Raw genomic sequence first — 57,671 nt, 5'->3', positions numbered from 1 at the left:
TCTTCTTTTTGAACATGACAAACATCTCCTTTTAAGTAAATGACTTTCATTTATAATATCGGTAAATAAACGTAATTTTTCATATTTATTCCATTTTTATTTATAAAAAGAACCTCCAATTCAGGAGGTTTTTTTAGTGAACGTTAAAATATCGAGCTTCAGGATGAGAAACGACAATGGCTGAAACGGATGCTTCGGGCTCCATCATAAACCCTTCTGTGAGATGAATCCCGATTTTTTCTGGCTGCAGCAGGTGGAATAGTTTTTCTTGGTCTTCTAGATTAGGGCACGCTGGATAGCCAAAGGAATAGCGCTGACCTTGATATTTGGCTTGGAACCGTTTCTCCATCGTGAAATCGACTGGGTCTGGGAATCCCCATTTATCACGAATTACTTGGTGCGTTCGTTCAGCCAATCCTTCTGCAAGCTCAAGTGCTAAAGCTTGGACCGCATGCATTTTTAAATAGTCACCCTCTTGTTTAAATTGCTGCGCAACCTCTCGTATGCGGGCACCAGCCGTCACTGCAAATAAGGCGATATAATCTTTCTCGTTCTCTCCGCTTTTCCGCACATAATCAGAAATAGACCGGTACGGAAGTTTTTCCTGTCTTGGAAATTGGAATGTCTCAATGACGCGGTCAGGCGCTTCTGGATCATAGATATGCAGATCATTCCCATTTGAACTGGCAGGGAAGAATTGATAGACAAATGCAGGTGCAAACCAGTTTTTCTCTCTGCCTTCTTGAAGAAGATCTGTGATCAGCTGTTTTAATTCCAATGCTTTTGGATGCTGTTCAGCCAAGAGCTTTTTGACCTTTCCTTTTAAACCGAGATGATGGCCAATCAGCATTTGCTCATTGACATAGGGCATAATGTGGTGCAAATCAATATCCCGTACATAATGGCGTTTCGTATTTTCTGGCGTGAAAATCGATGCCTCCGGAAGTGTCGCGCGTTTTTCTAGTAATTCAATCACAGCTTTTGGCTGCGTTGTTTCTTTTTCCTTATGGAGTGTTTCTTGATCCTCTAAGGGTTTTGTTTGAAATTGAAGAGGGTTCGCTCTTAATTCATTCGCTAAAGACAGGCCGTCCATTGCATCTTTTGCGTAAAGGACGGGACCATCATATTGAGGCGAAATTTTCATCTTCGTAAACTTCCGTGAAAGCGCTGCGCCGCCCACCAAAATGGGAACAGAAATGTTTGCTTTTTGTAAATCTTGAGCGGTCAAGACCATTTGCTGTGCTGATTTGACAAGTAAACCTGATAGTCCAATCATATCTGGCTTTTCTTTTTGCACCGCTTCAATCAATGTTTGTGGGGTTACTTTGATTCCGAGATCGACGACGTGAAAGCCATTATTGCTCAAAATGATGTCGACCAGGTTTTTCCCTATATCATGGACATCTCCTTTGACGGTGGCGAGGAGAATCTTCCCTTTGCCGCTTGCGTCCTTTTTCTCCATAAATTGCTCAAGGTATGAAACAGATGCTTTCATGACCTCAGCGGATTGGAGGACTTCAGCTACAATCAATTCGTTTTGATTAAAAAGGCGCCCAACCTCTGACATTCCCTGCATTAATGGTCCATTGATGACATGAAGAGGTGATTCAAATTTCTCCAAAGCAAGGGCCAAATCATCAATCAGGCCTTCTTTCGTCCCTTCGACGACATAGAGTGCTAGCCTTTCATCAAGTGATAAGGAGATCTTTGGTTTTTTCTCTGTTTTCTTTTTCCCGCGATAAAATTGGGTGAACTCAGCAAGGGTTTGATCATTTGTTTCATAAAGTAAAGTTTCAGCCAGCTTGATTTCTTCCTTTGGAATTGAAGCGAAGCGTTCAAGCTTTTCAGTATTCACGATCGCATAATCAAGCCCTGCTTTTACGCAGTGATACAAATAAACGGCATTCAATATTTCTCTGCCAACTGGCGGGAGTCCGAAAGACACGTTACTAATGCCTAAAATGGTGAGACATTCAGGCAGTGCTGCTTTGATTCGCTCAATGCCTTTAATCGTCTCTTCAGCAGCCCCAATATACTGTTCGTCTCCAGTACCTACTGGAAAGACAAGCGGGTCAAAAATGATATCACGCGCAGGGATTCCATATTTTTTCGTGAGCAGGTCATGGGATCTTACGGCAATCTCAAGTTTTCGATCTGCTGTGACGGCCATCCCTTTTTCATCGATTGTTCCAACAACAAGTGCGCCGCCATATAGCTTGACAAGCGGAAGAATCTCTTCAAAGCGCTCTTTTCCATCCTCTAAATTAATAGAATTAATAATGGCTTTTCCTTGAGAATACATGAGTGCTTTTTCGATGACATGTTTATCGGTTGAATCAATGACAAAAGGAGCTTTCACTTTTTTCATGGCTTCTTTTAAAAAGCCTTCCATGTCTGCTATCTCATCACGATCAGGGTCTGCTAGACACACATCAATGACGTGAGCGCCATTTTTCACTTGAGCACGGGCAATTTCTGCGGCCTCTTCAAACCTTTGTTCTGCGATGAGCCGTTTGAATTTGCGTGAACCAATGACATTTGTGCGCTCACCAACAAAGAGGGGGCGCATTGCTTCTTCATAAATGAGGGGCTCGATTCCTGATACGGTATGCGGTGATGACTCATGCGACATGCTGCGGGGCTGAAGCGAACGTACTTCATCTGACAATGCCTGAATATGTGCAGGCGTTGTACCGCAGCAGCCGCCGACGATATTTAACCAGCCTTCTTTTGCAAAAGCGGCAATTTTTTTAGCAAGCGAAGCAGGGGATTCGTGATATTGCCCTTCTTCATCAGGGAGACCAGCGTTTGGATAGCAGCTGACAGCCGACTTTGAGATGGAGGAGAGTGTACGGATATGGTCTGTCATAAATTCTGGACCAGTTGCACAGTTTAGTCCGACGCTGATTGGTTTCATATGCTCAAGTGAGATATAAAAGGCTTCAATATCTTGACCGGCAAGGGTGGTGCCCATTGGTTCAATCGTCCCTGACACCATCAGTGGCAGCTCAATACCGGTCGCGTGAAAGGCTTCTTGAATACCTTTAAATCCAGCTTTGACATTCAGCATGTCTTGACTTGTTTCTAAAAGAAGAGCATCACATTTCCCATCAATCAGGGCGCGGGCTTGTTCTTCATAATTTGCAACGAGCTCTTCAAACGTTGTGCCGCCTGTTACGGATAATGTTTTTGTAGTGGGCCCCATTGCGCCTACAACAAAGCGGGGCCAGTCTGGTGTCGACAAACGGTCTGCTTCACGCTTTGCCAGCTGAGCTGCTTTTACGTTCAATTCATAGGCGAGATGGCCAAGTCCATATTCATCGAGAACGAGCTTCGTTGCGCCGAATGTATTTGTTTCGATTAAATCTGCACTTGCTTCAAGATATTGCCGGTGAATCGTGGAGATAATATGAGAGGCTGTGACGTTCAAATATTCGTTACAGCCCTCATACTCTTCTCCGCCGAAATCCTCTGCTGTGAGATCGGCGTTTTGAATCATTGTGCCCATTGCACCGTCAAGGACGAGGATGCGTTTTTTGAGCTGTTCAGTGATAGTTGGCATGGATGTTTGGCTCCTTTTCTTTCTGATGGATGTAAGTTGTCAGTTCTGCTGTTAAATCTGATCGAAGGAAAGGGGTAATTAAATAGATACCATTAAACAATTCGCAGGCTGTATCTAATAAAGAGCGGGCAATCGCTAACCCTTCTGTCCGCTGCTTTTCTTTATCTTCGCCTGCCTTGGCCATAATCTCACGAATCGAGTCAGACAATTTAATGCCGGGAATTTCATGATGAATAAACTCAGCATTTCGGCTGCTTGTTAGCGGCATAATACCGATGTAAATCGGTTTATCCAAATGTCGGCTTTCTTCATGAATCTTCACAAGCTGTTCCTCAGAGTAAACAGGTTGTGAAATAAAATAATCGGCACCGTATTCGATTTTCTTCTCGAGGCGTTTGACCGCTTTATCAATATGACGGACATTGGGATTAAACGCGCCAGCCACTGAAAAATTAGTCTTTTTCCCGAGCGGTTTCCCAGAGAAAGATAGCCCCTCGTTAAATTGTTTGATCAGACGGATCAAATCAAAGGAGGTTAAATCATACACAGATGTCGCACCTGGGAAGTCTCCAATTTTAGACGGATCGCCTGTGATGGCTAAAATATCGGTTAGTCCAAGCGTGTCCAGCCCCATTAAGTGGGATTGGAGTCCAATCAAATTGCGATCACGACATGTGATATGGACAAGTGAACGCATATCAAGCTGCTGTTTTAATAAAGCGCCGCATGCCACATTGCTAATACGCGGGGTAGCTAGAGAGTTATCGGCCAGCGTGAGGGCATCAATGCCTGCACTTTTTAATTCGTTCGCTGCGATAAGGAATTTTTCAAAGTTCAGCTTCTTCGGCGGGTCCAGCTCGACGATAATCGAACGTTTTTTCACAGCCAGCTCGTCAAGACCTGGTTCTGTCCGTTGATCTTGGATGGAAATGATTTCTTCTTTTAATACTTTCACTTCTTTTTCGGTGATAGGTGCTAAATCTTTGACCGCCTCAGCCATGGCGCTAATATGCTGAGGGGTTGTTCCGCAGCAGCCTCCAATGATTCGTGCGCCTTGATTTCTAAACTCAAGTGCACTTTTTCGGAAATAATCATTATCTGTATCATAGACGAGTCTGCCTTCTTCAAGGGAGGGAAGACTGCTGTTTGGATAGACAGATAAATGAGAATTTTCCAAAAGTGGAACGCCTTCAAGTGCCTGAATCATATGATAAGGGCCTAATCGGCAGTTAATGCCGACGACATCAGCGCCAAGTGAGGATAATTCAGATAAACCGTCTTTTAGCGGTGTACCGTCCTGCAATACACCTTGCTCATGCATGGAGACGTTCATGACAATCGGAAGCGCTGTTTCTTTGCGAGCAATCTCAAGAACGGCTTTTGCTTCTTCAATATCGTAATATGTTTCAAGCAGTAACCCATCAGGCTCTTCATTTAAAAGGATATAGAGCTGTTCTCTAAAGCTCCGTTTAATCTCGTCTAAAGAGTAGGCATTTTTGTTAAATGTTCGAATGCCGCCGATCGTTCCGAGGACATAAGCTGAGCCAGCGGCTGCTTTAGCAATTTGTACAGCTTTTGTGTTAATGCGTTTTGTTTCTTCCTCTAAGCCATAGCGGGATAGTTTAATATAATTCGCGCCGTATGTGTTCGTTTGAATAATGTCCGCTCCAGCTTGCACATAAGCTTCGTGCACTCTTTTGACTTCATCTTCTTTCGATAAATTTAATTCTTCAAAGCAGCGGTCAATGCCATAAGAGTATAAAAGTGTTCCCATTGCTCCATCAGCAATCAGTACGCGATTTTGTAAGTCTTGTAATAGGCCCATTGGTTTCCTCCTTATTTCTATGTAACAAAAAAAGCCTTCTGATAAGAAGAAGACTTTTTGGCTGTATTGAAATTCTTCTCCTTATCTTCCAAGCAGTTGCTTGCTGGATTTAGCACCTTGGTCATAGAAAATAGATTTCTACTACACCGGTTGCTGAGGCTTCACAGGGCCAGTCCCTCTGCCTCTCTTGATAAGAAAGCGATATGAACATGTCAATGAATTGAACTTCCATCAACTGTATCGAAAAAATCGGAAATAATCAATGGAAAATTTGAAATTTATCGAAAATTTATAAATTGGACGTCAATCGGTAAATCTGCCTTGCGCATGAGCGCCATCACTTCTTGTAAATCATCTTTATTTTTTCCTGTCACACGCACTTGGTCATCCTGAAATTGCGACTTTACTTTTAAACCAGATTGTTTGATCAAGGCATTGATCTTTTTGGCATTGTCCTTATCAATCCCGCTAATCAGCTTTGCACGCTGGCGAACGGTTCCACCTAGGGCATGTTCTGTTTTTCCATAGTCAATGTTTTTAGTCGGTACGTTTCGTTTAATCAGTTTTGTCACAAGGACATCCTTTAGCTGCTCCAGCTTGAAGTCATCATCAGAAATGAGAACGAGTTCTTCTTTTTCTAGTGAAATATCACTTTTACTTCCTTTAAAATCATAACGGTTTTTAATTTCTTTCAGTGCTGCTTGAATGGCGTTTTGCACCTCTGGCAGCTCCACCTTCGATACAATATCAAATGAACTTTCTTTTGCCATCACATATGACCTCCAACTATAGATATTGCGTCTATTTTATCATGCCCATAGGGGAAGAAGAAACTTTATCGAAGAGAGTTCAGATGTATGCGGTATAATTCAAGTGCAGTTTGTCCACTTTAGCTAACAGAACTAGAGATGTTCATGATGACAGAAGTATAGTAGAATAAAGTGAATCAAAAGATGAACGAACGCTCTTTTAAGGGCAGATAGGAAGGAAGAGAACATGAGACCAGGTGAGCAACTGACCTTGCAAATAGATAACGAGATGGAATACGGCTACTTTTTAACAGATGGCGAAGATTCTGTTCTCCTACATCGCAGTGAGATGACAGAGGATATTGGAGATCGTGATGAAGTAGAGGTCTACTTATATGTAGATCATGAAGAAAGACTGGCAGCGACGATGAAAATTCCTAAAATCAATGCACATACATACGACTGGGTAGAAGTCGTAGACGTTGTAGAAGATATGGGTGCTTTTGTCGATATAGGTTTGTCAAAGGATGCACTTGTTGCAACTGAACACCTCCCGCCTTTTGAGGAAGCGTGGCCGAAAAAAGGCGACAAACTATACTGTATGCTCAAAGTGACAAGTTACGGGAGAATGTTCGCAAAACCAGCCACTGAAGATGTGATCAGTGAATTATTTACTGAGGCGCCAGAAACGTTAATGAACAAAGAAATTACGGGAACGATTTATCGCTTAATTGCGACAGGTTCTTTTATGCTGACAGATACAGGCGTGCGTGGGTTTATCCACCGCACGGAACGAAAGGAAGAGCCTAGATTAGGATCGACCGTGACAGGACGCGTCATTGCAGTGAAAGAGGACGGAACCGTGAACGTTTCTCTGCTGCCTAGAAAACAGGATGCATTATCTGTCGATGCAGAAGAAATTTTAACTTACATGAGAACGAGAAACGGTGCAATGCCTTACGGGGATAAAAGTGATCCAGAAGATATCCGGGAAAGATTTCAAATGAGCAAAGCAGCCTTCAAACGAGCATTAGGTCATCTGATGAAAAATGATCTTGTTTACCAAAAAGAAGGATGGACATACGAGAAAAAGTGAGCATTTGCTCGCTTTTTTTATTTTTGTCATAAATAATGGTTTTTTTCAGTGAAAAAAGTCATGAAAAAAGCTGAAAATCCTTCATTTTATCATTGAAACAATGACTCTCAAATCCGATAAATAAGAGGTAAGGATGATAAAAGGAGTGTGTTTTTGGATGAAAGTGAAGATTTCATTACTTCTGATGGCAGCTATGATCATGGTACTCGCCTCATGCAGCAATCAGCAGGGAGGACCCCCGGTATCAAATGCGAAGCATATTGGTGTCATGCTGACGGATGATGGTCTTGGTGATCAATCATTTAACGATTCATCATTTAAAGGATTAGAAAAAGCACGTGATGAGCTTGGCATTGAATTCGATTATAGAGAAATTGCAGAAACCGATACATATGAAAAAGGGCTGACCGAGCTTGTGAAAGATGGAAATGACCTGATCATCGGTGTAGGTTTCAGTATGCAAGAAGACTTAGAAAAGGTAGCGAAAAAATATCCGAAAAAGCAATTTTTACTCATTGATGCTGTGTCTGAACTGAAAAATGTCACATCAGTGACTTTTAAAGAAGAGCAGGGCAGCTATTTAGCGGGAGCTCTTGCTGCCATGACAACAAAAAGTGATGTCATTGGTTTTGTGGGCGGAGTCGATGCAGAGGTGATCCACCGATTTGAACAAGGCTATCAAAAAGGCGCAAAATCTGTGAATCCGAAAATCAAGGTCGTATCCACGTATGCTGGCACATTTAGTGATGCAGGCAAAGGCAGTAAAATAGCGAAAGACATGATCAAAAAGAAAGCAGATGTTTTATATGCCGCAGCCGGTTATACGGGTGTTGGTGTATTAAAAGAAGCGCAAACGCAAGGCAAATATGCAATCGGCGTGGACAGCGATCAGTATTATACAGCTGAAAAAGCCGTTATTTCGTCTATGGTCAAAAAAGTAGATGAAGTCGTTTATCAATTCAGCGAACAGCTCGTCAAAAGCAGCAAAATCAAAAGCGGGCATATCGTCTATGACTTAAGTAATGACGGAATCGATATGGCAAGAATCCGGGTGCTCAAAGATGCTGAGAAATTGACCAAAAAATTAAATGGACTGAAGCAGACACTTCTGAAAGAAGAGGGGGCAGCATCATGAGCTTACGCATCAAAATTTTGCTCAACTCACTCATTTCACTTCTTTTAGCGGTTGGCGTAATTGCCTTTATTATTGTGAGCATGACAAAGATTCAGTCATCAAGCGAAACAGAAGTTCAAACCTTACTGAACGTACAAAAAACGAAGGCCAGCTTTGAAAGTGTCGAACAAGCCATGACCAATTATTCCATGACCCTTTCAGATGAACAGCTAGAGGTCGTTCAAAGCGATATATCGACAGCGAAAAAACAGCTGCAAACGTTAAACAAAAACGCAGGAAATATGAACAAAGAAGCCCTAACACGGTTAAATTCAAAGTTTGACACATGGACGCAAGAAGCAAACAATGCCATTGGTGAAAAAAATGCCTCTGATGCCAGACGAGTGGCTGCCAGAATTGACGGTGTTTTAAACGACGTGCATACGATGAATAAAAGAGCACAAGAAGCGTATGAATACCATTTAGAGGAGGCGGCAGACAATGTGCAAAGGATCATTACCAGCGCATCTGTCGCAGCCCTCACGCTGATTGTCATCGCCGTCTTTTTAAATATTGGGTTAACGAGATCCATTGTGACACCAATCAAATCCCTTTCTTACCGGGCAAAACAGATTGCCGAAGGAAACCTCGCTGTGGAGCGGATGGACATCAAGCGGAAAGATGAAATCGGTGGCTTAAATGAGTCGTTCAATCAAATGACGGATCAGCTGATTAGCTTGATTCAAGAAATCAGCCATGTCTCAAGCCAAGTAGAATCATTCTCGATTCAGCTAGATGATGAAAACAAAAAGCTTATGGAATCGGCCAATCAAGTGTCTGTATCGACAGACGAAATGGCGAATGGTTCACAAGCGATTTCAGAAGACCTTCAGCATGGCGTTAGTTTGATTGAGAAAATGGATTCACATGGCCGTAAGAATTCCGAAAGATCACATACAGTCATCCGTAGTACAGAGGATGCCATTGAAGCGGTGGAAAGCGGAAAGCACACGTTAACAGAAACAAAAGCAGCCATTGAAAAAAATACACGTGCGACGAGACAAATTGAAGAGTCTGCAGGAGAATTCACTCAGTACGCAAGCGGAATCTCCGCAATGGCCAAAACGGTTTCTGAAATTGCGGACCAGACAAACCTCCTCTCACTCAATGCGGCGATTGAAGCGGCAAGAGCAGGAGAAGCAGGCAAAGGGTTTGCCGTCGTAGCGGACGAAATCCGTAAGTTGGCAGATGAATCGTCTCGTGCAACAAGACAAATTTTTGACATGGTGAGTCATATTGAAAAAGGCATTCAATCCATTAGCCAAACTGTACAAGAAGGGGTCAAGCTATCACTTCAGCAGCAAGATGCAATGGACAAAACCTCACACTCCTTTGAAGATATAGAAACAAAAGCACAACATATTAAGCAAGAAATGGCGGTCTTAAATGACCAAATTATTCAATCAACAGAGCTTGGCGGACAAGTGCTGCACTCGATTGAAAATATTAGTGCCGTTGTAGAAGAAACGGCAGCGGGCAGCGAAGAAATTTCTGCCTCGGCAAACGAACAACTGCAATCTTTCCATCAAATGAACAAACAAGTAGAAGAACTGATGAGTATGACAGCAAGGTTAAACGAAACCGTTCACCGATTTAAGCTATCATAAGAAAAGCACCCTTCCCGTGATGTTTCAGGGAAGGGTGCTTTTTATGATGGGCTGCCTGTAAAGAAGATGGCAAGTGTGCTAGGGCCTGAGTGGGACCCAACAGCCGCGCCGATGACCTGGATGTCGATTTCTTTTGGATGAAATTCGGCTTCGATTAATTGTCTCATTTCTTCTGCAAGTGCAGGGTCATCTCCATGACTAATGCCAACAGTTTGACTAGACCAGTCAGATCCTCGTTCTTTCATCAGCTCGATAATGCGTTTCAATAATTTTTTACGGCCACGAATTTTTTCAAGGGGTATCAGTTTTCCATCCTCAACGTGTAAAATGGGTTTAATACTTAACAATCCGCCAACAAATGCGGACGCTTTACTAATTCTTCCGCCTCTTGCTAAATACGATAAATCGTCTACAGTAAAAATATGTTGTAAAGATTCACAAAAATGCTTTACAGACGTTTCAATTTCTTGTATTGTATTTCCGTCAATGGCAAGTGATTGAGCGTGTTTGACAGCTAGTCCATAACCAAGTGAAGCACATTTAGAATCAATGATTCGTAAATCGAAATCAGGGTATTCTTCCTTCACTTCGTTTGCCATCATCACAGCGGTTTGGTATGTACCTGAAAGCTCTGATGAAAAGGCAACATAGATAGCGGATGTATGGGTTTGTGCTGCAGAAACAAAGGCTTCTTTGATCCGGTTCGGTGAAGCTTGTGATGTTTTTGGACTTGCACCTTGTCTCATCGCATCAAATACTTGTTTTGGTTCAATGGTGATCAAATCCTCAAATTCCTGCTCGCCGAGTAATACACGCAGCGGAATGAGTGTCATGTTTTGTTCATCATAATAAGAAAGAGGCAGATCAGCAGCACTGTCTGCTATGATATGAACAGTCATCAAAATCCCTTCTTTCTAAAAAAATCAACCATATTTTACATCTTTTTAGCCTAACTATATCATAGAAAATCATTTTTTCGTGTTCAAATTCTAAATTTTAGGGAAAACCATAGAGAGAATGGTAAGTGGAGGAATGACAACATGTTCATTGGAGAAGCAAAAAAATTCATCGTCGTCGTCATTGGTGCCTTACTCAATGCGATTGGGCTGAATTTATTTTTAATCCCTGCTGACGTATATGCAAGTGGTTTTACAGGGGTTGCCCAGCTGTTATCTAGTTTAATCGATCAATATGCACCGTTTTATTTATCAACAGGGATCCTATTATTTATTTTAAACATTCCGGTCGGCATTTTAGGCTGGATGAAGGTTGGTCGTTCCTTTACTTTGTATAGCATTATTAGTGTGGCACTGACAACGATTTTCCTCGGCATTTTACCAGAGACAAGTGTTTCTGAAGATATTTTATTAAATGCTGTATTTGGCGGAGTCATTTCTGCACTTGGCATTGGGATTACACTGAAATATGGGGCATCTACAGGCGGCCTTGACATTATTGCGATGATTTTAGCGAAATGGAAAGACAAACCAGTGGGCACGTATTTCTTCATTTTAAACGGAATTATCATTTTTACAGCAGGATTGTTACAAGGTTGGGAGAAAGCTTTATATACCCTTGTCACATTATATGTGACGACTAGGGTAATTGATGCCATCCATACGAGACATGAAAAGCTGACCGCCATGATTGTGACAAAGAAAGCAGATGAAATCAAAGAAGCCATTTATGGAAAAATGGTCAGAGGGATTACGACTGTTCCGGCAAAAGGGGCATTTACCAATGAACAAAAAGAAATGATGGTCATTGTCATTACAAGGTATGAGCTGTATGAACTTGAACAAATTATAAAGGAAGTCGATCCAAAAGCCTTTACAAATATTGTTCAAACAACCAATATTCTTGGATTTTTCAGACGAGATTAAAAGGTGGGTAGAAGATGAAAAAAGGGTTAGTGCTTTTTCTCGTTCTATTGGTTTTAACAGCTTGTGGGCAACAAAAAAAGGATGAACCAGACAAGGAGGTATCCGGTCAAATGGGAGAAAAAACCGTTGTACTCACAGTAGACCCCGTCCAAAAAGGTTCTTCGGTTCAATTTCATATGTCACTAAAAAATGAATCAGATCGAGATATTGAATTCACATTCAACACAAGCCAAAAATTCGAATTGAGTGTGTACGATGAAGACGGAAATGAAAAATACCGTTACTCGAAAGACCGTATGTTCACACAAGCCATCCAATCCTTTGTGCTGAAAGCAGATGAAACATATGACTTCCAAGATACGTGGTCAAACGGTGTGGAGCCGGGAACGTATGAAGCGGTCGTCACATTTAAAGGAAAAGCAGAAGGGCTAAAGCAAATCACTGAGAAGAAAACGTTCCAAGTGAAATAAGCATAAGAAAAGCTGTCCACAAAGCGGACAGCTTTTTTCGTTAAAGATCATCAAGCAGGTCTTGGAACGTATGCAGCTGGTTTCTTTCTGCATCTGTCGAATTAGCAAATGCAGATGATACGGCGTTTTTAGCTCGCTGAACTGCTTGTTGACGCTCTAAACCAGATGGAAATGAAGAAGTAAGGGCTTCTTCAGTAAATGATTTGGCTTGATCAAAAAGTTCGTTTCTCACAATGAACCTCCAGAAGCATCAGTCTTCATATTTCCCCTGTCCTCCGCAGCTTCTTCAAGTGTGGAACGATACGGAAAACGTGCGTCATGTAGACTGACTGAATCTTTACCTTGTTGTATAAAGCGTTTCGATTTGCTTCTTTTACCCATTCGGAATCCGCCCCTTTACACAAGCTGACAGGACAACCTGTCTAACGGTAGTATGCCCGCTTCGACCTGCTATGTATGAATGGAAAAATTAAAGCGAGAAGTAATTCGTTAGGAATTTTGCAATCCCATCTTGTTCATTCGTATCTGTCACTTCATTAGAGACGCGTTTCACTGCATCAATCCCGTTGCCCATGGCAACCCCGCATCCAGCAAATTCAAGCATCTCTAAATCATTGTCTTCATCTCCGAATGCCACAATCCGCTCCTGAGGCACACCGTAATAATCACTGATCTTTTGCAGTCCAACGGCTTTGTTCATACCTGTTTTAATGATTTCAATGACATGCCACGGAGCAGCCCAGCGTCTGTGATCAATCACTTCTGCATGAACATCTGTCAAATAGCTCCGAATCGCTCCGACGTCTTCTTCTTTTGCGTGAATTAAGACGCTTGTGACATTCTCTCCAAGATTGTTCCGAAGGTCTCCAACGGTCACTTTGTTTGCATTCATATTAAATATATCAATGAGCTTTTCATCATGATAATGGAAATACAAATCGTCTAGCACTTCAGCTAACACATTGTGCACTTTATATTCCTCACTAATATCCACAAGCTGTTTCACGACTTGAAGATCAAGTGATGTGTGAAATCTGCCCCATTTTTCATCAAGAGGATGATGGACAAACGCTCCATTAAAGTTCACAATCGGTGAATCGAGCTGCAATTGCTGATAATAAGGAGAGCTGGAACGAAATGGCCGGCCAGTTGAAATACAGACATGATGCCCGCTGTCTTTCACTTTTTGAATGACATCAAGTGTGTGTGCAGAAATCGTTTTATCGTCTTTTAATAACGTGCCATCCAGGTCAAGTGCGATTAGATAAGGTTTAGTCTCCATAAAATCTCCTTTGATCTGTAAGTAATAGGAGGCATCTGGTGCGGGTGCCTCCACCTATAGTGTATCTTTATCACATCTTCGTTGTCTACATGTTAAAATAAACAAAGACGGGAATGATAAAGGAGGATTCATAGGCTGTGATCACCATTGATGAGCAAATGACGCACGATATTCCATTTTTACATATCGTAAAAGCTGAAAATAAAGATAAACCACTGCCACTTGTATTTTTTATACATGGATTTACAAGTGCACGCGAGCACAACTTACACTTCGCCTTTCATTTGGCGGAAAAAGGCATGAGAGTCATTTTGCCTGACTGTGCTTATCATGGTGTAAGATCAGAAAACCTCAGCTTAGAGGAACTGGCATCAAAGTTTTGGGAAATCGTCCTGAACGAAATCCGTGAAATCGATATACTTAAGACACATTTTCAAGAAAAACAATTGATTGAAGCCGACCTAATAGGTGTTGCAGGTACTTCCATGGGAGGCATCACGACCTTTGGTGCACTCGCAAAACATGATTGGATTAAAGCGGCAGTCAGCTTGATGGGCAGTCCGAAATATACGACATTCCTACAAGCACAAATTATGGACATGCGGCACAAAGGGTTGATGAAAGAGATTACAGATGAAGAGGTTCATCAGCAATTAGACGCGCTGCGCCCTTATGATTTAACGCTGCAAACAGATCGATTAAACAAAAGACCGCTGTTATTCTGGCATGCAGAAAACGATCCAGTTGTCCCTTACAGACATGCAAAAGCTCTTTATGACCAGTTAGCAGAAACCCAATATAAAGAAGATCCGCACCTGATTCGTTTTATCACAGATGGACAGGCTGGCCATAAGGTCTCAAGACAAGCAATGTTTGAAACCATTGACTGGTTTGTGACACACCTGAAAAGCACAAACGTTTAGCCAAAAGGAAAAGTACGTTATACTAGTTGAAAAAGGAGTGGATATCATGGATGAAGCATTGAAAGAAAATATTTTAGGCGCCCTAGAACAGGTGATTGACCCTGAGTTAAACGTAGACATCGTCAACCTTGGACTTGTCTATGATGTCGATCTTGATGAGAATGGAAAAGCGGATATCACGATGACTTTAACATCAATGGGGTGTCCCCTTGCACCAGTTATCGTCGATGAAGTCAAAAAAGCATTAAGTGACTTGCCTGAAGTGAAGGAAACTGAAGTTCACATCGTCTGGAATCCACCTTGGACACGTGACAAAATGTCAAGATACGCTAAAATTGCGCTTGGTATTCAATAAGTAAATACGAAAAATGCCTGGTATGAGTTGAACTCGTACCAGGTTTTTTTATGAAAAATTAATCTTTTGAGGATATGTGAACTGATGTAGGTTCTACTTTTGTACAAATTATTGAATTCTATTAGAAGTTTTCTTAATGTAGTATATGGTTTTATTTTGTCGATTGAATTATAATGAAATATATGGTAATTTAGGTTTTTTAAGTTAATAAGTGGGGTGATCATATGATTAGGCTAAAAAGTGGATATAGTGTATATAATCTAATTGTAATACTATTAACTATTATTGTTAGTATTGTTCTTTTTTTAATTTCGGAGTTATTGCCTTCACATATTATATGGAAAACTATATCAAGTAATGTGGGAGCTGCATTACTTATATCGGGTGTATTTACTGGATTTAATGAATACTTTATGAAGGACAAATTAGTAGAAATGATTTTTGATAAATTGAAATTAAAAGAAAACATTCAGAACACGGGAATCAATGAAACATTTCTAGATGTAACACAAATTGATTATGGCTATTACATAAATAATGCAAAAAATTCAATTGATATTTTTCATACTTATGGCGAAACATGGACAAAAACGAATTATGATCACTTTGTGAATAAGTTAATAAATTCTAATTGTAAAATTAGAGTTTTTTTGTTATCTCCAGAATCTAAATTTTTACCAGCTTTAGCCGCTCAATATGATATATCACCGGATGAATTAAAACAAACAATTCACAAGGTTACGGATTTATGGAAAGACATATATGGGGTAAAAAGTAAACAAAGAAAAAAAGTAACTCAAAGCGAGTTGCATTTATATTTTCATAATTTTTTTCCTTCAAGATCTATTTATCGAATGGATGACAAAGTAATTGTAGTGGATACGAGAATTTTAAAAGGGAGATCAAGTAAATTGCCAGTTTTAATTTGTTCTAATACAAAAAAAACAAATGATTTCTATAATTATTATGTCAGCGAAATAAATGAATTAGAATCGAGTGCAGAAAAACAATCTTTAAATAAAAATTCATAAGAACAATACAGCAATTATGGCACTTTTTGCTTGGCGGCCTGTTTGCTGATTTCTTCACCATTCATTTGATTTTTTATGCAAGTTCCCTATTATATTTATGCAGTGCGCTTCTGATCCTCAATATGAAGAACAATAGATAAAATCCGCATGTCTCACGAAGATATGTGGATTTTTTTATGAAAAAAAATGAAAACAAATATTAAATATACAATTGAATTAATTTTTATACATGTTATAATGTTAAATAATTTCACAAAGATCAAGAGGGTGTATTGACGTTGAAAATAGGTATTATAGGTGCTACAGGGTACGGCGGTGCGGAATTAGTTCGTATCTTTAAGCAGCATCCACATGTGGAGGAATGTATATTGTATTCATCAAGTGGTGATGGGCAATTATACAGTCAATCTTATCCGCATCTGACAACGATTACTGACCAAACATTAAAAGCCATTGATCCGGCGGCCATTGTGCAAGAAACAGATGCTGTGTTTTTAGCGACACCAGCAGGCGTTTCAAGTGAACTCACACCGAAGCTCATGAATCAAGGGGTGCCAATTATTGATTTATCAGGTGACTTGCGCATTCAAGATGGAACTGTTTATGAAGCGTGGTATAAACGAAGGGCAGCGGATGAAGCATCGGTTCAACAAGCTGTATACGGATTATCTGAATTGAATCGTGAAACCATTAAGCAAGCGGAAGTCATTGCAAACCCCGGCTGCTTTCCTACTGCAGTTCTTCTAGGTTTAGCACCGCTGATGAAACAGAATTTAATCGATGAATCTATGATCATAATAGATGCAAAAACCGGGGTGTCCGGTGCAGGACGATCAGCCTCACTTGGCACACATTTTTCAGAGCTGAACGATAACTTTAAAATTTATAAGGTGAATGAACATCAGCACACACCTGAAATAGAACAAGTACTTAGAGAATGGAACCCGCAAACGGCGAACATCACATTTTCAACACACCTTGTCCCGATGACAAGAGGGATTATGGCGACGATGTATACACAATTGAAATCAGATGTCACAAAAGAAGAGTTAATGAAAAGGATGAAGGACTTTTATGAAGATTCCTATTTTGTAAGAGTGAGAGATCATGGGATATATCCGCAAACAAAAGAAGTATACGGCAGTAACTTCTGTGACATTGGTTTTCATTTAGATGAGCGAACAGGGAGACTGACGATTGTATCTGTCATAGATAATCTCATGAAAGGTGCAGCCGGCCAAGCGGTTCAAAACTTCAACATCATCAAAGGCTTACATGAAGAGGCGGGCCTCACAATGACACCTCTCTATCCATAAGAACAGGGGAGATAACAAACATGATCGAATTGAATGAAAAAAGTATTGTCAAAATAGACGGGGACGTATCATCACCAAAAGGTTTTGAAGCAAAGGGGATTCATATAGGATTACGCTATTCAAAAAAAGACCTTGGCTTGATCATCAGTGAAGTACCAGCAGCGAGTGCAGCGGTATACACTCAAAGTCACTTTCAAGCTGCGCCTCTTCAAGTCACACAAAAAAGCTTAAAAAAGACGGGCAAACTAAAAGGTGTCATTGTCAATAGTGCGATCGCCAACGCATGTACAGGTGAGCAGGGATTAAAAGATGCATACGACATGCAGGCAGCCTGTGCAGACATGTTAGGCACAGAGCCTGATTACATTGCTGTTTCTTCTACTGGTGTCATTGGAGAGTGTCTGGATATGGATAAAATCAAAACAGGCATCGCTCAGCTAAAAGAAGCAAAAGCAGGAAATGGCCACTTTGAAGAAGCGATTTTAACAACAGATACAGTCATTAAAAATACGACATACTCCTTGACGATAGACGGGAAAGAGATTCTCATTTCTGGTGCAGCAAAAGGCTCTGGTATGATTCATCCGAACATGGCAACAATGCTCGGGTTTGTCACAACCGATGCAAATGTCGAACAAGAAGCTTTGCAAAATGCTCTTCGTGACATTACAGATGTGACGTTTAATCAAATTACCGTCGATGGAGAAACATCAACTAACGATATGGTGCTTGTGATGGCAAATGGAATGGCAGAAAACCAGGCACTGAATGAAGAACATCCAGAATGGCCATTGTTTAAAGAAGGATTAAAACTAGCCTGTGAAGATCTAGCAAAAGAGATTGCAAGAGACGGAGAAGGCGCAACCAAATTAATCGAAGCGAAAGTTGTTGGTGCTAAAAACAACTTAGAAGCGGGAATTATTGCAAAAAAAATCGTAGGTTCAAGTCTTGTGAAAACAGCCGTATACGGTACGGACGCCAACTGGGGACGGATTGTCGGAGCAATCGGTCATAGCGCAGCTTCTGTCACGCCAGAAGAGGTGGAAGTTTACTTAGGCGGGCAATGTCTGTTTAAACATAATGAACCTCAGTCTTTCTCAGAAGAGGAAGCAAAAGCGTATCTAGAGCAGGATGAGATTACGATTTTCATTCAAATGAATGAAGGAAATGGTGAAGCGGCAGCATGGGGCTGTGACCTTACCTATGATTATGTGAAAATTAACGCGAGCTATCGCACATAATGAAGGAGATAGACATGGATAAAACGATCGTGTTCAAGTGTGGAGGCAGTGTCATTCGAGAACTTTCCGATACCTTTTATGAAAATGTCCGCTCACTTCAAGCTGCTGGATTTAAACTGGCTATCGTACATGGCGGGGGTCCTGAAATCACGAGCATGCTGCAAAAATTAGAAGTGAAAACGGAATTTGTAGATGGACAGCGCAAAACAACAAAGCCGGTGTTAGAGGTAGCCGAAATGGTCCTTTCAGGAACGGTGAATAAATACTTTGTTTCAGAGTTGGCAAAGCATGATATATCATCTGTCGGTGTATCTGGTAAAGATGGACAGATGCTTGTCGCCGATTTTCTCGATCAAGATGTATATGGGTACGTTGGCGAAATCAAAGAAGTCAATCCAGAGATGGCAGAAGCACTAATGGAGAAACAATTCATTCCCGTCATTGCGCCGCTATCTATGACCGAAGAATGCCAAACGTTAAATGTAAATGCTGATCTTGCAGCATCAGCAGTCGCAGGAGCTATGAAAGCTGATAAGCTCATGTTTGTCACAGATGTGGAAGGAATTTTAAAAAATGGTGAGCTGTTAGACGTTGTCACCGAACAAGAAGCTCTCAAGCTCATCGATGAAGGTATTATTTCCGGGGGAATGATTCCAAAAGTGCAATCTGCGCTAAGTGCTTTAACAGGAGATGTGGATGAAGTCATGATTGTGAATGGAAAAGGTAGTATTTTTACAGGAGATACCTTTAAAGGAACTCGAATTGTAAAACAAAAGGAGGCGGTCCTGTGAGTCATCTCTTTCAAACGTACGGACGGTGGAATGTTGAAATTAAAGAGGCAGAAGGTTCTTGGGCAGTTGATACAACTGGGAAAAAATATTTAGACTTTATACAAGGCATTGCGGTCACGAATTTAGGTCACAATCATCCAAAGGTCAATCAAGCCATCAAGAAGCAGCTTGACGAGGTCTGGCATGTATCAAATCTATTTGAAAATGGACTGCAAGAAAAAGCAGCGGAAAAGCTGGCAGCCAACAGTTCAGGAGATCTCGTATTTTTCTGCAACAGCGGGGCTGAAGCGAATGAAGGGGCTATCAAATTGGCCCGAAAAGCAACAGGTAAAACAAATATTGTGACGTTTTTGCACTCTTTCCATGGGCGCACGTATGCTGGTATGGCTGCCACAGGTCAAGATAAAATCAAAACTGGTTTTGGACCGATGCTGGAAGGCTTTCATTATGTACCATTTAATGACCCTGAAGCGATCACAGCGTGTGAAATCGATGATGTCGCAGCGGTCATGCTGGAAGTGGTGCAAGGTGAAGGTGGAGTCAATCCAGCTACAGCTGAATTTCTAGAAGCCGTTCAAATGTTTTGCAAAAAACATCAAGCACTGCTGATTGTAGATGAAATCCAAACGGGTATTGGGCGAACAGGGACAGCATTTGCCTATGAGCAATCGGGACTTGATCCTGATATTATTTCAGCCGCAAAAGGTTTAGGAAATGGATTTCCAGTCGGTGCAGTGATAGGGAAAAAAGCTTTAGGGGATGCATTTTCTCCAGGCTCTCATGGCACAACATTTGGTGGCAATATGCTCGCTATGTCAGCTGTGAACGCAACCCTTGATGTAATATTCAAAGAAGACTTTCTTTCAGAAGTGAAAGAAAAGGGTGCGTACCTTTTAAAGAGACTGCAAGAAGTCAAACAGCTGAACATCGTGAAAGAAGTAAGGGGCAAAGGATTAATGGCAGGAATTGAGTGTCATCAGCCAGTAGGTGATTACATCACAGCCCTTCGAGAGCAAGGTTTGCTTGTGCTTCCAGCTGGTCCGAATGTCATTCGTTTATTACCTCCGCTGAATGTCAAAAAAGTTGAATTGGATCAAGCCATTGAAGCAATCATTCAAGTGTTAGCAAATGAAACAGTAATGGTCTAAATTTTTTTACACCAAAACGCATAAACATGCATTTATATTATTAATTATTCAATATGGGGTGACACAAGCATGAAAGGTTATTTAAATTTAGAAGATGGAGCCTCTTTTGAAGGAGATCTGACAGGAGAAGCTGGCATGACAGGTGAAGTGGTCTTTTTTACAGGGATGACAGGTTATCAAGAGGTGCTCACAGATCCTTCTTATAAAGGACAAATCATTGTCTTCACATATCCGCTCATCGGAAATTACGGCATCAATCATGAAGACTTTGAGAGCAAAAAACCACAAGTAAAAGCGGTCGTTGTCTATGAGGCAGCTGACCATTTTTCTCATCACCTTGCAGCCGTAAGCTTAAAAGATTATTTACAGAAGTGGAACATTCCGCTTCTTACACATACAGATACTCGCGCTGTCGTGCAGAACATTCGAGCAAATGGAACGATGAATGCAGTGCTTAGTTTAGACGAAAATGAAACGCCTCCTGCAATGAAGCAAGACAATGTGGTTGAGCAGGTCACAGAAGATGAAGTATACACACAAGGCAGCGGCGAGGAACATGTAGCGCTCATTGATTTTGGCTTTAAAAAATCAATTGCGGACTCACTCGAAGCGCGCGGCTGTAAAGTCACAGTGATTCCGTACAAACAAATGGAAAAGGTATTTGATATCAAGCCAGATGCGATCCTTTTGTCAAATGGACCTGGAGATCCAAAAACAATGAAGCCATATTTAAAAACCATTCATGACATCATAATGACCTTCCCGACACTAGGCATTTGCTTAGGTCATCAATTAATTGCTCTTGCGCTTGGCGGGGATACGTATAAGCTTCCTTTTGGCCACCGCGGGGCGAATCATCCTGTACAAGATACAGAATCAAAACGTGTCTTTATGACAAGCCAAAATCATAGCTATGTGGTCAATGAAAAAAGCATGAATGACAAAGAAGTGGACGTCAAATTCCTCCACGTGAATGACGGATCTGTTGAAGGATTCATTCATAAAGAGAAGCTGATTATGTCCGTTCAATTTCATCCAGAAGCACATCCAGGCCCTGCAGAAAGTGAATGGGTATTCGATGATTTTATTGAGAAAGTGAAACAAGCAAGGAGAGAAGTCGCACATGCCTAAAGATCAAAGCATACAAACCATTCTAGTCATCGGGTCTGGTCCAATCATCATTGGTCAGGCAGCAGAATTTGATTACTCAGGAACACAAGGTTGTATGGCCTTAAAAGAAGAAGGCTACAACGTCATCTTAGTGAATAACAACCCAGCAACCATTATGACAGACGAGTCATTTGCTGATGAAATTTATTTTGAACCGCTTTCAGTTGATTCAGTGACAAGAATCATTGAAAAAGAGAAACCAGATGGTCTTTTAGCCAATCTTGGCGGACAGACGGCTTTAAACCTTGCTGTCGAGCTGGAAAAAGCCGGTGTGCTGAAAAAGCATGGGGTAAAACTGCTCGGAACGTCAGTTGAAACAATTGAAAACGGTGAAGATCGTGAGAAATTCCGTGCTCTCATGAAGCATTTGAATGAACCTGTACCAGAAAGTGAAATTGTAGATAATGCGAAAGACGCCCTTCAATTTGCAAAAGAAGTGGGCTTTCCTGTCATTCTTCGACCAGCCTACACACTTGGTGGTAAAGGGGGAGGCATCGCTTTAACTGAAGAGGCTTTTAAACCGCTGATTGAAGGTGCTCTTCTAGCGAGTCCGATTCATCAGTGCTTAGTTGAAAAAAGCATTGCTGGCTTTAAAGAAGTCGAGTATGAGGTCATGAGAGATCGTCAAAATACGTGTATCACTGTATGTAACATGGAAAATATCGATCCAGTTGGTGTGCATACAGGCGACTCGATTGTCGTTGCACCGTCACAGACATTAACGGATCAGGATTATCAAATGCTCCGTTCAGCGAGCTTAAAAATCATTTCAGCGCTTGATGTCGTTGGCGGCTGTAATATCCAGTTCGCTCTTGATCCACTTAGCAAAGAATATTTTGTCATTGAGGTCAACCCTCGGGTCAGCCGGTCTTCTGCTCTTGCATCGAAAGCAACAGGCTATCCGATTGCCAAAATGGCGGCAAAACTTGCGGTCGGTTATACACTAGATGAATTGAAAAATCCGCTTACAGGAACAACGTATGCTAGCTTTGAGCCGGCACTCGATTATGTCGTGGTGAAATTCCCACGTTGGCCGTTTGATAAATTTAAACAGGCAGACCGGAAATTAGGCACAAAAATGAAGGCGACTGGTGAAGTCATGGCGATTGACCGTAATTTAGAATCTGCCATTCAAAAAGCCGTCGCATCACTTGAAATCAAAACAAAGGGCTTCCACTTGCCTGAACTGAAAGAACATTCGACTGAACAGTTATTTGAATTAATCAAAACACCGGACGATCGCCGTTTCTTCGCTGTCATGGAGCTGCTTTCCAGACAAGAAACCGTTGAAACGATTCATGAAACGACGAAGATTGATCTGTTTTTCTTACATGTCTTCAAGAATATGATCACACTCGAACAAGAATTGAAGAATCATCAGGGGACGCTATCCAAAGACACCTTAAGAAAGGTGAAGGAAAAAGGCTTCCTTGATGAAACAATCGCTTCTCTGACGGATCGCAGTGAACAAGATATCAGACAGCTTCGTCAAGAGTATGGCATTGCCGCTTCATTTAAAATTGTCGATACATGTGCGGCTGAATTCGATGCAAAAACGAATTACTTCTATTCTACGTACTTTGGCAAAAGTGATGGAGAGCATCAAGAGAAAACAAAGCAGCGTGCACTCATCATTGGCTCTGGTCCGATTCGAATTGGGCAAGGGGTCGAGTTTGATTATAGTGCCGTTCATGGCGTTCTTACTTTACAAAAGCTTGGATTTGAAACCATCATGATGAACAATAATCCAGAAACGGTTAGTACCGATTATGAGATTGCAGATCGTTTATACTTTGAGCCGATCACGTTAGAACATATTTTAAACGTAGTTGAAGCGGAGCAAATTGATTTTGTCATCGTTCAATTTGGCGGGCAGACAGCAATCAATGTGGCGGAAGGTTTAGAAAAAGCCGGCGTTACCTTGTTAGGCACGTCCTTTGACACACTAGATGCATTAGAAGATCGCGATTTATTCTATCAGCTTCTTGATGAACTGAATCTTCCTCATGCAAAAGGAGATACAGCACATTCAAAAGAAGAAGCACTGGAGCATGCTGCAAGCATCGGGTACCCTGTTCTTATTCGTCCATCATATGTCATTGGTGGAATGGGCATGATCGTTGTTCATACAGAAGCTCAATTGGCAGAACTACTTGATCAGCCAGATCATTTACCTTATCCGATCTTAATTGATGAGTATGTCACTGGAAAAGAAGTGGAAGTGGATCTCATTTCAGACGGACAAACGACATTCATTCCAACCATTGTTGAGCATATTGAAAAAGCGGGCGTACACTCAGGTGACAGCTTTGCCATCTTACCAAGTGTCTCTATTAGTGAAGACATCAAACAACAGGTGTATAACGCTTCTGAACAAATCGCAAAGAAATTAGCTTTTAAAGGCATTATGAATATTCAATTTGTGATAAAAGGGAACCAGGCGCTCGTACTAGAGGTGAATCCTCGGGCAAGCCGGACTGTTCCAGTTGTAAGTAAAGTCATGGGTGTTGACATGATCCCAATGGCGACTCAGCTGTTAGCTGGTGCAACGCTTGAAGAATTGAAACCGGCAACGAAGAATAAGGGGGGCACAGCTGTTAAATTCCCAGTCTTCTCCTCACATGCCATTCAAGATATCGATTTAAAGCTCACACCTGAAATGAAGGCGACGGGTGAAGGTATGTGTGTAGGAAAGAACGTCGAAAGCGCCTTGAAAAAAGTGTTTGCACCGATCTGGAAACAGAAAGGAAGCCTCTTTATACAAGGCAGTGAATTATTCGTAGATGAAGCAAAACGAGCAGGCTTTGACGTCTGGACTGGCAGCTTTGAATCGTGGCTGCAACAAGACGATAAATCGCTTCACATTCATTTAGGTGATGATGAAGAGGCAAAAGAACAGCGTGTAAAAGCACTCACACATGGTGTTCAAGTTCTAACCGAATATGAAACGGCGCAAGCGTTCCTGCAAGGAAAAGATGGAGATGTATCACCAGTATCTCTCCACGAATTATATAAAAAGGAAGTGACGGCATGAGCCAAGTCGACGTGCAACCGGCATTATACGGAAAAGACTTTTTATCGTTAAAAGACTTTTCGATCAATGACATTGCGTACTTAATTGAAAAAGCAGAAGAAATGAAACAACATCCATATCAAGATTTATTCAAAGGAAAAACATTAGCGATGATCTTTGAAAAATCTTCAACTAGAACCCGTGTCTCGTTTGAAGCGGGCATGACGCAGCTAGGCGGACATGCGCTCTTCCTCAGCTCAAATGATCTGCAAATTGGCAGAGGAGAAACGATTGGTGATACAGCGCAGGTGCTCTCTGGGTATGTAGATGGCATTATGATTCGAACCTTTGAACATGAGAAGGTAGAAGAACTTGCAAAATACGCCTCTATTCCAGTGATCAACGGACTAACGGACTACTCTCATCCATGTCAGGCACTGGCTGATTTACTGACGATTAAAGAAGCAAAAGGCACACTAAAAGGTGTGAAAGTGGCGTACATCGGTGATGGGAATAATGTGGCTCATTCCTTAATGGTCGGCTGCGCGCAGTTAGGCTGTGACATTGCCGTTGCATCACCAAAAGGCTATGAACCTCTTCAAGAGGTGACAGACACTGCTCGGGCGTTTGCAAAACAATCAGGCGCAGAAGTCATCGTCACAACAGATGCAGTAGCTGCTGTTCAGGATGCAGATGTCATTTATTCAGACGTATTTACAAGCATGGGACAGGAAGCTGAAACAGAGAAACGTCTAGCTGAATTTAAAGAATATCAAGTCAATGAGGAACTCATGCAACATGCAGCAGCAGATTATATCTTCCTTCATTGTCTGCCGGCACACCGCGGAGAAGAAGTGACGGCTGATATCATTGATGGACCACACTCTAAAGTATTCCAGCAAGCAGAAAATCGTCTGCATGTGCAAAAAGCGTTAATCAAAGAGCTCATGTATCAACAACCTAAATAAATCACAAGTGTCCCTGTCTCGACTGAGCAGGGACTTTTTACATATTGGATTGGAGAGGCAATGGACGGGACATAATAACATCAATCGAGAAAGGAGGATGGAAATGGGTCAACAGCATCAGTTTAAATCTGGTAATAAGGCACCTAATAATGGTGTTTATATCGAAATCGGTGAGACCGGTAGTATGGTGAAAGATCCTTTAAAGATAAAGCTTAAAGCAGGAGACGTCTTTCCGGATAACTCGAACCATAACCGTGTTTGGACGTACCAAAGAAAGCCGTAAGCAATTGACTAAGAGTCCATATGAATAAGTCTTTAGAGGCATGTGTCATGCCTCTTTTTTCTTTATAATAAAAAACAATTAAGTTCCAATTTTCAAATAAATAGTATGAAAAAAAGAAAGATTAAGGTAAAATATGTAAAAATAGTATAAGGTTGAAAGGATTTGTGTGATGGAAAAGATGAATCTCAGTGAAAGTGTTTGGAATAAACGCTTCACCTCATTGTTCATATCAAGACTCATAAAAAATACAGGAGAAAGTTTTGCTTTTACATCCGTTCTTTGGTTATTGATTTTAAGAGGGGATGGAGCGCTCGGTACCGGACTTCTTCTAGCAGTGACAGTTCTTCCTTCATCATTGTTGGCCCCAATACTAGGACCTCTTATGAAAAGACATCATTTATCTAAATGGATGTTTGCTTCAGATGTCATTCGAGCAACCATTGTACTCATTATTCCACTACTGCATTTTTCGCACATATTGCCTCTATGGTTATTGATCTCATTAATGGTTATTCAATCGGCAACAGGTGCAGCATATAACCCGGCTTCTGTGGCCATCCTGCCGCAGATTGTTCCAAAGCATCTCATTCAAAAAGCAAATGCGATCCTGCAATCATCTTTTGAAATTGTCGCACTTGCTGCGGTGATGGTCGCTGGTCTTTTGGTCAAATTAATTGGCCCTGCAGATACGCTCCTAATCACCACTGCTTTATTTATCATATCGGGCTTGTTCATTATTGGCGTTAAACTCCAAAAGTCAGATGCAGAAAAAGCAGCAGACATTAAACAAGCAAAGAATACATATCTGTATAACTTAAAAAGAGGCTTTCTAGTCGTTAAAAATCATCATATTTTATTTGCACTGACCCTTTATTGTATTTTAATGAATGTCGCCGCAGCTCCGTGGCAGGCATTATCCGCTGTATATGTAGCAGAAGCGCTGCAAAGTGATTCAATGGTGTATTCCATTTTAAGAGGTGTCGCTGCAGTCGGTGCGTTTATGATGGGCTTTGCACTGGCGAAGGTGAAAATCAAAAGATTCGGCTTGTTCTTTATTGTCGCAGGCATGATTGAAGGTGCTGCATTCTTTATCACTGGAATGAGTACATGGCTTCCAGTCGTTCTTCTAGCTTCCTTTATTTTTGGTGCAGCCGTCAGTGCAATCAATGTCCCAGAGATGGTCATTATTCAAACGTCTGTTGACCAAGAAGATCAGCCGCAAGTATATGCCGTGATCAATGCGTCATCAAATGTCTTTCTCCCGCTTGCAGCCGTCATATCGGGCGTCCTGGCAGAACGCTTTGGAGCAGGACCTGTCATTGCGGGGGGTGGTGTGCTTGAAATTTTATCGGGCATCGCGATCTTCCTGTTCACAGGGCTTGCGAAAAGCCATTTGTCAGCAGACAAACAGAAGTCCGAAACGGTTGAGGTGTAACTCAAAAACCCCCTGTAATTGACGGCAGGGGGTTTTAGCGTGCGCTCTCAACTTCTGGTCATCATTCTGAAAAAAAGAAAAAGAGCTAATCTCAAATCATTAGCTCTTTTCCAGGAATATTAAGAATGTTCTGTTGAACTTTCTGTTTCTTTCATTGGACTTACTTCAGCAAAGATGAATAAAATAACCGTAAACACTATGGCAAGAATGGAAGTTAACGTAAAATCATAAGCAGCTCCATTCATAGATGAAACGATGTAACCAGCCATATGTGTCAGCAGAAAAGTCCAAATGAGGGTGATAATGTAATGCATTATTCCACCGTCCTTTATGTAACAATCTATTGACTATCATACCATAGATACGAGTTCAGAGAAAAGACTGTTTTCCGCCTTTATGTGACCATTTTGAGACCTTCTACTATAAAAATAAAAAGAATTCTTCTGTCTTTAGGGGATTTCCTTATTCCTACAAGAGTTGTTGTTCATATCATAGAAAGCAGAATCACTGAAAGGAGGCTGGCCATATGGGTGTAAGCGAACGTTTTTTCCAGCTTGGTTCCCAGTGGAACGTCATTCACCTTCCTCAAAAACCAAATGGCTTTGGCATTCTAATCCTCGGTGACCGAAATCACTTTGTGCAGGAAAATACATCATTCTGGCTTCAGCATTACGGAAGAAACCAGCTATTAACTGCTTTAAAGGATGAAGGATATACATTGTTTAATAGTCATCTTCATGGGAATCACTGGGGATGTGAAGATGCTGTTTTTAGTGCGAAACAGCTTGTTCATCACACATTAAAACAAGAAATATTAAACCGGGAAATTCATGTGCTGGCAGAGGGAATGGGCGCACTTGTCGCCATGAGTCTTGCCGAAGAAATGCCAGAAGTGCTAAGGTCTATAGCCATGATGAATCCATGTTTACACCTGCAAGCACAAAGAGAAAGAGAAAAGGAACACAAATTCTTCTACAAACAGTTCATGAAAGAACTCGCACAGAGCTATGGGTGCTCTGCAAAGGAAGCAGAAACGTATCCACTTCCTTCTTGCCCCGTTCATTCAGCTCATGTACCGATTCATATATGGCAGAGACTAAACGGCGCACCGTATGCCTATGAACTACATGCAAAGCCTTTTATTGATCAACATATGATGAATCCAGACCATTGTCAGATGGACCTTACCTTGCATATGTTTGATCATCCAAGAAGAATCTTTCAGTCCATTCACAAGTTTTATAAATCGCATGAAAGAGAATTGTAATGAATAGGATGATAACAGCCCTTCATGGAAAGGGCTCTTCTTTTTATTCGATATGCTAAAAAAGGGGACATGAACATGGAAACAGGACTGATCATAGGTGCAGATGAATTTTTTGGACTGACACTTTGTGAATATATGATGAAAGAGGGCATACAAGTGGATATCACATATCCTAAGGAGCAGTCAGAGGAGCAAAAAATGTTATTAGAAGAGCGGATGATGTGGCTCGGCCGCAATGATCTTGTCCGCGTTATTGATGGTCAAGATAGGAAAGAGGCATATGACCTGATCTTTTTTCAATCAGATGATTCAATGAACAGAGAGACAGACCTCGAAGCGAAGCATGGCATATACCGCTTGTTTTACGAAGAACCCGAAAGCCATTCGCATGAACAAAGCGTTTCGGCTGTTATCCTTCCACGCATGTTTGGTCCGTGGACACTCCATGAAGAGAGACGAATAAAGGACGATCACGCATTTTTTGTAGAAGATGTCGCAAAGGAGCTTTTAAAGTGGGCACGCACTGATCAAAGGCAGGAAATGATCCATCAATTGAATGTAGAAAGACAAACAGGTGACAAACAAGCAGAAGAAATCATAGCAGAATGGAAAAGACAAAACTCAACATTTTTCGACAAAAAGCAAGAATGATCTTCCATCTTATCTTTTTTCAGTATAAAATAAACCTATATTTAACATACAGGTTCATGCCTGCGTGTTGCAAAGGGAGTTGAACATGGCATGAAGTACCAGCGGCTTGTCATGATCTTTTCGTTCCTTCTTCTTATGCTATCTGCCTGCTCACAGGCGCCGTTAAAAGGACATATTGAGAAGGTGGGTTTACTCGTCCCCGATACGATTAATGATCAAGTTTGGGGAACGAAAGGTTATAAAGGCTTATTAAATATCCAATCAACATTTGGTGTAGATGTTTATTATAAGGAAGGGATGGTCGACAAGGAGAAAATCGTTGATGCCATTGAAGAATTTCATAAAAAAGGGGTCAATTTGATTATTGGCCATGGCAATGAATACAGCGAAATTTTCAACTTGATCAGTGAAGATTATCCGAAAACACAATTTATCACGGTCAATGGAGGCAAGCCTCAAGCTGATAATGTCACAAACGTCACGTTTAAAGGAGAAGCAATGGGCTTTTTCGGAGGCATGACAGCAGCACATATGTCCAAAACAAAAAAGATTGGTATTCTGGCTACATATGATTGGCAAAGTGAAGTAGACGGTTTTATCAAAGGTGCAAAATATCAGGACGAACATGTGCAAGTCCTAGCGGAATTTGTCGAAAATTGGGATGATGCTGACAAAGCCGTGAACCTCTATCAAAAATTGAAAAAACAAGGTGTAGATGTTGTGTATCCAGCAGGTGATGGTTATAATATCCCTGTCATTGAACAAATCAAAACCGACAATTTATCTGCGATCGGATATGTCACTGATCAATCCAACCTTGGAAGCCATACGGTGTTAACTAGCACTGTACAGCATGTCGATAAAGCGTACAGTATCATTGCGAAGAAGTTTAATGAAGGCAAGCTAAACGAACAAGGTGAGTACTCCTTTGACTTTAAAGAAGGAGTGATCGAAATGGGGAAATTTAGCTCAACCATAGACCGCGCTTTTGTGAAAGACATTGAGAAGGATATTGCGAATTACAAAAAAACAGGCAAATTGCCAAATGAAAAGTGAGGACGTTGAACATGCAACACGAAAAATCGATGGAGTTTTTACAAATTGCGATGAAGTATTTTCCACAAGCAAAAGAAGAATTAGATAAAGCAGGGATTCAGCTTGATCCAGAAGCACTTCAGCCGCTTCTCTCTTTGTTTACATCTGTCATGCAAGAGGCATATGAGCTTGGAAAAGCAGATGCAGCATCAGAAAAAGCCACAGAATAGTGGCTTTTTTTTTTATGATAATTTTTTCTTGAAGGCACTAATCATAGGGCCGACATCTTTAAACACAGGCTTCAGCTCATCGATGGAGTTCATAATGTTTCCAATTTGATTCATGACATGCATGTAGTCAATGGAGTCATCACTTGAAGAAGTCTCTGCACGCTCTTCCTTTTTTTCTGTCTTGCTTTTCTCCTTTTCAAGCGGCTGACCAAACATCATTGCTGAGAAAATATCCTTTTGCGCCATATCACATGTTCCTTTCTACTATTGGTATATCATTAATCTATGAAAAAAGTGAGAGGAAAGGTTAGACGTTTGTATTGCCAAGGAGAAAAAAATAAGGTAAAATTAGTACCAGATACTAATATAAGATCACAATATCACATGCTCGTATGAGTAAAAGGAGTCTTATTCAATGAATGCTGGAATTATTGGCCTTGGCCGCTATATACCTGAAAAAGTATTAACAAATCGTGATTTAGAAAAAATGGTTGAAACTTCTGACGAGTGGATTCGTACTAGAACAGGTATAGAAGAAAGAAGAATTGCATCTGATGATGTCAATACATCTCATATGGCGCTTGCTGCTGCAAAAAAAGCATTAGCTGACGCAGATGTGGCTGCAGAAGATATTGATATGATTCTTGTAGCGACAGTTACGCCAGATCAAGCATTTCCGACAGTCGCTTGTATGATTCAAGAGCAGCTCGGTGCACATAAAGCATGTGCAATGGATATTAGCGCTGCCTGCGCTGGCTTTATGTATGGGCTTGTTACTGGAAAACAATTTATCGAATCTGGCACTTACAAACATGTGCTTGTCGTTGGTGTAGAAAAGCTTTCTCGCATTACCGACTGGGATGACCGCAACACAGCTGTTTTGTTTGGAGATGGAGCAGGTGCTGCTGTACTAGGAACAGTCAGCGAAGGCAAGGGAATTCTATCATTTGAGCTTGGAGCCGATGGAAGAGGCGGGAAGCACTTGTACTTAGATGAAAAAGATCATACAATCATGAATGGAAGAGAAGTATTTAAATTTGCTGTGAGACAAATGGGCGAGTCAAGTGTAAACGTGATTGAAAAAGCTGGACTATCAAAAGAAGACGTAGACTTCTTGATTCCGCATCAAGCAAACATTCGCATTATGGAAGCGGCACGCGAACGCTTAGAGCTGCCAGTTGAAAAAATGTCGAAAACAGTCCATAAATATGGAAACACATCAGCAGCATCCATTCCAATTTCACTATGTGAAGAAATCGAAGCCGGAAAAATTCATGACGGCGATGTGATTGTAATGGTTGGTTTTGGTGGAGGATTAACGTGGGGCGCAATCGCTATGCGATGGGGCCGATAAAAGAGTGGGGTGCACAAATTAATGGATAAGAAACGAGTAGTTGTTACAGGATTAGGTGCTTTGACACCTCTTGGCAACGATGTAAAGACAACATGGAAAAATGCTGTAGCAGGTGTATCAGGTGTTGGCCCGATCACACGTGTTGATTCAAGTGAATATACAGCAAAAGTAGCAGCAGAACTAAAAGATTTTAACATCGAAGATTACATGGAGAAAAAAGAAGCGAGAAAGATGGCACGCTTCACACAATATGCAGTCGTTGCTGCTCAAAAGGCTTTAGAAGATTCACGCCTCGAAATTACAGATGAAAACGCACCTCGTGTTGGGGTATGGGTTGGATCTGGTATTGGCGGACTTGAAACATTCGAAGAGCAATTCGAAGTGTATTCAAATAAAGGAGCAAGACGCGTAAGCCCGTTCTTCGTTCCAATGATGATTCCAGATATGGCGACAGGTCAAATTTCGATTGCACTTGGCGCAAAAGGGGTTAACTCTTGTACAGTGACAGCATGTGCGACAGGAACAAACTCCATTGGTGATGCCTTTAAAGTGATTCAGCGCGGAGATGCAGATGCGATGATTACAGGTGGAACAGAAGCACCATTAACGAAAATGTCGTTTGCTGGTTTCTGTGCAAACAAAGCCCTTTCGACAAATCCTGATCCAGATACAGCAAGTCGTCCATTTGATAAAAACCGTGACGGATTTGTTATGGGTGAGGGAGCGGGAATTGTTGTTCTTGAAGAATTAGAGCATGCGTTAAAACGTGGTGCGACCATTTATGCAGAAATCGTTGGCTACGGTTCAACTGGAGATGCATACCATATCACAGCACCTGCTCCAAACGGAGAAGGCGGCGTACGTGCAATGAAAGAAGCAATTCGTGATGCAGGTTTAACAGTGGAAGAAATTGATTATATCAATGCCCACGGAACAAGCACACCGTATAATGATAAGTTTGAAACAATGGCGATTAAAGAAGTGTTCGGAGAGCATGCGAATCAGCTTGCGATCAGTTCGACAAAATCAATGACAGGTCATTTACTTGGTGCAGCAGGCGGAGTAGAAGCGATTTTCTCTGTTCTGGCGATTAAAGACAGTGTCATTCCGCCAACGATTAACCTTGAAACACCAGATGAAGAATGTGATCTTGATTATGTAGCAAATGAAGCACGTTCAAAAGAAGTACAAGTTGCATTGAGCAACTCACTTGGTTTTGGCGGGCACAATGCGACAATTATCTTCAAAAAATACGAAGCGTAATATGTCTTAAGAAGGCGGCGATCTATAAACAGATCGCCGCCTTTTTGCATATGATGAAAATGGAGGTGTTCAGCGGTATGGGTCTGATCAATACACAATATCTCATCCAACAATCATCATCATTTCAGGAACTGGCGGCACGTTTTGTCCCTTATTTTAAAGGAGCGGAGAAAAAAGAAGGATCATCTATTCTCGCCCATTTACAACATCACGGAATGGTGCGATCATGGAACGCCTGCCAGGAAATGATCGACAAGCTCAAAGAAAAAGGGTATTTCAAGCTTGTGATGAAAGAATACAAAGCGCTGCAAAAAAAGTGGGGAGGTCCTGATGTCCCCGTCTTTATTTTGCCTGTTAATGAGAGCAGCAAAGAGATCAGAGAACAATTTTACTTTCAATCCGGCATGGCATTTGATGACAAAATCTTTCTTTTTTTATCCCCGCATACACCGAAGGATCGAATCGGTACGTTGCTGACGCATGAATATCATCATGTATGCAGGTTGCATTTTCTCACGAAAGAAGAAAAAGATTTTACATTCCTTGATACAATCATGATGGAGGGGCTCGCTGAATATGCTGTGTATCATAGATATGGAGAAAGCTATACAGCAAAGTGGACGACTTTATATGACGAATCGCAGCTGCAGCGCATGTACAAGAAATGGGTATCCAGTCACCTTTATCAGAAAGTGCAGGACGACGAAAGGCTGATACAGAATCTCCTTTATGGAAAAGGGAACTACCCCAAAATGCTTGGCTATGCCACTGGATTTTATATCGTGAAAAAGTATTTCGATGAGCACCGAATCAGCGAGGAGTCTATGATTGCGGAGCCAGCGGAAACGTTTTTAAAGGCGATAGAATCATAAAGACAATCATTCACAAAAAAAGTGACATATTACAATTTTACTAAATAATTCTTGATTTCGTCATGCTGATGTAATAATATACAAATATAAATTTTGATAATTCTTTTTATTCTAAAAAGACAGATTTTTTGGATCCGGTTCATTTAATCTATGGAGAAAGGGGCGAATGCATGAGCACACTGCTTGAAGTGCAAAACTTAAAAACCTATTTTTTTCGAAAAAAAGAACCAATACCTGCTGTTGATGGCGTTGATTTTAGTATCAAAAAAGGGGAAACAGTCGCATTAGTCGGTGAGTCTGGGTCTGGTAAAAGTATTACGTCTTTATCCATCATGGGTCTGATTAATGGGACTGGTGGGAAGATTATGGATGGTTCCATTAAGCTTGATGGAAAAGACCTTGTTACATATAGTGAAAAGGAATTGTGCAATATTCGCGGTAATGATGTATCCATGATCTTTCAGGAACCCATGACCTCACTTAATCCCGTCTTAACCATCGGGGAACAAATAACAGAAATCCTCATTTACCACAAAAAACTTTCAAAAAAAGAAGCGACCAAAAAAGCGATTGATTTGCTAAAGCTTGTAGGCTTTTCAAGGCCAGAACAAATCATCAAAGATTACCCGCACCGTTTATCCGGCGGTATGCGTCAACGAGTCATGATCGCCATTGCGCTAAGCTGTGATCCGAAGCTCCTCATTGCGGATGAGCCGACTACTGCTCTCGATGTGACCATACAAGCCCAGGTGCTGACCTTAATGAAAGATTTATGTTCGACCTTTGGTACATCTATACTTCTCATTACGCATGATTTAGGTGTTGTGTCGGAAGTAGCAGACCGCGTCATTGTCATGTACTGCGGACAGGTTGTTGAAAATGGAACCGTTGAAGAGTTGTTTGATGAGCCGCTTCACCCATACACAGAAGGACTGCTTGAATCCATTCCAGTCATTGACGGAGACATTCAGCCATTAACGGCGATAAAAGGAAATGTCCCTGCGCCAGATCAGCTTCCGACAGGATGCCGTTTTGCACCTAGATGCCCGAAAGTAATGGAACGCTGCATAGGTGAATTGCCCAAACTGACAACCTTTGAAAATGGTAGAAGCGTCAGGTGTTTCTTATATGAGGAGGCAAGCCAAACATGACACTTGCTGAAAATCAACCATACATGACAGATCGATCTGAGAAAGAAACCATCCTGGAATTAAAAAATATACGAAAACACTTTCCGATTAAAGCTGGGGTGCTGCAAAAGAAAGTAGGAGCAGTCAAAGCGGTTGACGGCATCGACTTAAACATTTATAAAGGCGAAACGTTAGGCATCGTTGGAGAGTCTGGATGCGGTAAATCCACATTAGGACGGACGATGATTCGTTTATATGAACCAACAGAAGGACAAATTCTATTTAAAGGGCAAGATATCTCTCATGTATCTGAATCAAAACTAAGACAATCAACAAGGAAAAACATCCAAATGGTTTTTCAAGATCCCTTTGCATCACTCAACCCTAGAAAAACACTTCGAAGTATCATCAAAGAACCCTACAAAACACATCACTTATATTCCTTAAAAGAAAGAAATGAAAAAGTAGAACAGCTTTTATCCAAAGTCGGCCTTCACCCAAGTTTTGCGAATCGATACCCGCACGAATTCTCCGGCGGACAAAGGCAGCGGATCGGTATCGCTCGTGCACTTGCCATGAATCCTGAAATGATCATAGCAGATGAGCCTGTTTCAGCGCTTGACGTCTCCATTCAGGCGCAGGTCATCAATTTGATGGAAGAGCTTCAAGAAGAGTTTGACCTCACCTATCTCTTTATCTCTCACGATCTCAGTGTGGTCCGCCACATTAGTGATCGAGTGGGCGTCATGTATCTTGGCAAAATGATGGAACTTGCAGATAAGCATAGCCTGTACGATGATCCGCTTCATCCGTATACACAGGCGCTTTTATCTTCCGTTCCAGTCACCCGTAAAAAAGGTCAGATGAAAAGGGAACGGATTATGCTGCAAGGGGATTTACCAAGCCCTGCAAATCCGCCAAAAGGCTGTGTGTTTCATACAAGATGCCCGCATGCGAAAGAAGTCTGTAAAGAAAAAGTACCACAATTTCAAGAATTAAAAACGAACCACTTTGTGGCCTGCCACCTCTACGACGCTTGATCACGCTTGTATGATCTCATCTTTGAGAGGGGGGATAAAACGGGCTTCTGTCATCATTTTTTAAAAAAGATAGGGGGAATTGTCTATGAAAGATAGAAAGAGAAAGTCCATTTTGGTCAGTTTGCTGCTGATCTTTACATTGATCCTTGCTGCTTGTTCTGGTGGAAATAAAACGTCTGGAGACAGTGAAAAGAAATCCACAGGTAAACCTGTACAAGGCGGCGATCTTGTCATTGGTTCGATTGCAGAGCCTACATTATTTAACTCACTTTACTCAACAGACGTGGCAAGTTCTGATATTGAAGAAAGAATCTATAGCTTTTTACTGCAAACAGATGGAAAGTTAAACCCACAGCTGGCGTTGGCAGAAGATATTAAAGAATCCGATGACGGCAAACAGTTTGATGTGACCATTAGAAAAGGCGTGAAGTTTCATGATGGAGAAGAACTGACTGCTGATGATGTTGTGTTTACATACAGCATTCCGATCAATAAGGATTACAATGGTGAGCGTGGATCAGGCTTTGAAGTATTAGAGTCTGTCAAAAAAACAGGGGACTATTCGGTCGAATTTAAGCTGAATAAAAAAGATCCATATTTTTATAATGTCACGCTAGGAAGCTATGGGATTTTACCAAAGCATATTTTAGGTGATGTCCCTATAAAGGATCTTGGCGAAAATGAATTTAACCGAAAAAATCCAATCGGCTCCGGTCCATTTAAATTTGCCGAGTGGAAAGAAGGAGACTATGTCAAACTCGAAGCATTTGATGACTATTGGGATGGACGGCCATACCTTGATACAGTCACCATTAAAACGATTCCTGATCAAAATGCAGCCATGGCTCAGCTATCCGCAGGTGATATTGATTTCTTTGCAGTGCCTGGAGCAGAACTGCAAACAGCTGAAAAAGTTAGTAACATCAAAATTGAATCTGATCTAGGGCTAAATTATTCATATATTGGCTGGAATCAGAAAAACGAACTGTTCAAAAGTAAAAAAGTCCGTCAAGCTCTTACCCATGCTATTGATCGTCAAACGATTGTCGATCAAGTGTTAAATGGAGACGGGAAAGTAGCCAACATCCCAGAAAGCCCGCTGTCATGGAACTACCCTAAAAATGAAAATGTCCCAGTATTTGAATTTGATCAAGAAAAAGCGAAAAAGATGCTGAAAGAAGAAGGCTGGGAGGATACAGATGGAGATGGTTATCTGGATAAGGACGGTAAGAAGTTCTCCTTCGTCTTGAAGACGAACCAAGGAAACAAAGTCCGTGAAGATATTGCTGTCGTTGTCCAGCAGCAGCTCAAAGAAATTGGCATTGAAGCAAAACCGCAAATTGTAGAATTTAGTGCATTAATCGAACAAACAACCCCGCCAAAATGGGATTATGATGCGTTATTACTCGGCTGGAGCTTAGCGACATTCCCTGACCAATACAGCATTTTCCATTCGAGTCAGTCTGAAAAAGGCTTAAATAACATTTGGTATAAAAATGAAGAAGTCGATAAACTGCTAGTTGATGCCAAAAACTTGAGTGATCGTAAAGAGTATTCAAAGGCGTATGAAAAAATTTATGAGCTGATTGCAGAAGACCAGCCGTATACGTTCCTTTATTATGCCAACTCACATCGCGCGATGCCATCTAATCTACAAGGCTACTCTTACCACCCGAAAGATGAATATTACAAAATCGAAAAATGGTGGATTGAACAGTAGTCTGCTAGTGAAGAAGGGGAGGGGTCTCCCCTTTTTTCATCATAGTATGGCCATCCGATGAAAAAGGAGTTGTGCATATGGTTACATATATCATTAGAAGGACACTTCTTTCCATCCCAATTTTGTTTGGTATTACGATTTTGTCCTTTGCGATTATGAAAGCAGCACCAGGCGATCCGATGTCACTCATGATGGACCCGACCATTAGTGCCGCAGACCGGGAAGCCTTTATTGATAAGTACGGCTTGAACGATCCTGAATATGTGCAATATATGAAATGGCTCGGCAATATGCTTCAAGGTGACTTTGGCACATCCATTGTAAAAAAAGGAACGCCCGTGTCGGATTTGATTTTTGCCCGGCTGCCAAATACCCTCATCCTCATGATCTTTTCTACATTAGTTGCCCTGATCATTGCCATCCCATTTGGTGTTCTTTCAGCAAAACGTCCGTATACAAAACTTGACTATGGTATTACGGTTACATCATTTATCGGACTGGCTATTCCGAATTTCTGGTTTGGTTTGATCCTGATTATGGTGTTATCAGTGAATTTAGGATGGTTTCCGACCGGGGGTGTCTCTACCTTAAATGCAGATTTTAATCTATTTGACCGGCTTCATCATATTATTTTACCGGCCTTTGTTTTAGCAACAGCTGATATGGCCGGCCTTACACGATATACAAGGTCAAGTATGCTCGATGTGATGCGGCAGGATTACATTCGCACGGCGCGAGCGAAAGGTTTTAGAGAGAACAAAGTCATCTTCAAACATGGATTGAGAAACGGTCTGATGCCTGTTATTACGATCTTTGGACTCATGATTCCATCCTTTATTGGCGGCGCAGTCGTGGTGGAACAAATCTTCACATGGCCAGGGCTTGGGAAACTGTTTATCGATTCTGCTTTTTCAAGAGATTATCCCGTCATTATGGCGATGACTGTTATCTCTGCTGTGCTCGTGGTCGTTGGAAACTTAATAGCGGATATTCTCTATGCGATCGTTGATCCGCGTATTGAATATTAGAAGGGAGCTGAAGCACAATTGGCACAACCTAATATGGGAACACCTCCAGTTGATCTCAAATTAAAAGAAGGCCTTCCGCCAAAACCAGAGACGATGCTTCGTTTATTTTGCGAGAAATTTTTCAAAAATAAATTGGCGGTTGCCGGCTCCGCTATTTTATTGGTCATTATCTTTTCCGCTATTTTCGCCCCGGTGATCGCACCTTACGCACCGGAACAGCAAGACTTGTTGAAACGGCTACAGCCTCCAAGTGCAGAGCATTTTATGGGAACTGACAAGTTTGGTCGAGATATTTTTTCAAGGGTGCTATACGGAGCGAGGGTGTCTCTATTAGTTGGCTTTGTCTCAGTAGTCGGAGCCATCACCATTGGTACCGTCATTGGGGCGGTAGCGGGATACTTTAAAGGCTTTGTTGATTCTGTGCTCATGAGAATGGTGGATGTCGTATTGTCTATTCCAGATATTTTTCTCTTGATCACGCTAGTGACAATTTTTAAACCGGGTATTGATAAATTGATTTTAATCTTTGCACTGACTGGCTGGACAACAACCGCCAGGCTGATCCGCAGTGAATTCTTGTCACTTCGCACAAGAGAATTCGTACTCGCAGCAAGAACGATCGGAACGAAAAACCATGTCATCATCTTTTCGCATATTTTACCGAACTGTATCGGCCCTATCATTGTGTCTGCTACATTGAAAGTCGGTTCTGTTATTCTAGCTGAGTCGACACTTAGCTATCTAGGGTTCGGCATCCAGCCTCCAACGGCGAGCTGGGGAAACATGCTTCAAGATGCACAAAATTTCTCCATAATGGTGCAAGCATGGTGGTATCCACTGTTCCCAGGTTTACTGATTCTACTTACCGTTTTATGCTTTAACTTCTTAGGTGATGGACTGAGAGATGCTCTTGATCCTAAAAAGCTAAAATAAGGTTCTGCTTATAGAAGATCGTGAAAGGACTCTGCGAGATGTTCTCCTTTTCCCAGGAAATAAAGCCGTCCTTCCGTCAGGGCGAAGTTTTAATAAAGTTGGAATAATTTCTCTATCCCTTGCCCATACTGTGGACAACAGTTTTTAAAAAGTGAGGGATTGGTTATGTTATTTCTTCATGACGTATGGGTGAATTGGTTTGAAGGGGAAGAGAATGGCTATAATGTGTGTCATTTTCATGAGTGGCGCAAGGAGGACAGCGTGGAGCTGTTAGATCAAGTACCTTTACTCAAGGTGCAGAGTCCTTTGTTTGATTACATAGAGAATGATCTATCAGAGCTGCCAAAGACGCTGCTAGAGACTGTATTTGAGAAATCATATATTCGAAAAAATCATGAACGCCGTAAATTAGAGTATTGCTTTGTGGTCACGGACGGGATAAGAATCATCGCTGTGGATACGATTGGTTATTCCATCCCTGTGAGAAAGAGCCGATTGATTCCAAGACAGGAGCAATTGGTCTATGAAATGGTGAAAGATGTGAAGGCAGAGGAGTATGAATTCACGACAGACAGCCTTGAATCGACGAAAGAATATCACATCCTATCATTACCACCGCAGCATATCAGCGGATTAACGAGAAAAGAAAGACAGCTGAAGCAGCTGATGTTTATGGCGCTAGATCAACTAAAGGGGCTTCAAAACCGAGCAGAAATTGCCTATTGGTATACAGAATGGAATCCGCGCATGTACAACCAGATCAAACGAATGTCTTTCGAGGAAATTTGGAACATGCTTTATAACGAAACCATTGATGGATGGTCAGAAAACCATTTAGCCTTTTGTGAAAAAATGATTAAAGGACAGCCATTTTTTGAAAAACTTTGGGAAATGGAAAACGAATCAAAAGTGAATTAGAAAAAGCTTGCAGCTGAATATGCTGCAAGCTTGTTTTATTTGCGTTTCCGGCCAAGACCCATTGCATTCTCCATTTTTTTCAGCATTTTGTTTGCCGCACGGTTTGCCTTTTCAGCACCCTCATCTAAAATGCGATCAAGCTCATCTGACTCAATGAGTTCATAATAGCGATCTTGAATTGGTTTTAACGCATCCACGACCACGTTCGCAAGATCTCCCTTGAATTCACCATAACCTTTGCCTTCGTATTTTTGTTCAAGCTCTGCAATCGATACGTTCCCTAATACAGAATAAATCGTCAGCAAGTTGGCTATTCCAGGTTTGTTTTCTTTGTCATATTTGACGATGCCTTCTGAATCAGTCACAGCACTTTTGATTTTCTTTTCAAGCTGTTTTGGCTCATCTAATAAGGTAATGAAAGATTTTTGGTTCGGATCAGATTTGCTCATCTTTTTCGTTGGGTCTGTTAAAGACATAATCCGAGCGCCTTCTTTTGGAATTTTGACTTCAGGTACAGTAAAGATGTCGTTATACTTTCGGTTAAAGCGTTCAGCAAGCGTTCTCGTTAATTCAAGATGCTGCTTTTGATCTTCTCCTACAGGAACCAAGTCCGTACCGTATAATAAAATATCGCCAGCCATTAATGGCGGATACGTTAATAGTCCTGAAACGACTGCTTCCTTACCAGCAGATTTGTCCTTAAATTGAGTCATTCTTTCTAATTCCCCAATATAAGCGACACATTGCAGCATCCATCCTGCCTGGGCGTGGGCAGGTACCTCTGATTGGATAAACAATGTTGCCTTCTCAGGATCAAGTCCCACTGCCAAATAAAGAGCGGCTAAGCTTCTAATATTTTGTCGAAGGGCTAAACGATCCTGACTCACCGTAATGGCATGCTGATCGACCACACAAAAGTAGCCGTTGTAATCATGCTGAAGATCGACAAATTGCTTCATCGCTCCAATGTAGTTCCCCAATGTCACAGAACCGCTAGGCTGAATGCCTGAGAAAATCGTCTTTTTTGTCATACTAAAACCTCTTTTCTTCAATATAAAAAGGCCCATCCATCACTTTTCAACAGAAAAGGGACGAATGAACCGTGGTACCACCCTTGTTATTTCAATACGAAATCACTCAAGACGTTGATATCGGAGACTGCTCCGTCTAAGCCTACTGACTCTGTCAAGTGTTCGGTTAGCTGCTCCAAAGCCCATTCCATACATGCCATTATCTGCTTGCACCGACCGCAGACTCTCTGTAAATGGTGAATATATGTACTCTTCTTTTTCATCGCAACAGTATGTCTTTCTATTATAAAGGATGACCATGAAAAAGTCACGAAGCCTATTTGTGACCTTCTCATCATGTCGTTTGACACTTAAAATTTTAGATAAAATAGTAACTATCTGTCAGAATTTTTTAAAAAAGGATGATTAATTATATGTATAAAACATTATTCCTGCTGAATTTGTTAAATTATTTTAATCAATTTACGCTTTAATTTGTTGAAGTGATTGAGACTTTAGTTTATAAAAATCAATCTTTATCCCCATTTACGTTTTTTAAAAATATGTGAAATTGATATTGCAATAAATTATTCTATTCATTATAATGAATTTGTTCACACGTTTGTGCTAGGCTCTTTACATAGTGAAAATTCAGAAAAAACAAAAGAAATAGAAAGTAAGCTATTCAGGGACTTTTTTACGCTATTTCTTAAATCTGAATCTCATCTTCTATCGAGACCTTTGAACTAAAAACATATTATAAGGGGGAATACAGTTGAAAAAGCGTTGGTCTGTTGTTACTTTAATGCTTATTTTCACACTTGTATTAAGCGCTTGTGGTTTCAGCGGAAACAAATCAGGCGACAGCACGAGCAGTTCTGGAGAGGCTAAAACAACATTAAATGTGAATATCTCCACTGAGCCTTTTTCTCTACATCCGGGATTGGCAAATGATTCAACTTCAGGAAGTGTCATCCGTCAGACTTTTGAGGGATTAACAAGAATTAACGCTGAAGGTAAGCCAGAAAACGCAATGGCTTCTGATATCAAAACAAGTGATGATGGTAAAACTTACACATTCACACTTCGTGATGCAAAATGGTCTAATGGTGACCCTGTCACAGCACAAGACTTCGAATATGCTTGGAAATGGGCATTAGATCCTAAAAATGAATCTCAATATGCTTACCAGCTTTATTATATTAAAGGTGCTGAAGCTGCTAACAAAGGGGAAGCAAAAGTTTCTGATGTTGGCATTAAAGCAAAAGACGACAAAACGCTTGTAGTTGAGCTAGAGAACCCAACACCGTTCTTTACTGAACTAACTGCATTCTATACGTATATGCCAGTCAACAAAAAAGTGGCTGAAAAGAATAAAAACTGGTACACAAATGCTGGTGAAAACTACGTATCTAATGGACCATTCGTTCTTTCTAAATGGAAACACGGCGGTTCTATCACACTTGAAAAGAACAATGAATACTGGGATAAAGACACTGTGAAATTGAAAAAGATTAACATGTCTATGATCAAAGATACAAACACTGAACTTAGCATGTTCAAAAAAGGCGAACTTGACTGGGCTGGTTCTCCAACTGGAAGCCTTCCAACTGAGTCTTTAAAAACGTTGAAAAAAGAAGGCGGTCTTGAAATTCAAACGATCGCTGGTATCTATAACTACAAATTCAATACAAAAGTAAAACCTTTAAACAATGCGAACATCCGTAAAGCCCTTGCTTACTCAATCAACCGTCAAGCAATCGTTGACAAAATTACGCAAGGTGAACAAGTTCCAGCGATGGCAATCGTTCCTCCAACAATGGAAGGATTCACGGATAACAAAACTGGTTACTTCAAAGATCATGATGTAGCGACTGCTAAAGAACTTCTTGAAAAAGGTGCGAAAGAATTAGGTTATAAGTCAGTTTCTGATCTTCCAACATTGAAATTGTCTTACAACACAGATGAAGGCCACCAAAAGATTGCACAAGCAATTCAAGAAATGTGGAAAAAAGATTTAGGTGTGAACGTTGAACTTGATAACTCTGAGTGGAACGTATACATCGATAAAATCCACAGTGGAGACTACCAAATCGGACGTATGGGCTGGTTAGGAGACTTCAACGATCCAGTGAACTTCCTTGAGCTTTACAAAGATAAAGACGGTGGAAACAATGACACTGGATGGGAAAGCAAAGAGTACAAACAATTATTGAATGATTCTGCAAAAGAAACAGACAAAACAAAGCGTGAAGAAATGCTGAAAAAAGCAGAAAAAATCATCATCGACGATATGCCTGTAGCGCCTATTTACTTCTACACTCAACTTTGGGTACAAGATCCAAAACTTAAAGGTGTGGTTGTATCTGGACTTGGTGATGTTCAATACAAATGGGCACATTTCGAAAAGTAAGAGTTATAGTGTAAGAGATCTACGGCAAGGATCTTAAGGTATATGGAGGATGTCTCTCCATATACCTTTCTTGCTGATTAGAGAAATTGTTGTAAAATCATGGAGGTGCAATTCCGTTGCTTAAATATATCGGTAAGCGATTAATATATATTTTAATCACACTGTTTGTTATTGTAACTGCAACTTTCTTTCTCATGCAGGCAGCACCTGGTGGTCCATTCTCTGGAGAGAAGAAACTTCCTGCTGAAATTGAAGCAAACCTAAACGAGCACTACGGGTTGGACAAACCCTTATTTGTTCAATACGTGAGCTACCTAGGTTCAGTTGCAAAATTAGATTTTGGTCCCTCATTTAAATATAAAGGACAAACTGTTAATGATTTAATCAGTTCTGGATTCCCCGTTTCCTTTACCCTCGGAATTGAGGCAATTCTCCTCGCATTAGCATTTGGTGTATTGTTTGGGGTCCTTGCAGCGCTCTATCATAACAAGTGGCAAGACTATACGATTGCCATTTTAACGATCTTTGGAATCTCAGTTCCAAGTTTCATCTTAGCGGCGCTATTACAATATGTATTTGCATCTGAGGCAAGCTTTTTAGCGATCTTCCCAGTTGCAGGATGGGAGTCTTGGGCAAGCACCGTACTACCTTCTATTGCACTTTCCTTCATGCCAATGGCATTTATCGCTAGACTTGCACGGTCAAGTATGCTTGAAGTATTAAATAGTGACTACATTAGAACGGCTAGAGCAAAAGGATTAACAAAATCAGCTGTGACGATCAAACACGCCATTCGAAACGCATTGTTACCTGTTATCACATACATGGGACCAATGGCTGCTTCAGTGTTAACAGGTAGTTTTGTCGTGGAGAAGATTTTTGGTATTCCTGGTCTTGGCTCTCACTTTGTTACAAGCATTACAAACCGTGATTACACCGTCATCATGGGTGTCACAGTCTTCTACAGTATTATTCTATTAGTCAGTATTCTAGTTGTTGACGTCCTCTACGGTATTATTGATCCTAGAATTAAACTGACGAAGGCGAAGAAAGGGGTCTAACACATGGAAGAGATGAGAAAAGATTTATTTGTGCCTGCGACAGCTGACGCAGCAGAATCTGAAAAAATTTCTAAACCTAGTCTATCTTTATGGAAGGATGCCATGCTTCGCTTCCGTGCAAATAAACTTGCAATGGTTGGACTTGCAATTATTTTCATTATTGTGATTCTGGCCATTTTCGTTCCAGTGTTCTCGAAATATGATTATTCAACGACAGATTTGCTTAATGCAGATCAGCCGCCATCAAAAGAGCATTGGTTTGGTACAGATGATCTAGGCCGAGACATGTTTGTTCGTACATGGGTAGGGGCAAGAATTTCGATCTTCATCGGTCTTGCTGCAGCAGTTCTTGACGTGATCATCGGGATCATCTGGGGAAGTATTGCTGCGTTCAAAGGCGGCCGTACAGATGAAGTCATGATGCGTATCGCAGACGTTTTATGGGCAATTCCAACACTATTAATGGTTATTTTAATGATGGTGGTTCTGCCAAAAGGATTATTAACGATTATCCTTGCTATGACAGTCGTAGGCTGGATTAACATGGCACGTATCGTTAGGGGACAAGTTTTACAATTAAAGAGCCAAGAATACGTTCTTGCAGCACAAACATTAGGTGCAAAAACATCTAGACTTTTATTTAAACACTTGATTCCAAACTCAATGGGACCCATTCTTGTCACAATGACATTAACGATTCCTTCTGCTATTTTCACAGAAGCATTCTTAAGCTATCTAGGGCTTGGTGTACCGGCTCCATTAGCTAGCTGGGGAACAATGGCTTCTGATGGAATTCCGGCCATGACGTATTATCCATGGAGATTATGGTTCCCAGCCGCATTTATCTGTATTACAATGTTTGGTTTTAACGTGGTTGGAGACGGACTAAGAGACGCTTTAGATCCGAAGTTGCGTAAATAAGGAGTGATTAGGATGGAACGTGAACGTATTCTAGAGGTGAAAGACCTTGCAATCTCATTTAAAACATATGGTGGAGAGGTTCAAGCCATTCGTGGTGTGAACTTCCACTTAAATAAAGGCGAGACACTTGCTATTGTAGGTGAATCTGGTTCTGGAAAAAGTGTAACATCACAGGCCATCATGAGATTAATCCCGATGCCGCCAGGTTATTTCAAGCGCGGAGAGATTTTATTTGATGGGCAGGATATTGTCAAGAAAACGGAAAAGCAAATGCAAACCATTCGAGGAAAAGACATTTCGATGATCTTCCAAGATCCGATGACTTCTTTGAACCCAACCATGAAGGTCGGGAAACAAATTACAGAAGTACTTTTCAAGCATGAACAAATCTCAAAAGAAGCGGCTGAAAAAAGAGCCATTGAACTTTTAGAGCTTGTTGGGATTCCAATGCCTGAAAAAAGAATCAAACAATATCCGCATGAATTTAGTGGCGGGATGAGACAAAGGGTTGTCATCGCGATGGCACTTGCAGCTGATCCAAAGCTATTGATTGCTGATGAGCCAACGACTGCACTTGATGTAACCATTCAGGCGCAAATCTTAGAATTAATGAAAGAAATTCAGCAAAAAGTCGAAACATCTATTATCTTTATTACCCATGATTTAGGTGTTGTGGCCAATGTTGCTGATCGTGTAGCCGTTATGTATGCTGGACAGATTGTGGAGACAGGGACTGTTGATGAAATTTTCTACAATCCGAAACATCCATATACATGGGGACTTTTAGCATCTATGCCAAGCCTAGACACTGATGGAGGAGCTGAAGGGAAACTAACGGCGATTCCAGGAACACCACCAGATTTAACAAACCCGCCGAAAGGAGATGCATTTGCACTCCGGAGCGATTATGCAATGAAAATTGACTTTGAACAAGAACCACCAATGTTCAAAGTATCAGATACGCATTATGTGAAATCATGGCTACTTCATCCGAATGCCCCTAAAGTTGAACCGCCTGCTTCCGTAAAGGCGAGAATGCGTGAACTAGAAGGTAGCTACGAAAAACCTGTATTAGTAAAAGAGGGTGAATAGCATGGCAGAAAAACTGTTAGAAATTAAAAATTTAAAGCAGCATTTCCATACAGCAAGAGGGACTGTAAAAGCAGTTGATGGTGTCTCATTTGATATTTATAAAGGTGAAACACTTGGACTTGTAGGTGAATCTGGATGTGGAAAGTCGACAACTGGCCGTTCAATCATAAGACTTTATGATGCGACAGATGGTGAAGTTCTCTATAAAGGAGAAAGCGTACACGGAAAGAAATCAAGACAAAAAATGCTTGAATTTAACCGTCAAATGCAGATGATTTTCCAAGACCCATATGCTTCACTTAACCCTAGAATGACAGTGCTTGATATCATTGCAGAAGGGATTGACATTCATGGTCTTGCGAAAACAAAGCAAGCACGTAAAGACCGTGTGTATCAATTGCTTGAAACGGTTGGCTTGAATAAAGAGCATGCGAATAGATACCCGCATGAATTCTCAGGCGGTCAAAGGCAGCGTATTGGGATTGCTCGTGCGTTAGCTGTTGAGCCGGATTTCATCATTGCCGATGAGCCAATCTCTGCACTAGATGTGTCGATCCAAGCGCAGGTCGTCAACTTAATGAAAGAATTGCAAGAAGAAAAGGGCTTAACGTATTTATTCATTGCCCATGACCTTTCCATGGTGAAATATATCAGCGATCGTATCGGTGTGATGTATTTTGGGAAATTGGTTGAGCTGGCACCAGCGAATGAATTATATGAAAACCCGCTTCATCCATATACAAAATCATTACTATCTGCGATTCCGCTTCCAGATCCTGATTATGAGCGTAACCGCAAACGGATTAAATACGATCCATCTGTTCATAAAGGAACAAATACGGAATTTCGTGAAGTGAAGCCAGGTCACTTTGTCAGCTGTACTGAGGAAGAATTCAAAGAGATCAAAGCAAAACAATAAGAACAGAGAAGAAGCACTGCTAGTCAGTGCTTCTTTTTATTTGGTTTCACATCTTAGAAAGTGCCACTCATCAACGAAATAAACTCACAATATTAGAAGCACTATTAATAAGGAGTTTAATTCAAAATAAGGGAAAATATGATACGCTTAAGTTATGGATTTTGAGTTGTATACTATTTCGTTGGGGGAAGAGAATTGAAAAAAATCACCTTATCAAATGGAGAAACAGTTGAAGTGGAGTGTCTTAGTTGTGCATTAACGAATGGATTAGTTAAACCAGAAGGTGGCGTGGTTGTTGAAACAGAGCACTTTCACGCCCATCAAGATGTTGCTTATCCAATTAGAGGATTAATTATTTTAGCTTCAAAAAGACACATCAAGTGTTTAGATGATTTAACCCAGTCCGAAAGACTAGATTACATAGACGTATTAGCAAGGATAAGAAAAGCACAAAGAACCGCTTTAGGGATTGAGCATGTGTACTATTTTTACAACGAAGATACAACCCATCATTTTCATACTTGGATGGTTCCGAGATATGAATGGATGTATAACTTCGGACGTTCAGTTGAATCAGTCCGACCAGTATTACTTCATGCTAGAAATGAAATGAATACCAAAGAAAATGTTGAAGAAGTTAAAGAAGCCATCGACATTCTGACCAAAGAATTAAATAAATAAGGCTTTTGTTGTTCTTAAATATCAACAATAAACTTTAACAAACCTCTATATTTAATGGAAATTATGGTGATTTTTAAAGAGAGAGCCTAGGAGGAAATAAGATGTCTAAATGGAAGGCTTTTCGCTATTCATGGTTTCATTTTATGATCGTATTCATGCTTTTTTCAACGTCTTTTTTGAAGAAACCAAACGGAGGACAATGGTTTCTTTCGTTTATGGTGCTCATTTGCATCATTTCGTTTTCGGTTGAATTTGCTGTGTATCGGCGCACGAATAAACAGAAGGAAGAAGTCCGGCGTATGAAGTACCTTTATTTCATCATGTTTCAGATCGCCATGACACTTCTTTTGTTTACTTGCTTTCAAATGCTCATGAATCGTTCGATATAAAACTTTTTTGCTTTCTCTTGAAAAAAAGTGAAACCACCAATGGCATTGCTGCGTCTTACTAGTACAGGCGTTTAAATAGCAGGAAATCGGGAATAGATAAGGAAGTGGTTCTTAACTACATCATAAGGAGCGGATCCATGAATTGGTATGAAAAGCTCAGTGAATACTTCCCGATAGAAGAAATGAAGTCAAAAGAGCATATGGAAGCTTTATTAAAGGAAAGAAGTGATATTTATCATAAAGAAGAAGGGCCTCATCATGTGATGATGTACGCTGAATTTGATTCTTTCATCTTTATTGATTATTTATTTGTTTCCAAGGATGCAAGAGGTGAAGGCCTCGGCTCAAAGCTCATTCATAAGCTGAAGGAAAAAAGAAAACCGATCTTGCTTGAGGTCGAGCCTGTAGATGAAGATGATGCAGATACTGCAAAACGCCTAAAGTTTTATCAGAGAGAGCACTTCAAGCATGCTGAATCAATTGGTTATAAACGCAGGTCACTTGCAACGAATGAAGTGAACCGCATGGAAATTCTTTATTGGTCGCCTCGTACAGATCATGAGGAAGAAATGATGGAGGCCATGAGAAAGACGTACGAAAGAATCCATACGTATAAAGACGAAGAATGGTATGGACAATCGTATGAGGATGTTGATGATGTGCTGAAGCTCGTTGAAAATAGAAAACAAAAAAATATTTTCGATCATCTCGACTAAATGAGAATGTTCAGACTTCAAACATCTGCACAAAAAGAATGAAATTGTCTAGTTTTTGTCACAAAAATTGCAAGAAAATCTGTTCACACTTACTTTTTTATAGTATAATCACTATAAAGATTACTTATTTAGAACAATTTTAATTTAAGAATACAGATCAATATTCATTCTACAAATTGAGGAGTGAAGATTTATGGTAACATTATACACATCACCAAGCTGTACATCATGTAGAAAAGCAAGAGCGTGGTTAGAAGAGCACAATATTCCATACCAAGAGAGAAATATCTTTTCTGAGCCTCTTTCAATCGATGAAATCAAAGAGATTCTTCGTATGACGGAAGATGGTACAGATGAAATTATCTCAACACGTTCTAAAGTATTCCAAAAACTAAATGTAAATGTTGAGACAATGCCGCTTCAACAATTGTATAAACTAATCAATGAGCACCCTGGTCTTCTAAGACGTCCAATTATTTTGGATGAAAAAAGACTGCAAGTTGGGTACAACGAAGATGAAATTAGACGTTTCCTTCCTAGAACGGTTCGTACATTCCAACTTCGAGAAGCTCAGCGACTTGCTAACTAATAGACAACACGAAAAGCTGCCGATCATTTGGCAGCTTTTTTTATTTATTTTCAGCCGTTTGTTCGTAAAAGAGACTGGCTAAAATAACGGTTGCGACGGTTAAAAAAGGAAGCAACAATTCAAGTGTTGTATGCTGCGCCATAAATTCATTTAGTTTTACATCACGGACAATCATTTCTCCGCCAGTAAAAGCTAAAAGGGCACTCCCTCCGTATAAAAGAATCGGAAACTTGGTTAGTGCTGCATGAATCAGCTTACTCCCCCAAATAATAATCGGAACTGAAATCATTAAGCCAAAGGCAGTGAGCACCATGTTCCCTTTAGCTGCCCCTGCAACAGCGATCACATTATCAAGTGACATAAAAAGATCTGCAATCACGATGGTCTGAACAGCACGCCAAAGGGAGCCGCTGCTTTTAATCCGAATGGATTCTTTCTTTTGTTCAATTAACAAATTGTATCCTATATAAAGGAGAAAGAGACCGCCGATAAATTGCAAATAGGGGATGGTCAATAAATAAACGGCAGCACCAGTCATGGTGATTCTCATCAGCACTGCCAAAAGTGTGCCGATCCATATGGCTTTGTTTCGTTTTTCATTTGATAAGCTTCGACTGGCCATCGCAATGATTAATGCATTATCTCCGCCTAATATGAGGTCTATGCCAATAATCATCAGTAAGGATACGATCCACTCTGTTTCCATCCAGTTCACCTCATTTCACTAAAATAGCTCGTACAACCAATATATGAGGACAATTCAAATATATGTTTCTGCAAGTTTTCTCTGCAAAAAATGCGTTTTTATTTCTTTTATTCATGTTTTATCATAAAATAGACAGTACACAGCAATACCTCATTTCTTTAAATGGTTAACATGTAGACGGAACGGGTAAAGTGTAGTAAAGTACTATTAATTGGGAGCTTGTATGTCCCTTCAACATCTTATATAGAAGGGAAGGTTGGCAAAATGGAAATCGAAAGAATAAATGAACATACAGTCAAATTTTATATTTCCTACGGTGATATTGAAGATCGCGGTTTTGACCGTGAAGAGATTTGGTATAATCGTGAGCGCAGTGAAGAGCTGTTCTGGGAAGTGATGGACGAAGTGCACGAAGAAGAAGAATTTGCAGTAGAGGGACCACTTTGGATTCAAGTACAGGCACTTGATAAAGGTCTTGAAATTGTCGTGACAAAAGCCCAACTTTCTAAAGATGGACAAAAGCTCGAATTGCCGATTCCAGAAGATAAAAAAGATCAAACAGATGAAGAAAGTTTAGATGCTCTGCTTGATGATTTTCATAAAGAAGAGCAAGATCAAGAAGATCATAATGAGAAGGACAAAAAACTTCAACTTCAGTTCGTATTGAAAATGGATGACTTTGAAGATTTGATTGCACTTTCTCAATTAAATATGCAGGATTTTACGACAAGTTTATATTCGTTTGAAAACCGTTATTATCTATATGTTGACTTCCACGAGGATTTGTCAGATGAGCAGGTGGAGAATAAGCTTAGTATTCTGCTTGAATATGCTCATGAATCAGTGGTCAGCATCTACAGACTGCAAGAATACGGTCAGCTGATTGTCAAAGAGAATGCGCTTGAAACGATTCAACAGCACTTCTCGTAACAACCAAAAGTCGATTTCTATAGAGGAATCGACTTTTTTATCTGAATGAAAAAGTAAATAAAGTGATCGGCAAGGAGAAAATGAAATGAGAAATGTAGTCAAAGTTCTATTTTTTCTTATCATTACGATAGGTGCTTATTTGATTATCCAAATTTTTGCCGGTGATCTAGCGGTAAGTGTATTAAGTTCCGTCAGTGTTCTATTCACTTTATCGATTATCTTCATCGGGTTTGTCATTTTCTTAGAAAACAGAAATCCCTCTCAAACGATTACGTGGCTTGTGCTGCTTGGGAGCTTTCCGCTTTTCGGGTTTTTGTTTTATATTTTCTTTGGACGCAATATTAAAAAGCGCAGACTTTTTGAAAAGAAAGCGGTACTGGATGAACAGCTTGTCCAGGAAGATGAACGTATCCACAGAGAAGCAATTGAAAAAATGACTCATATGGGTGACCATCAGCAGCTCTTATTTAAGCTGGCCCACAGACTTGGACATACCCCTATTACGTATCGCACATCCTCTAAAGTTCTGACCAATGGAGAAGAAACGTTCTCTCATATTTTTGAAGAGATCAAAAAAGCAACACATCACATTCATCTAGAATATTATATTCTCCGTCATGATGATCTGGGACAAGAATTAAAGGACATTTTAATCGAGAAAGCAAAAAGTGGTGTGATTGTCCGCTTTTTATATGATGATGTAGGCAGCCTAAAACTCTCCCGTCAATATATTGCTGACTTAGAAAAGGCTGGCGTGCAGATCGTTCCGTTTTTACCAGTGAGACTGCCCTTATTAAATAATAAAATCAATTTCCGAAATCACCGGAAAATCGTGGTGATTGATGGAGAAGTAGGATTTGTCGGCGGACTTAACATTGGGGACGAATATATGGGTAGAAGCAGACAATATGGATTTTGGCGTGATACACACCTGATGATTAAAGGTGAGGCCGTTCGTGATTTGCAGCAGATTTTTATGCAGGATTGGTATTACATGACCAACGAAAGGTGCTCGGGTGTGGATTATTTTAAAGATTTCAGCCATATGGAGAGTCGAGCAGAAGGCGTACAAATGATTGCGGGTGGTCCTGATAAACAGTGGGAAGTCATTAAAAATCTTTTTTTCTCCATGATTATCTCCGCCAAAAAATCAATTTGGATTGCTTCACCTTATTTTGTACCTGATGATGATATTTTGTCCGCACTGAAAATTGCTGCGTTGAGCGGAGTCGATGTACGAATCATTGCGCCGAAAAATCCAGATAAACGCATCGTATTTCATGCGTCCCGTTCATACTTCCCCGAACTTTTAGAAGCAGGTGCGAAGGTATACGAATATGATCAAGGCTTTATGCATAGCAAGTTTATCATTGTGGATAGTGAGCTAGCATCAATTGGTACAGCAAATATGGATATGAGAAGTTTTCATCTGAACTTTGAAGTGAATGCTTTCCTTTATAAAACAAAAAGCACAGAGAAGCTGGTCAACGATTTCTTAGGTGATTTAGAGCAGTCGCATGAAATTGTTCCAGAAGAATTTGCGAAGAGACCTTTGAGGGTGAGGCTGTTTGAATCAACGGCAAGATTATTATCACCACTTTTATAAAAATTGTATTTTCCCCCTTTTCTAAAAGGGGGATTTTTGATTTTACTAAGGGAAAGTAGGTTGAAATCGTGTTTTGACACGGTAAAAGTTCATTTTCCATATTCGCTTTCTTGTGAGAGAAAAAGCTATAATACGGTCATCAAAGAGCAAGGGGCGAAATATATGAATGCAGCGATCATGGAGAATGGCAAGCTGGTTCGCATCACACAACATCTGACTAAAAGGCGGCTAGAGCATGTAAGAGCTACGTGCAAATTTTACTGTCCTGAATGTAGGCAGGAGGTTCTATTAAAGCTAGGTGAGCATCGTGTCCATCATTTTGCACATAAACAGCTCTCGGCATGTCCATTAGCGTCCACCGGTGAAACAGCTTATCATCAGGCAGGGAAAATGGCTCTTAAGGATTGGCTCACGCAGCTTGGATATGATCCGTTACTAGAGAAATATGTTTCAAACATTCAGCAGCGCCCTGATGTGACCGTTGCTATAGAAAATAAAAGCTATGCCATCGAATTTCAATGTGCAAATATTTCGTGGAAAGAGCTACATAAACGAACGGAAGGTCTCCATGCTGCGGGGCTCTATCCTATATGGATCATAGGGGCGAATCGTTTAAAACGAATGGCTGGCCAGCTCTTTTCATTCTCCTCCATTCATTGGGGAATTTTAAGGCAGTCAAAGAATAGGAGACTCATTTTTTATTGTCCGATCCAAAATAGATTCATCCACCTGGATCAACCTCTCGTGTTTCAGCCAACGAAAATATGTGCCTCAATGACCGTTAGACCGCCTTCAGCTTATCGCCAACTACCAGCACTCTTATCTGTTTCCTCGAGCAATCATCAATTGTATAAAGAGTGGCTCAAGTGTATTCGGCAATTTAGGGAGCGGCCACCCCGCATTTTAGCAAATGAAAGCAAGCGTTTAAGAACCATTTTTTATGAGCATCATCAAACAGCATGGCCATTTCTACCGACAGAATTATTTATCCCCCTGACAGAAGCATATATCTTTTCAAGCCCTGTTTATGTGTGGCAAGGATGTCTTTATGATTGGATGGTTAGAAAGGGAAAAGAACAAGTGACCATTCATCTACTTTTAAAAGAAATTAAGCGATGTGTCCAGAATAAAGAAGTGAAGCTCCGATATACCAATGTCACAATAGAAGAAATCAAAGGGGTGATCATTTCATATGTACGGGCGCTTGTGAATCTAGGGTTTTTATACATGACGAAAGAGGGTAATTATCAAGTAACGTCGAATCAAAAGCCTATACAAACAGCAGATGAAGCGATAAAACGAGATGCTTTCTTATTTCATTAGCATGTTTCATGCCCACTTTGATCATGATAAGAAAAAGGTGGTGCTGCTATTGAATAGAAAGAAACGCTTTTTTCTCATTTTTTTAGTTTGTTTGGTATTTATTTCTGCATATGATTTGACAAATATAGTTCAAAACAAAGAAGATAAATACAACACCAATTTCTTTCACTTTCCGAAAGGTTGGTTCAACACAACTCATGCAAGGGGGATTCATATGACTTCACAAAATAACAACAATCATTTACCAGACAGAAGCGAAGTAAAAGAAGAAAACAAATGGCGCCTTGAAGATATTTTTGAAAGTGTCGATTCTTGGAATAAGGAATTCGAAGCTGTAAAAAAAGAAATTCCGAAGCTCGCCCAATTTAAAGGCAAGCTGGCCCATTCTGCTGATGTCTTGTATGAAGCCCTAACATTTCAGGATCAACTTTCTGAAAAGCTTGGTAAGCTTTATACATATGCGCACATGAAATACGATGAAGATACAACAAATTCATCATTTCAGGCTTTAAATGATAAAGCATCCAATTTATTTACACAGCTGTCTAGTACATCTGCCTATATTGTTCCGGAAATTTTATCTATTCAAGAAGATAAGCTGCAGCAATTTATTTTGGAAAAAGAAGAATTAAAACTTTATTCTCACGCTCTCGAAGAAATTAACAAAGAGCGTCCGCATATTTTAAGTGAGGAGCAAGAAGCTTTATTAGCTGAAGCCTCTGAACCTTTATCAACATCATCCACTACGTTTAGTATGTTTAATAATGCAGATATTTCGTTCCCTTCTGTTAAGGATGAAAATGGAGAAGAAAAGAAAATTACTCATGGCAACTTCATTACCTTTTTAAACAGTGATGATCGTGAAGTGAGAAAGAATGCTTTTAAAGCCGTTTATAAAACGTATGATCAATATAAGAATACTTTGGCGTCTACACTCAGCGGCTCGATTAAAAAGGATAATTTTTATGCGAAAGTACGTCATTACAAATCTGCAAGAGAAGCAGCGTTATCACGCAACAGTATTCCTGAAGAAGTGTATGACAATCTAATTGATACAGTTCATCAATATTTACCGTTATTACACCGCTACATTGAATTGCGTAAAAAGGTATTAAAGCTTGATGAAGTGCACAATTATGACTTGTATACACCATTAGTAAAAGATGCTGGCATGAAGCTGACGTATGATGAAGCAAAGGATTATATGCTGAAAGGGTTAGCGCCATTAGGAGAAGAATATGTTTCGGTATTAAAAGAGGGACTCGAAAATCGCTGGGTAGACGTTTATGAGAATAAAGGGAAACGAAGCGGCGCGTATTCTTCTGGAAGCTATGGTACGAATCCTTATATCTTAATGAACTGGCAAAATAATATTGATAATTTATTTACACTGGCTCATGAATTTGGTCACTCTGTTCATAGCTACTATACAAGAAAGCATCAGCCATATCCGTACGGAAACTACAGCATTTTTGTAGCGGAAGTAGCTTCTACAACAAATGAAGCATTACTAGGTGAATACTTACTCAATCATTTAGAGGACAAAAAGCAGCGCTTGTATGTGCTCAATCACTTGTTAGAAGGATTTAGAGGGACGGTATTCAGACAAACGATGTTTGCAGAGTTCGAGCACCTGATTCATGTGAAAGCGCAAGAAGGGGAGGCATTAACGCCAGAGTTTATGACGAACCTGTATTACGACCTGAATAAGAAGTATTTTGGCGACGGTATGGTTGTGGATAAGGAAATCGGATTAGAATGGACGCGAATTCCGCATTTCTATTACAACTATTATGTGTATCAATATGCGACAGGCTATAGTGCGGCTCAGGCATTAAGTAAACAAATTTTAGAAGAAGGGAAACCTGCGGTTGAGCGCTATACAGACTTCCTTAAAGCAGGAAGCTCTGACTATCCAATCAACGTGCTGAAAAAAGCTGGTGTAGATATGGCATCGAAAGAGCCAATTGAGGCAGCATGTCAATTGTTTGAAGAAAAATTAAAGGAAATGGAAGAGCTCATCTCAAAGACTGGTGAGTAACGAGAAGACTTCTGTTAGATGTGTGAGTGCAAACTCACCTTTTGGCAGGAGTTTTTTCTTGAAATAAAAAAGACCAGATTGTTGACAAAGGGCTAAAATGAACTTGATTTTAGCCCTTTGACTTCTTTTTAGCGTGATAGAAAACCTTTGCAGGCTAGAAAGGCCGAGTACTGGAGCGGAGCGAATTTGACATTCGTGAGCACCAGCACGCAGGACTGACACCGAATGCGAGGGTTTGCCTACACGCTAGACCTCGTCTATATGAACGAGGTTTGTATTACGCTTTAAATCCTTTGAAGGTTTTTCGGTGATTCATTCGATAGAGTGTGAAGAGAATGGAAGCGAATAGGAGTGGAGATGTCAGGTAAAGAGGCAGCATCTTCATTAAGCCTAATATATTTAAACAGAAACATAAGCCAATGGCAACAAGTCCAATGGTTGTGCTGCGCATGCAGATCCCCCCATTTTTTTGTTACTTTCACTATATGAAAGTGACAGTCCTCTTATGTTT

Annotated in this window: 56 protein-coding genes, 1 riboswitch and 1 other annotated feature (1 of these 58 cut by a window edge); of the genes, 43 read left to right on the top strand and 13 right to left on the bottom strand. The window is 40.6% G+C overall.

Features of this window, described 5'->3' with window-relative positions; genetic code table 11:
* From M2369_RS14860 to M2369_RS14845, 4 genes are all read right to left on the bottom strand, one after another.
* Nucleotides 1-16: the beginning of an anti protein gene (locus M2369_RS14860; protein ID WP_259254771.1), read on the bottom strand. Its footprint begins 920 nt before the window's first position; the window shows 16 of its 936 coding nt (coding positions 1-16); it begins with the start codon at nt 14-16; the stop codon falls past the left edge of the window.
* Nucleotides 17-133: 117 nt separating this feature from the next.
* Complete coding sequence (gene metH / locus M2369_RS14855) at nt 134-3,562, bottom strand: methionine synthase (protein ID WP_259254770.1); 3,429 nt, start codon at nt 3,560-3,562, stop codon at nt 134-136.
* A complete protein-coding gene (locus M2369_RS14850) occupies nt 3,546-5,387 on the bottom strand; it encodes a bifunctional homocysteine S-methyltransferase/methylenetetrahydrofolate reductase (protein WP_045034695.1) in 1,842 nt (613 codons plus the stop codon). The genes metH and M2369_RS14850 overlap by 17 nt, the downstream gene beginning before the upstream one ends.
* Nucleotides 5,388-5,465: 78 nt before the next feature.
* Nucleotides 5,466-5,584, bottom strand: a riboswitch (SAM riboswitch).
* A gap of 81 nt (nt 5,585-5,665) precedes the next feature.
* Nucleotides 5,666-6,157 carry a YajQ family cyclic di-GMP-binding protein gene (locus tag M2369_RS14845; RefSeq protein ID WP_024720044.1) on the bottom strand — a complete coding sequence of 164 codons (492 nt, stop codon included), beginning with the start codon at nt 6,155-6,157 and terminating at the stop codon, nt 5,666-5,668.
* A gap of 226 nt (nt 6,158-6,383) precedes the next feature.
* Between M2369_RS14845 and M2369_RS14840 the strand changes: the two genes are divergently transcribed.
* From M2369_RS14840 to M2369_RS14830, 3 genes are all read left to right on the top strand, one after another.
* A complete protein-coding gene (locus M2369_RS14840) occupies nt 6,384-7,232 on the top strand; it encodes a CvfB family protein (protein ID WP_017360190.1) in 849 nt (282 codons plus the stop codon).
* Between the two features lie 157 nt (nt 7,233-7,389).
* Nucleotides 7,390-8,367, top strand: coding sequence for a BMP family lipoprotein (locus tag M2369_RS14835; RefSeq protein ID WP_039167385.1), 978 nt, complete (start codon nt 7,390-7,392; stop codon nt 8,365-8,367).
* Nucleotides 8,364-10,013: a methyl-accepting chemotaxis protein gene (locus M2369_RS14830; RefSeq protein WP_056407982.1), complete on the top strand. Its 1,650-nt coding sequence runs from the start codon at nt 8,364-8,366 to the stop codon at nt 10,011-10,013. Before M2369_RS14835 ends, M2369_RS14830 begins: the two co-directional genes overlap by 4 nt.
* A 41-nt stretch (nt 10,014-10,054) precedes the next feature.
* Here the strand turns inward: M2369_RS14830 and M2369_RS14825 are convergent, their stop codons facing one another.
* The gene (locus M2369_RS14825) at nt 10,055-10,912 is read right to left on the bottom strand and encodes a DegV family protein (RefSeq protein ID WP_008348544.1); all 858 of its coding nucleotides are present in this window, start codon (nt 10,910-10,912) and stop codon (nt 10,055-10,057) included.
* Nucleotides 10,913-11,053: 141 nt separating this feature from the next.
* On the opposite strand from M2369_RS14825, the gene M2369_RS14820 reads away from it, so the two are divergent.
* Together M2369_RS14820 and M2369_RS14815 are read left to right on the top strand one after the other, a co-directional pair.
* Nucleotides 11,054-11,896, top strand: a complete 843-nt coding sequence (locus tag M2369_RS14820; protein ID WP_007499067.1) for a YitT family protein — start codon at nt 11,054-11,056, stop codon at nt 11,894-11,896.
* Nucleotides 11,897-11,910: 14 nt separating this feature from the next.
* Nucleotides 11,911-12,366, top strand: coding sequence for a BsuPI-related putative proteinase inhibitor (locus M2369_RS14815; RefSeq protein ID WP_008348542.1), 456 nt, complete (start codon nt 11,911-11,913; stop codon nt 12,364-12,366).
* 40 nt (nt 12,367-12,406) lie between these two features.
* On the opposite strand, the gene M2369_RS14810 is transcribed toward M2369_RS14815, so the two are convergent.
* From M2369_RS14810 to M2369_RS14800, 3 genes are all read right to left on the bottom strand, one after another.
* Nucleotides 12,407-12,598: a DUF3813 domain-containing protein gene (locus tag M2369_RS14810; protein WP_008348541.1), complete on the bottom strand. Its 192-nt coding sequence runs from the start codon at nt 12,596-12,598 to the stop codon at nt 12,407-12,409.
* Nucleotides 12,595-12,747: a hypothetical protein gene (locus M2369_RS14805; RefSeq protein WP_008348539.1), complete on the bottom strand. Its 153-nt coding sequence runs from the start codon at nt 12,745-12,747 to the stop codon at nt 12,595-12,597. The genes M2369_RS14810 and M2369_RS14805 overlap by 4 nt, the downstream gene beginning before the upstream one ends.
* An 88-nt stretch (nt 12,748-12,835) precedes the next feature.
* Nucleotides 12,836-13,648 carry a Cof-type HAD-IIB family hydrolase gene (locus M2369_RS14800; protein ID WP_008348537.1) on the bottom strand — a complete coding sequence of 271 codons (813 nt, stop codon included), beginning with the start codon at nt 13,646-13,648 and terminating at the stop codon, nt 12,836-12,838.
* A 137-nt stretch (nt 13,649-13,785) separates the two neighbouring features.
* Here M2369_RS14800 and M2369_RS14795 point away from each other — a divergent pair, with 137 nt between their 5' ends.
* From M2369_RS14795 to M2369_RS14740, 12 genes are all read left to right on the top strand, one after another.
* Nucleotides 13,786-14,571, top strand: a complete 786-nt coding sequence (locus M2369_RS14795) for an alpha/beta fold hydrolase (RefSeq protein WP_163116394.1) — start codon at nt 13,786-13,788, stop codon at nt 14,569-14,571.
* 46 nt (nt 14,572-14,617) lie between these two features.
* Nucleotides 14,618-14,926, top strand: a complete 309-nt coding sequence (locus M2369_RS14790) for a metal-sulfur cluster assembly factor (protein ID WP_003211530.1) — start codon at nt 14,618-14,620, stop codon at nt 14,924-14,926.
* A gap of 224 nt (nt 14,927-15,150) precedes the next feature.
* Nucleotides 15,151-15,957 carry a hypothetical protein gene (locus tag M2369_RS14785; protein WP_100324877.1) on the top strand — a complete coding sequence of 269 codons (807 nt, stop codon included), beginning with the start codon at nt 15,151-15,153 and terminating at the stop codon, nt 15,955-15,957.
* Between the two features lie 278 nt (nt 15,958-16,235).
* On the top strand, nt 16,236-17,273 hold the full coding sequence (gene argC, locus M2369_RS14780; protein ID WP_026050072.1) for an N-acetyl-gamma-glutamyl-phosphate reductase: 1,038 nt from the start codon (nt 16,236-16,238) through the stop codon (nt 17,271-17,273).
* A 20-nt stretch (nt 17,274-17,293) separates the two neighbouring features.
* Nucleotides 17,294-18,514, top strand: a complete 1,221-nt coding sequence (gene argJ / locus M2369_RS14775; RefSeq protein WP_007499060.1) for a bifunctional ornithine acetyltransferase/N-acetylglutamate synthase — start codon at nt 17,294-17,296, stop codon at nt 18,512-18,514.
* Between the two features lie 14 nt (nt 18,515-18,528).
* A complete protein-coding gene (argB, locus tag M2369_RS14770; RefSeq protein ID WP_163116393.1) occupies nt 18,529-19,305 on the top strand; it encodes an acetylglutamate kinase in 777 nt (258 codons plus the stop codon).
* Nucleotides 19,302-20,453 (top strand): acetylornithine transaminase, encoded by a 1,152-nt coding sequence (locus M2369_RS14765; protein ID WP_113767261.1) that lies wholly within the window; start codon nt 19,302-19,304, stop codon nt 20,451-20,453. The genes argB and M2369_RS14765 overlap by 4 nt, the downstream gene beginning before the upstream one ends.
* 69 nt (nt 20,454-20,522) lie before the next feature.
* On the top strand, nt 20,523-21,584 hold the full coding sequence (locus M2369_RS14760) for a carbamoyl phosphate synthase small subunit (RefSeq protein ID WP_163116392.1): 1,062 nt from the start codon (nt 20,523-20,525) through the stop codon (nt 21,582-21,584).
* Nucleotides 21,577-24,657, top strand: coding sequence for a carbamoyl-phosphate synthase (glutamine-hydrolyzing) large subunit (locus tag M2369_RS14755; protein WP_056407968.1), 3,081 nt, complete (start codon nt 21,577-21,579; stop codon nt 24,655-24,657). Before M2369_RS14760 ends, M2369_RS14755 begins: the two co-directional genes overlap by 8 nt.
* Nucleotides 24,654-25,604 carry an ornithine carbamoyltransferase gene (argF, locus tag M2369_RS14750; protein WP_061418673.1) on the top strand — a complete coding sequence of 317 codons (951 nt, stop codon included), beginning with the start codon at nt 24,654-24,656 and terminating at the stop codon, nt 25,602-25,604. The genes M2369_RS14755 and argF overlap by 4 nt, the downstream gene beginning before the upstream one ends.
* Nucleotides 25,605-25,707: 103 nt before the next feature.
* Nucleotides 25,708-25,887: a YjzC family protein gene (locus M2369_RS14745; protein WP_008348517.1), complete on the top strand. Its 180-nt coding sequence runs from the start codon at nt 25,708-25,710 to the stop codon at nt 25,885-25,887.
* 169 nt (nt 25,888-26,056) lie between these two features.
* Nucleotides 26,057-27,322 carry an MFS transporter gene (locus M2369_RS14740; RefSeq protein WP_007499050.1) on the top strand — a complete coding sequence of 422 codons (1,266 nt, stop codon included), beginning with the start codon at nt 26,057-26,059 and terminating at the stop codon, nt 27,320-27,322.
* A 119-nt stretch (nt 27,323-27,441) separates the two neighbouring features.
* Here M2369_RS14740 and M2369_RS14735 read toward each other — a convergent pair whose 3' ends face one another.
* Nucleotides 27,442-27,636 carry a YjzD family protein gene (locus tag M2369_RS14735; RefSeq protein WP_024720055.1) on the bottom strand — a complete coding sequence of 65 codons (195 nt, stop codon included), beginning with the start codon at nt 27,634-27,636 and terminating at the stop codon, nt 27,442-27,444.
* Between the two features lie 212 nt (nt 27,637-27,848).
* On the opposite strand from M2369_RS14735, the gene M2369_RS14730 reads away from it, so the two are divergent.
* The 4 genes from M2369_RS14730 (at nt 27,849) to M2369_RS14715 (ending at nt 30,505) form a co-directional block, all read left to right on the top strand.
* The gene (locus M2369_RS14730) at nt 27,849-28,589 is read left to right on the top strand and encodes a hypothetical protein (RefSeq protein WP_007499048.1); all 741 of its coding nucleotides are present in this window, start codon (nt 27,849-27,851) and stop codon (nt 28,587-28,589) included.
* A 75-nt stretch (nt 28,590-28,664) separates the two neighbouring features.
* Nucleotides 28,665-29,240, top strand: a complete 576-nt coding sequence (locus M2369_RS14725) for a nad binding enzyme (RefSeq protein WP_259254769.1) — start codon at nt 28,665-28,667, stop codon at nt 29,238-29,240.
* A 90-nt stretch (nt 29,241-29,330) separates the two neighbouring features.
* Nucleotides 29,331-30,296, top strand: coding sequence for a BMP family ABC transporter substrate-binding protein (locus M2369_RS14720; RefSeq protein WP_017360174.1), 966 nt, complete (start codon nt 29,331-29,333; stop codon nt 30,294-30,296).
* Nucleotides 30,297-30,307: 11 nt separating this feature from the next.
* A complete protein-coding gene (locus M2369_RS14715; protein WP_024720057.1) occupies nt 30,308-30,505 on the top strand; it encodes a ComZ family protein in 198 nt (65 codons plus the stop codon).
* Nucleotides 30,506-30,517: 12 nt separating this feature from the next.
* Here M2369_RS14715 and M2369_RS14710 read toward each other — a convergent pair whose 3' ends face one another.
* Nucleotides 30,518-30,751 carry a hypothetical protein gene (locus tag M2369_RS14710; protein ID WP_008348506.1) on the bottom strand — a complete coding sequence of 78 codons (234 nt, stop codon included), beginning with the start codon at nt 30,749-30,751 and terminating at the stop codon, nt 30,518-30,520.
* A 169-nt stretch (nt 30,752-30,920) separates the two neighbouring features.
* Between M2369_RS14710 and M2369_RS14705 the strand changes: the two genes are divergently transcribed.
* The 9 genes from M2369_RS14705 (at nt 30,921) to M2369_RS14665 (ending at nt 40,763) form a co-directional block, all read left to right on the top strand.
* Entirely contained in the window at nt 30,921-31,859 is a 939-nt protein-coding gene (locus M2369_RS14705; protein ID WP_024720058.1) for a beta-ketoacyl-ACP synthase III, read from the top strand.
* Between the two features lie 21 nt (nt 31,860-31,880).
* Entirely contained in the window at nt 31,881-33,122 is a 1,242-nt protein-coding gene (gene fabF, locus M2369_RS14700) for a beta-ketoacyl-ACP synthase II (RefSeq protein ID WP_259254766.1), read from the top strand.
* A gap of 77 nt (nt 33,123-33,199) precedes the next feature.
* Nucleotides 33,200-33,994: a DUF2268 domain-containing putative Zn-dependent protease gene (locus M2369_RS14695; RefSeq protein ID WP_041507466.1), complete on the top strand. Its 795-nt coding sequence runs from the start codon at nt 33,200-33,202 to the stop codon at nt 33,992-33,994.
* Nucleotides 33,995-34,164: 170 nt separating this feature from the next.
* Nucleotides 34,165-35,145, top strand: a complete 981-nt coding sequence (locus M2369_RS14690; RefSeq protein ID WP_024720060.1) for an ABC transporter ATP-binding protein — start codon at nt 34,165-34,167, stop codon at nt 35,143-35,145.
* A gap of 23 nt (nt 35,146-35,168) precedes the next feature.
* Nucleotides 35,169-36,164, top strand: coding sequence for an ABC transporter ATP-binding protein (locus tag M2369_RS14685; protein ID WP_024720061.1), 996 nt, complete (start codon nt 35,169-35,171; stop codon nt 36,162-36,164).
* Nucleotides 36,165-36,249: 85 nt separating this feature from the next.
* Nucleotides 36,250-37,884: a peptide-binding protein gene (locus M2369_RS14680; protein ID WP_025207149.1), complete on the top strand. Its 1,635-nt coding sequence runs from the start codon at nt 36,250-36,252 to the stop codon at nt 37,882-37,884.
* A gap of 77 nt (nt 37,885-37,961) precedes the next feature.
* Nucleotides 37,962-38,912, top strand: a complete 951-nt coding sequence (locus M2369_RS14675) for an ABC transporter permease (protein ID WP_008348492.1) — start codon at nt 37,962-37,964, stop codon at nt 38,910-38,912.
* A 33-nt stretch (nt 38,913-38,945) separates the two neighbouring features.
* Nucleotides 38,946-39,845 (top strand): oligopeptide ABC transporter permease, encoded by a 900-nt coding sequence (opp4C, locus tag M2369_RS14670; RefSeq protein ID WP_008348491.1) that lies wholly within the window; start codon nt 38,946-38,948, stop codon nt 39,843-39,845.
* A 165-nt stretch (nt 39,846-40,010) separates the two neighbouring features.
* Nucleotides 40,011-40,763 carry a YjbA family protein gene (locus M2369_RS14665; protein WP_017367012.1) on the top strand — a complete coding sequence of 251 codons (753 nt, stop codon included), beginning with the start codon at nt 40,011-40,013 and terminating at the stop codon, nt 40,761-40,763.
* A 35-nt stretch (nt 40,764-40,798) separates the two neighbouring features.
* Here the strand turns inward: M2369_RS14665 and trpS are convergent, their stop codons facing one another.
* The gene (trpS, locus tag M2369_RS14660; RefSeq protein WP_008348488.1) at nt 40,799-41,794 is read right to left on the bottom strand and encodes a tryptophan--tRNA ligase; all 996 of its coding nucleotides are present in this window, start codon (nt 41,792-41,794) and stop codon (nt 40,799-40,801) included.
* A 53-nt stretch (nt 41,795-41,847) separates the two neighbouring features.
* Nucleotides 41,848-42,066: a binding site (T-box leader), on the bottom strand.
* A 482-nt stretch (nt 42,067-42,548) separates the two neighbouring features.
* Here trpS and M2369_RS14655 point away from each other — a divergent pair.
* From M2369_RS14655 to spxA, 9 genes are all read left to right on the top strand, one after another.
* Nucleotides 42,549-44,186 (top strand): peptide ABC transporter substrate-binding protein, encoded by a 1,638-nt coding sequence (locus M2369_RS14655; RefSeq protein WP_007499024.1) that lies wholly within the window; start codon nt 42,549-42,551, stop codon nt 44,184-44,186.
* 116 nt (nt 44,187-44,302) lie between these two features.
* Nucleotides 44,303-45,247: an ABC transporter permease gene (locus M2369_RS14650; RefSeq protein WP_007499022.1), complete on the top strand. Its 945-nt coding sequence runs from the start codon at nt 44,303-44,305 to the stop codon at nt 45,245-45,247.
* 3 nt (nt 45,248-45,250) lie between these two features.
* Nucleotides 45,251-46,168 carry an ABC transporter permease gene (locus M2369_RS14645; protein ID WP_017360167.1) on the top strand — a complete coding sequence of 306 codons (918 nt, stop codon included), beginning with the start codon at nt 45,251-45,253 and terminating at the stop codon, nt 46,166-46,168.
* Nucleotides 46,169-46,180: 12 nt separating this feature from the next.
* Nucleotides 46,181-47,260, top strand: coding sequence for an ABC transporter ATP-binding protein (locus M2369_RS14640; RefSeq protein ID WP_007499018.1), 1,080 nt, complete (start codon nt 46,181-46,183; stop codon nt 47,258-47,260).
* Between the two features lies 1 nt (nt 47,261).
* Entirely contained in the window at nt 47,262-48,179 is a 918-nt protein-coding gene (locus tag M2369_RS14635; protein ID WP_024720064.1) for an ABC transporter ATP-binding protein, read from the top strand.
* A 195-nt stretch (nt 48,180-48,374) separates the two neighbouring features.
* Nucleotides 48,375-48,860: an HIT family protein gene (locus tag M2369_RS14630; protein ID WP_259254758.1), complete on the top strand. Its 486-nt coding sequence runs from the start codon at nt 48,375-48,377 to the stop codon at nt 48,858-48,860.
* Nucleotides 48,861-48,961: 101 nt separating this feature from the next.
* Nucleotides 48,962-49,249 (top strand): hypothetical protein, encoded by a 288-nt coding sequence (locus tag M2369_RS14625; protein WP_160757909.1) that lies wholly within the window; start codon nt 48,962-48,964, stop codon nt 49,247-49,249.
* Nucleotides 49,250-49,386: 137 nt separating this feature from the next.
* Nucleotides 49,387-49,965, top strand: a complete 579-nt coding sequence (locus M2369_RS14620) for a GNAT family N-acetyltransferase (RefSeq protein WP_039167347.1) — start codon at nt 49,387-49,389, stop codon at nt 49,963-49,965.
* Between the two features lie 193 nt (nt 49,966-50,158).
* Complete coding sequence (gene spxA / locus M2369_RS14615; RefSeq protein WP_003211421.1) at nt 50,159-50,554, top strand: transcriptional regulator SpxA; 396 nt, start codon at nt 50,159-50,161, stop codon at nt 50,552-50,554.
* Nucleotides 50,555-50,594: 40 nt separating this feature from the next.
* On the opposite strand, the gene M2369_RS14610 is transcribed toward spxA, so the two are convergent.
* Nucleotides 50,595-51,260 carry a TerC family protein gene (locus M2369_RS14610; RefSeq protein ID WP_007499010.1) on the bottom strand — a complete coding sequence of 222 codons (666 nt, stop codon included), beginning with the start codon at nt 51,258-51,260 and terminating at the stop codon, nt 50,595-50,597.
* A 264-nt stretch (nt 51,261-51,524) separates the two neighbouring features.
* Between M2369_RS14610 and mecA the strand changes: the two genes are divergently transcribed.
* From mecA to pepF, 4 genes are all read left to right on the top strand, one after another.
* The gene (gene mecA, locus M2369_RS14605; RefSeq protein WP_008348474.1) at nt 51,525-52,190 is read left to right on the top strand and encodes an adaptor protein MecA; all 666 of its coding nucleotides are present in this window, start codon (nt 51,525-51,527) and stop codon (nt 52,188-52,190) included.
* A gap of 85 nt (nt 52,191-52,275) precedes the next feature.
* Entirely contained in the window at nt 52,276-53,796 is a 1,521-nt protein-coding gene (gene cls, locus M2369_RS14600; protein ID WP_008348473.1) for a cardiolipin synthase, read from the top strand.
* A 162-nt stretch (nt 53,797-53,958) separates the two neighbouring features.
* On the top strand, nt 53,959-55,119 hold the full coding sequence (locus M2369_RS14595) for a competence protein CoiA (RefSeq protein ID WP_041507587.1): 1,161 nt from the start codon (nt 53,959-53,961) through the stop codon (nt 55,117-55,119).
* Nucleotides 55,120-55,333: 214 nt separating this feature from the next.
* On the top strand, nt 55,334-57,160 hold the full coding sequence (gene pepF / locus M2369_RS14590; RefSeq protein WP_282706805.1) for an oligoendopeptidase F: 1,827 nt from the start codon (nt 55,334-55,336) through the stop codon (nt 57,158-57,160).
* 277 nt (nt 57,161-57,437) lie between these two features.
* Here the strand turns inward: pepF and M2369_RS14585 are convergent, their stop codons facing one another.
* Complete coding sequence (locus M2369_RS14585) at nt 57,438-57,611, bottom strand: hypothetical protein (RefSeq protein WP_008348466.1); 174 nt, start codon at nt 57,609-57,611, stop codon at nt 57,438-57,440.
* Nucleotides 57,612-57,671: the final 60 nt, after the last annotated feature.

It is taken from the genome of Bacillus sp. JUb11, from assembly GCF_024807925.1.
Classification (GTDB): Bacteria; Bacillota; Bacilli; order Bacillales; family Bacillaceae; genus Bacillus; species Bacillus altitudinis.
The sequence above is the reverse complement of the archived record's forward strand: the minus strand, read 5'-3'. Positions and strand labels throughout refer to the sequence as shown.

Bases quoted from the DNA above. Each gene is read 5' to 3' on its own strand.
- metH (WP_259254770.1), bottom strand. From the start codon at position 3,562: ATGCCAACTATCACTGAACAGCTCAAAAAACGCATCCTCGTCCTTGAC.
- M2369_RS14850 (WP_045034695.1), bottom strand. From the start codon at position 5,387: ATGGGCCTATTACAAGACTTACAAAATCGCGTACTGATTGCTGATGGA.
- M2369_RS14845 (WP_024720044.1), bottom strand. From the start codon at position 6,157: ATGGCAAAAGAAAGTTCATTTGATATTGTATCGAAGGTGGAGCTGCCA.
- M2369_RS14840 (WP_017360190.1), top strand. From the start codon at position 6,384: ATGAGACCAGGTGAGCAACTGACCTTGCAAATAGATAACGAGATGGAA.
- M2369_RS14835 (WP_039167385.1), top strand. From the start codon at position 7,390: ATGAAAGTGAAGATTTCATTACTTCTGATGGCAGCTATGATCATGGTA.
- M2369_RS14830 (WP_056407982.1), top strand. From the start codon at position 8,364: ATGAGCTTACGCATCAAAATTTTGCTCAACTCACTCATTTCACTTCTT.
- M2369_RS14825 (WP_008348544.1), bottom strand. From the start codon at position 10,912: ATGACTGTTCATATCATAGCAGACAGTGCTGCTGATCTGCCTCTTTCT.
- M2369_RS14820 (WP_007499067.1), top strand. From the start codon at position 11,054: ATGTTCATTGGAGAAGCAAAAAAATTCATCGTCGTCGTCATTGGTGCC.
- M2369_RS14815 (WP_008348542.1), top strand. From the start codon at position 11,911: ATGAAAAAAGGGTTAGTGCTTTTTCTCGTTCTATTGGTTTTAACAGCT.
- M2369_RS14805 (WP_008348539.1), bottom strand. From the start codon at position 12,747: ATGGGTAAAAGAAGCAAATCGAAACGCTTTATACAACAAGGTAAAGAT.
- M2369_RS14800 (WP_008348537.1), bottom strand. From the start codon at position 13,648: ATGGAGACTAAACCTTATCTAATCGCACTTGACCTGGATGGCACGTTA.
- M2369_RS14790 (WP_003211530.1), top strand. From the start codon at position 14,618: ATGGATGAAGCATTGAAAGAAAATATTTTAGGCGCCCTAGAACAGGTG.
- M2369_RS14785 (WP_100324877.1), top strand. From the start codon at position 15,151: ATGATTAGGCTAAAAAGTGGATATAGTGTATATAATCTAATTGTAATA.
- argJ (WP_007499060.1), top strand. From the start codon at position 17,294: ATGATCGAATTGAATGAAAAAAGTATTGTCAAAATAGACGGGGACGTA.
- argB (WP_163116393.1), top strand. From the start codon at position 18,529: ATGGATAAAACGATCGTGTTCAAGTGTGGAGGCAGTGTCATTCGAGAA.
- M2369_RS14760 (WP_163116392.1), top strand. From the start codon at position 20,523: ATGAAAGGTTATTTAAATTTAGAAGATGGAGCCTCTTTTGAAGGAGAT.
- M2369_RS14755 (WP_056407968.1), top strand. From the start codon at position 21,577: ATGCCTAAAGATCAAAGCATACAAACCATTCTAGTCATCGGGTCTGGT.
- argF (WP_061418673.1), top strand. From the start codon at position 24,654: ATGAGCCAAGTCGACGTGCAACCGGCATTATACGGAAAAGACTTTTTA.
- M2369_RS14745 (WP_008348517.1), top strand. From the start codon at position 25,708: ATGGGTCAACAGCATCAGTTTAAATCTGGTAATAAGGCACCTAATAAT.
- M2369_RS14740 (WP_007499050.1), top strand. From the start codon at position 26,057: ATGGAAAAGATGAATCTCAGTGAAAGTGTTTGGAATAAACGCTTCACC.
- M2369_RS14735 (WP_024720055.1), bottom strand. From the start codon at position 27,636: ATGCATTACATTATCACCCTCATTTGGACTTTTCTGCTGACACATATG.
- M2369_RS14730 (WP_007499048.1), top strand. From the start codon at position 27,849: ATGGGTGTAAGCGAACGTTTTTTCCAGCTTGGTTCCCAGTGGAACGTC.
- M2369_RS14725 (WP_259254769.1), top strand. From the start codon at position 28,665: ATGGAAACAGGACTGATCATAGGTGCAGATGAATTTTTTGGACTGACA.
- M2369_RS14720 (WP_017360174.1), top strand. From the start codon at position 29,331: ATGAAGTACCAGCGGCTTGTCATGATCTTTTCGTTCCTTCTTCTTATG.
- M2369_RS14715 (WP_024720057.1), top strand. From the start codon at position 30,308: ATGCAACACGAAAAATCGATGGAGTTTTTACAAATTGCGATGAAGTAT.
- M2369_RS14710 (WP_008348506.1), bottom strand. From the start codon at position 30,751: ATGGCGCAAAAGGATATTTTCTCAGCAATGATGTTTGGTCAGCCGCTT.
- M2369_RS14705 (WP_024720058.1), top strand. From the start codon at position 30,921: ATGAATGCTGGAATTATTGGCCTTGGCCGCTATATACCTGAAAAAGTA.
- fabF (WP_259254766.1), top strand. From the start codon at position 31,881: ATGGATAAGAAACGAGTAGTTGTTACAGGATTAGGTGCTTTGACACCT.
- M2369_RS14695 (WP_041507466.1), top strand. From the start codon at position 33,200: ATGGGTCTGATCAATACACAATATCTCATCCAACAATCATCATCATTT.
- M2369_RS14690 (WP_024720060.1), top strand. From the start codon at position 34,165: ATGAGCACACTGCTTGAAGTGCAAAACTTAAAAACCTATTTTTTTCGA.
- M2369_RS14685 (WP_024720061.1), top strand. From the start codon at position 35,169: ATGACAGATCGATCTGAGAAAGAAACCATCCTGGAATTAAAAAATATA.
- M2369_RS14680 (WP_025207149.1), top strand. From the start codon at position 36,250: ATGAAAGATAGAAAGAGAAAGTCCATTTTGGTCAGTTTGCTGCTGATC.
- M2369_RS14675 (WP_008348492.1), top strand. From the start codon at position 37,962: ATGGTTACATATATCATTAGAAGGACACTTCTTTCCATCCCAATTTTG.
- opp4C (WP_008348491.1), top strand. From the start codon at position 38,946: ATGGGAACACCTCCAGTTGATCTCAAATTAAAAGAAGGCCTTCCGCCA.
- M2369_RS14665 (WP_017367012.1), top strand. From the start codon at position 40,011: ATGTTATTTCTTCATGACGTATGGGTGAATTGGTTTGAAGGGGAAGAG.
- trpS (WP_008348488.1), bottom strand. From the start codon at position 41,794: ATGACAAAAAAGACGATTTTCTCAGGCATTCAGCCTAGCGGTTCTGTG.
- M2369_RS14645 (WP_017360167.1), top strand. From the start codon at position 45,251: ATGGAAGAGATGAGAAAAGATTTATTTGTGCCTGCGACAGCTGACGCA.
- M2369_RS14640 (WP_007499018.1), top strand. From the start codon at position 46,181: ATGGAACGTGAACGTATTCTAGAGGTGAAAGACCTTGCAATCTCATTT.
- M2369_RS14635 (WP_024720064.1), top strand. From the start codon at position 47,262: ATGGCAGAAAAACTGTTAGAAATTAAAAATTTAAAGCAGCATTTCCAT.
- M2369_RS14625 (WP_160757909.1), top strand. From the start codon at position 48,962: ATGTCTAAATGGAAGGCTTTTCGCTATTCATGGTTTCATTTTATGATC.
- M2369_RS14620 (WP_039167347.1), top strand. From the start codon at position 49,387: ATGAATTGGTATGAAAAGCTCAGTGAATACTTCCCGATAGAAGAAATG.
- spxA (WP_003211421.1), top strand. From the start codon at position 50,159: ATGGTAACATTATACACATCACCAAGCTGTACATCATGTAGAAAAGCA.
- M2369_RS14610 (WP_007499010.1), bottom strand. From the start codon at position 51,260: ATGGAAACAGAGTGGATCGTATCCTTACTGATGATTATTGGCATAGAC.
- mecA (WP_008348474.1), top strand. From the start codon at position 51,525: ATGGAAATCGAAAGAATAAATGAACATACAGTCAAATTTTATATTTCC.
- cls (WP_008348473.1), top strand. From the start codon at position 52,276: ATGAGAAATGTAGTCAAAGTTCTATTTTTTCTTATCATTACGATAGGT.
- M2369_RS14595 (WP_041507587.1), top strand. From the start codon at position 53,959: ATGAATGCAGCGATCATGGAGAATGGCAAGCTGGTTCGCATCACACAA.
- pepF (WP_282706805.1), top strand. From the start codon at position 55,334: ATGACTTCACAAAATAACAACAATCATTTACCAGACAGAAGCGAAGTA.
- M2369_RS14585 (WP_008348466.1), bottom strand. From the start codon at position 57,611: ATGCGCAGCACAACCATTGGACTTGTTGCCATTGGCTTATGTTTCTGT.